This window comes from Vibrio sp. CB1-5 (assembly GCF_059412285.1).
In genome coordinates, this window is sequence record NZ_JBJHPB010000027.1 from 1 (window position 1) to 56531 (window position 56531).

The 56531-nt window shown below is 47.1% G+C and carries 60 protein-coding genes and 1 pseudogene; 14 read left to right on the forward strand and 47 right to left on the reverse strand.

Annotation, left to right across the window (positions count from 1 at the left end):
- Positions 1–98 precede the first annotated feature (98 nt).
- Positions 99–2381, reverse strand: a complete 2283-nt coding sequence (gene clpA, locus ACJB0T_RS17180; protein WP_479290725.1) for an ATP-dependent Clp protease ATP-binding subunit ClpA — start codon at positions 2379–2381, stop codon at positions 99–101.
- Between the two features lie 41 nt (positions 2382–2422).
- Entirely contained in the window at positions 2423–2743 is a 321-nt protein-coding gene (gene clpS, locus ACJB0T_RS17185) for an ATP-dependent Clp protease adapter ClpS (protein ID WP_112460455.1), read from the reverse strand.
- A gap of 583 nt (positions 2744–3326) precedes the next feature.
- Here clpS and cspD point away from each other — a divergent pair.
- The gene (gene cspD / locus ACJB0T_RS17190; RefSeq protein WP_479290726.1) at positions 3327–3548 is read left to right on the forward strand and encodes a cold shock domain-containing protein CspD; all 222 of its coding nucleotides are present in this window, start codon (positions 3327–3329) and stop codon (positions 3546–3548) included.
- Positions 3549–3737: 189 nt separating this feature from the next.
- Positions 3738–4239: pseudogene (locus ACJB0T_RS17195) on the forward strand (site-specific integrase); the annotation flags it as partial.
- A 225-nt stretch (positions 4240–4464) separates the two neighbouring features.
- Here ACJB0T_RS17195 and ACJB0T_RS17200 read toward each other — a convergent pair.
- A complete protein-coding gene (locus ACJB0T_RS17200) occupies positions 4465–4947 on the reverse strand; it encodes a hypothetical protein (RefSeq protein WP_479290727.1) in 483 nt (160 codons plus the stop codon).
- Between the two features lie 72 nt (positions 4948–5019).
- Between ACJB0T_RS17200 and ACJB0T_RS17205 the strand changes: the two genes are divergently transcribed.
- Positions 5020–5259, forward strand: a complete 240-nt coding sequence (locus ACJB0T_RS17205) for a hypothetical protein (RefSeq protein ID WP_479290728.1) — start codon at positions 5020–5022, stop codon at positions 5257–5259.
- Positions 5260–5358: 99 nt separating this feature from the next.
- Here ACJB0T_RS17205 and ACJB0T_RS17210 read toward each other — a convergent pair whose 3' ends face one another.
- The 19 genes from ACJB0T_RS17210 to ACJB0T_RS17300 all read right to left on the reverse strand — a co-directional run bounded on the left by ACJB0T_RS17210 (position 5359) and on the right by ACJB0T_RS17300 (position 15306).
- A complete protein-coding gene (locus ACJB0T_RS17210; RefSeq protein WP_479290729.1) occupies positions 5359–5514 on the reverse strand; it encodes a hypothetical protein in 156 nt (51 codons plus the stop codon).
- Entirely contained in the window at positions 5507–5707 is a 201-nt protein-coding gene (locus ACJB0T_RS17215; RefSeq protein ID WP_479290730.1) for a hypothetical protein, read from the reverse strand. Before ACJB0T_RS17215 ends, ACJB0T_RS17210 begins: the two co-directional genes overlap by 8 nt.
- Positions 5708–5804: 97 nt before the next feature.
- The gene (locus ACJB0T_RS17220) at positions 5805–6284 is read right to left on the reverse strand and encodes a structural protein (protein ID WP_479290731.1); all 480 of its coding nucleotides are present in this window, start codon (positions 6282–6284) and stop codon (positions 5805–5807) included.
- A 5-nt stretch (positions 6285–6289) separates the two neighbouring features.
- Positions 6290–7078, reverse strand: coding sequence for a hypothetical protein (locus ACJB0T_RS17225; protein WP_479290732.1), 789 nt, complete (start codon positions 7076–7078; stop codon positions 6290–6292).
- A gap of 2 nt (positions 7079–7080) precedes the next feature.
- Positions 7081–7800, reverse strand: a complete 720-nt coding sequence (locus tag ACJB0T_RS17230; protein ID WP_479290733.1) for a hypothetical protein — start codon at positions 7798–7800, stop codon at positions 7081–7083.
- The gene (locus tag ACJB0T_RS17235; RefSeq protein WP_479290734.1) at positions 7797–8354 is read right to left on the reverse strand and encodes a chemotaxis protein; all 558 of its coding nucleotides are present in this window, start codon (positions 8352–8354) and stop codon (positions 7797–7799) included. The genes ACJB0T_RS17230 and ACJB0T_RS17235 overlap by 4 nt, the downstream gene beginning before the upstream one ends.
- Before the next feature lies 1 nt (position 8355).
- Positions 8356–8730: a DNAase gene (locus ACJB0T_RS17240; protein WP_429761604.1), complete on the reverse strand. Its 375-nt coding sequence runs from the start codon at positions 8728–8730 to the stop codon at positions 8356–8358.
- Positions 8727–8927, reverse strand: coding sequence for a hypothetical protein (locus ACJB0T_RS17245; RefSeq protein WP_112479085.1), 201 nt, complete (start codon positions 8925–8927; stop codon positions 8727–8729). The genes ACJB0T_RS17240 and ACJB0T_RS17245 overlap by 4 nt, the downstream gene beginning before the upstream one ends.
- Positions 8928–9055: 128 nt before the next feature.
- Positions 9056–9391, reverse strand: coding sequence for a hypothetical protein (locus tag ACJB0T_RS17250; protein WP_479290735.1), 336 nt, complete (start codon positions 9389–9391; stop codon positions 9056–9058).
- Between the two features lie 11 nt (positions 9392–9402).
- Positions 9403–10236, reverse strand: coding sequence for a major capsid protein P2 (locus tag ACJB0T_RS17255; RefSeq protein WP_479290736.1), 834 nt, complete (start codon positions 10234–10236; stop codon positions 9403–9405).
- Between the two features lie 3 nt (positions 10237–10239).
- Entirely contained in the window at positions 10240–10368 is a 129-nt protein-coding gene (locus ACJB0T_RS17260) for a hypothetical protein (RefSeq protein WP_275426429.1), read from the reverse strand.
- Positions 10369–10493: 125 nt separating this feature from the next.
- Entirely contained in the window at positions 10494–11243 is a 750-nt protein-coding gene (locus tag ACJB0T_RS17265; protein ID WP_338163415.1) for a hypothetical protein, read from the reverse strand.
- Complete coding sequence (locus ACJB0T_RS17270; protein ID WP_479290737.1) at positions 11218–11655, reverse strand: hypothetical protein; 438 nt, start codon at positions 11653–11655, stop codon at positions 11218–11220. Before ACJB0T_RS17270 ends, ACJB0T_RS17265 begins: the two co-directional genes overlap by 26 nt.
- The gene (locus tag ACJB0T_RS17275; RefSeq protein ID WP_479290738.1) at positions 11648–12166 is read right to left on the reverse strand and encodes a hypothetical protein; all 519 of its coding nucleotides are present in this window, start codon (positions 12164–12166) and stop codon (positions 11648–11650) included. The genes ACJB0T_RS17270 and ACJB0T_RS17275 overlap by 8 nt, the downstream gene beginning before the upstream one ends.
- Positions 12159–12476 (reverse strand): hypothetical protein, encoded by a 318-nt coding sequence (locus ACJB0T_RS17280; RefSeq protein WP_479290739.1) that lies wholly within the window; start codon positions 12474–12476, stop codon positions 12159–12161. The genes ACJB0T_RS17275 and ACJB0T_RS17280 overlap by 8 nt, the downstream gene beginning before the upstream one ends.
- 73 nt (positions 12477–12549) lie before the next feature.
- Entirely contained in the window at positions 12550–14442 is a 1893-nt protein-coding gene (locus ACJB0T_RS17285) for a replication endonuclease (protein ID WP_479290740.1), read from the reverse strand.
- A gap of 3 nt (positions 14443–14445) precedes the next feature.
- Positions 14446–14625: a hypothetical protein gene (locus ACJB0T_RS17290; RefSeq protein WP_479290741.1), complete on the reverse strand. Its 180-nt coding sequence runs from the start codon at positions 14623–14625 to the stop codon at positions 14446–14448.
- Between the two features lie 233 nt (positions 14626–14858).
- The gene (locus tag ACJB0T_RS17295) at positions 14859–15044 is read right to left on the reverse strand and encodes a hypothetical protein (RefSeq protein ID WP_479290742.1); all 186 of its coding nucleotides are present in this window, start codon (positions 15042–15044) and stop codon (positions 14859–14861) included.
- Between the two features lie 10 nt (positions 15045–15054).
- Positions 15055–15306, reverse strand: coding sequence for a hypothetical protein (locus ACJB0T_RS17300; protein ID WP_479290743.1), 252 nt, complete (start codon positions 15304–15306; stop codon positions 15055–15057).
- A 107-nt stretch (positions 15307–15413) separates the two neighbouring features.
- Here ACJB0T_RS17300 and ACJB0T_RS17305 point away from each other — a divergent pair, with 107 nt between their 5' ends.
- On the forward strand, positions 15414–16076 hold the full coding sequence (locus ACJB0T_RS17305; RefSeq protein WP_479290744.1) for a helix-turn-helix domain-containing protein: 663 nt from the start codon (positions 15414–15416) through the stop codon (positions 16074–16076).
- A complete protein-coding gene (locus ACJB0T_RS17310) occupies positions 16073–17056 on the forward strand; it encodes a phage integrase (protein WP_479290745.1) in 984 nt (327 codons plus the stop codon). Before ACJB0T_RS17305 ends, ACJB0T_RS17310 begins: the two co-directional genes overlap by 4 nt.
- Before the next feature lie 145 nt (positions 17057–17201).
- Here the strand turns inward: ACJB0T_RS17310 and ACJB0T_RS17315 are convergent, their stop codons facing one another.
- A complete protein-coding gene (locus ACJB0T_RS17315; protein ID WP_479290746.1) occupies positions 17202–19424 on the reverse strand; it encodes an NADP-dependent isocitrate dehydrogenase in 2223 nt (740 codons plus the stop codon).
- A gap of 311 nt (positions 19425–19735) precedes the next feature.
- On the opposite strand from ACJB0T_RS17315, the gene ACJB0T_RS17320 reads away from it, so the two are divergent.
- On the forward strand, positions 19736–20449 hold the full coding sequence (locus tag ACJB0T_RS17320; protein WP_479290747.1) for a pseudouridine synthase: 714 nt from the start codon (positions 19736–19738) through the stop codon (positions 20447–20449).
- 65 nt (positions 20450–20514) lie between these two features.
- On the opposite strand, the gene kdsB is transcribed toward ACJB0T_RS17320, so the two are convergent.
- Genes kdsB through ACJB0T_RS17345 form a run of 5 tightly spaced genes read right to left on the reverse strand, consistent with a single transcriptional unit; the run spans position 20515 to position 26522 of the window.
- Complete coding sequence (gene kdsB / locus ACJB0T_RS17325) at positions 20515–21267, reverse strand: 3-deoxy-manno-octulosonate cytidylyltransferase (RefSeq protein ID WP_479290748.1); 753 nt, start codon at positions 21265–21267, stop codon at positions 20515–20517.
- A complete protein-coding gene (locus tag ACJB0T_RS17330; RefSeq protein WP_006075338.1) occupies positions 21268–21447 on the reverse strand; it encodes a Trm112 family protein in 180 nt (59 codons plus the stop codon).
- Entirely contained in the window at positions 21437–22450 is a 1014-nt protein-coding gene (gene lpxK / locus ACJB0T_RS17335; RefSeq protein ID WP_479290749.1) for a tetraacyldisaccharide 4'-kinase, read from the reverse strand. The genes ACJB0T_RS17330 and lpxK overlap by 11 nt, the downstream gene beginning before the upstream one ends.
- A complete protein-coding gene (gene msbA / locus ACJB0T_RS17340) occupies positions 22450–24201 on the reverse strand; it encodes a lipid A ABC transporter ATP-binding protein/permease MsbA (RefSeq protein ID WP_479290750.1) in 1752 nt (583 codons plus the stop codon). The genes lpxK and msbA overlap by 1 nt, the downstream gene beginning before the upstream one ends.
- A gap of 32 nt (positions 24202–24233) precedes the next feature.
- Positions 24234–26522, reverse strand: a complete 2289-nt coding sequence (locus ACJB0T_RS17345) for a DNA internalization-related competence protein ComEC/Rec2 (RefSeq protein WP_479290751.1) — start codon at positions 26520–26522, stop codon at positions 24234–24236.
- An 8-nt stretch (positions 26523–26530) separates the two neighbouring features.
- Here ACJB0T_RS17345 and ACJB0T_RS17350 point away from each other — a divergent pair, with 8 nt between their 5' ends.
- Complete coding sequence (locus ACJB0T_RS17350; protein ID WP_353496619.1) at positions 26531–27040, forward strand: DUF2062 domain-containing protein; 510 nt, start codon at positions 26531–26533, stop codon at positions 27038–27040.
- A gap of 192 nt (positions 27041–27232) precedes the next feature.
- On the opposite strand, the gene lolE is transcribed toward ACJB0T_RS17350, so the two are convergent.
- Genes lolE through lolC form a run of 3 tightly spaced genes read right to left on the reverse strand, consistent with a single transcriptional unit; the run spans position 27233 to position 30393 of the window.
- Positions 27233–28471, reverse strand: a complete 1239-nt coding sequence (gene lolE / locus ACJB0T_RS17355) for a lipoprotein-releasing ABC transporter permease subunit LolE (RefSeq protein ID WP_479290752.1) — start codon at positions 28469–28471, stop codon at positions 27233–27235.
- Between the two features lie 13 nt (positions 28472–28484).
- Positions 28485–29192, reverse strand: coding sequence for a lipoprotein-releasing ABC transporter ATP-binding protein LolD (gene lolD, locus ACJB0T_RS17360; protein WP_479290753.1), 708 nt, complete (start codon positions 29190–29192; stop codon positions 28485–28487).
- Complete coding sequence (gene lolC / locus ACJB0T_RS17365; protein ID WP_479290754.1) at positions 29185–30393, reverse strand: lipoprotein-releasing ABC transporter permease subunit LolC; 1209 nt, start codon at positions 30391–30393, stop codon at positions 29185–29187. The genes lolD and lolC overlap by 8 nt, the downstream gene beginning before the upstream one ends.
- Before the next feature lie 176 nt (positions 30394–30569).
- Between lolC and ACJB0T_RS17370 the strand changes: the two genes are divergently transcribed.
- The 4 genes from ACJB0T_RS17370 (at position 30570) to ACJB0T_RS17385 (ending at position 36221) form a co-directional block, all read left to right on the forward strand.
- Positions 30570–31139: a PilZ domain-containing protein gene (locus ACJB0T_RS17370; protein ID WP_479290755.1), complete on the forward strand. Its 570-nt coding sequence runs from the start codon at positions 30570–30572 to the stop codon at positions 31137–31139.
- 6 nt (positions 31140–31145) lie between these two features.
- Entirely contained in the window at positions 31146–34601 is a 3456-nt protein-coding gene (gene mfd / locus ACJB0T_RS17375) for a transcription-repair coupling factor (RefSeq protein WP_479290756.1), read from the forward strand.
- A gap of 124 nt (positions 34602–34725) precedes the next feature.
- The gene (locus ACJB0T_RS17380) at positions 34726–35538 is read left to right on the forward strand and encodes a peptidoglycan binding protein CsiV (protein ID WP_479290757.1); all 813 of its coding nucleotides are present in this window, start codon (positions 34726–34728) and stop codon (positions 35536–35538) included.
- 131 nt (positions 35539–35669) lie between these two features.
- Positions 35670–36221, forward strand: a complete 552-nt coding sequence (locus ACJB0T_RS17385) for a GNAT family N-acetyltransferase (protein WP_479290758.1) — start codon at positions 35670–35672, stop codon at positions 36219–36221.
- Positions 36222–36318: 97 nt separating this feature from the next.
- Here ACJB0T_RS17385 and ptsG read toward each other — a convergent pair whose 3' ends face one another.
- From ptsG to yceD, 14 genes are all read right to left on the reverse strand, one after another.
- Complete coding sequence (gene ptsG, locus ACJB0T_RS17390) at positions 36319–37752, reverse strand: PTS glucose transporter subunit IIBC (RefSeq protein ID WP_479290759.1); 1434 nt, start codon at positions 37750–37752, stop codon at positions 36319–36321.
- A gap of 455 nt (positions 37753–38207) precedes the next feature.
- The gene (locus tag ACJB0T_RS17395) at positions 38208–38975 is read right to left on the reverse strand and encodes a TatD family hydrolase (RefSeq protein ID WP_479290760.1); all 768 of its coding nucleotides are present in this window, start codon (positions 38973–38975) and stop codon (positions 38208–38210) included.
- Between the two features lie 130 nt (positions 38976–39105).
- Entirely contained in the window at positions 39106–40059 is a 954-nt protein-coding gene (holB, locus tag ACJB0T_RS17400) for a DNA polymerase III subunit delta' (RefSeq protein WP_479290761.1), read from the reverse strand.
- Positions 40060–40067: 8 nt separating this feature from the next.
- Positions 40068–40700: a dTMP kinase gene (tmk, locus tag ACJB0T_RS17405; RefSeq protein ID WP_479290762.1), complete on the reverse strand. Its 633-nt coding sequence runs from the start codon at positions 40698–40700 to the stop codon at positions 40068–40070.
- Entirely contained in the window at positions 40697–41713 is a 1017-nt protein-coding gene (gene mltG, locus ACJB0T_RS17410; RefSeq protein ID WP_479290763.1) for an endolytic transglycosylase MltG, read from the reverse strand. The genes tmk and mltG overlap by 4 nt, the downstream gene beginning before the upstream one ends.
- The gene (pabC, locus tag ACJB0T_RS17415) at positions 41707–42513 is read right to left on the reverse strand and encodes an aminodeoxychorismate lyase (RefSeq protein ID WP_479290764.1); all 807 of its coding nucleotides are present in this window, start codon (positions 42511–42513) and stop codon (positions 41707–41709) included. The genes mltG and pabC overlap by 7 nt, the downstream gene beginning before the upstream one ends.
- An 83-nt stretch (positions 42514–42596) precedes the next feature.
- Positions 42597–43838, reverse strand: a complete 1242-nt coding sequence (fabF, locus tag ACJB0T_RS17420) for a beta-ketoacyl-ACP synthase II (RefSeq protein WP_112460437.1) — start codon at positions 43836–43838, stop codon at positions 42597–42599.
- 96 nt (positions 43839–43934) lie between these two features.
- On the reverse strand, positions 43935–44168 hold the full coding sequence (gene acpP, locus ACJB0T_RS17425; protein WP_004406112.1) for an acyl carrier protein: 234 nt from the start codon (positions 44166–44168) through the stop codon (positions 43935–43937).
- Between the two features lie 162 nt (positions 44169–44330).
- A complete protein-coding gene (gene fabG, locus ACJB0T_RS17430; RefSeq protein WP_479292287.1) occupies positions 44331–45065 on the reverse strand; it encodes a 3-oxoacyl-ACP reductase FabG in 735 nt (244 codons plus the stop codon).
- A gap of 17 nt (positions 45066–45082) precedes the next feature.
- A complete protein-coding gene (gene fabD, locus ACJB0T_RS17435; protein WP_479290765.1) occupies positions 45083–46006 on the reverse strand; it encodes an ACP S-malonyltransferase in 924 nt (307 codons plus the stop codon).
- A gap of 57 nt (positions 46007–46063) precedes the next feature.
- A complete protein-coding gene (locus ACJB0T_RS17440; RefSeq protein ID WP_479290766.1) occupies positions 46064–47014 on the reverse strand; it encodes a beta-ketoacyl-ACP synthase III in 951 nt (316 codons plus the stop codon).
- Positions 47015–47019: 5 nt separating this feature from the next.
- Positions 47020–48045 (reverse strand): phosphate acyltransferase PlsX, encoded by a 1026-nt coding sequence (plsX, locus tag ACJB0T_RS17445; protein ID WP_479290767.1) that lies wholly within the window; start codon positions 48043–48045, stop codon positions 47020–47022.
- Positions 48046–48054: 9 nt separating this feature from the next.
- A complete protein-coding gene (gene rpmF, locus ACJB0T_RS17450) occupies positions 48055–48225 on the reverse strand; it encodes a 50S ribosomal protein L32 (RefSeq protein WP_031493499.1) in 171 nt (56 codons plus the stop codon).
- A gap of 43 nt (positions 48226–48268) precedes the next feature.
- Entirely contained in the window at positions 48269–48796 is a 528-nt protein-coding gene (gene yceD / locus ACJB0T_RS17455) for a 23S rRNA accumulation protein YceD (RefSeq protein ID WP_479290768.1), read from the reverse strand.
- Positions 48797–48931: 135 nt separating this feature from the next.
- Here yceD and ACJB0T_RS17460 point away from each other — a divergent pair, with 135 nt between their 5' ends.
- On the forward strand, positions 48932–49516 hold the full coding sequence (locus ACJB0T_RS17460; RefSeq protein ID WP_479290769.1) for a Maf family protein: 585 nt from the start codon (positions 48932–48934) through the stop codon (positions 49514–49516).
- Positions 49517–49592: 76 nt separating this feature from the next.
- On the opposite strand, the gene rluC is transcribed toward ACJB0T_RS17460, so the two are convergent.
- Positions 49593–50540, reverse strand: coding sequence for a 23S rRNA pseudouridine(955/2504/2580) synthase RluC (gene rluC / locus ACJB0T_RS17465; protein WP_479290770.1), 948 nt, complete (start codon positions 50538–50540; stop codon positions 49593–49595).
- 614 nt (positions 50541–51154) lie between these two features.
- Here rluC and rne point away from each other — a divergent pair.
- Positions 51155–54142, forward strand: a complete 2988-nt coding sequence (rne, locus tag ACJB0T_RS17470) for a ribonuclease E (RefSeq protein WP_479290771.1) — start codon at positions 51155–51157, stop codon at positions 54140–54142.
- A gap of 339 nt (positions 54143–54481) precedes the next feature.
- Positions 54482–56041, forward strand: coding sequence for a SulP family inorganic anion transporter (locus tag ACJB0T_RS17475; protein ID WP_479290772.1), 1560 nt, complete (start codon positions 54482–54484; stop codon positions 56039–56041).
- Positions 56042–56147: 106 nt separating this feature from the next.
- On the opposite strand, the gene ACJB0T_RS17480 is transcribed toward ACJB0T_RS17475, so the two are convergent.
- Entirely contained in the window at positions 56148–56429 is a 282-nt protein-coding gene (locus ACJB0T_RS17480) for a YeaC family protein (protein WP_112460431.1), read from the reverse strand.
- Positions 56430–56531 lie beyond the last annotated feature (102 nt).

Here is a 56531-nt window from a genome sequence, read left to right on the forward strand (position 1 = left end):
TTCAGGTTTCTTTCAACCTGACGGGTTTGCCAGCTTCGCTGGGCAAACAAAAAAAACGTGCGAGTAATCGCACGTTTTATATTGATACCTAAAACCTATCAATGATGAGCTTCCGCTTCTTCTTTCGATCCAACGTAGTCGAACACGAGATCATCATCTTTAAGCGATACGCGTACCGTACCACCGTCAACCAGACTACCGAACAGAAGTTCGTTCGCCAGTGGCTTCTTAAGTTTATCTTGGATAACGCGGCCCATTGGACGTGCGCCCATGGTCTTATCGTAACCCTTGACTGCAAGCCAATCACGCGCTTCATCAGAAACCTCAAGCGATACACCACGCGTATCAAGCTGAGCTTGTAGCTCGACAATGAACTTATCAACCACTTGGTGGATAACAACATCGTCTAGGCTGTTGAACCAGATAATTCCGTCAAGACGATTGCGGAACTCTGGCGTGAACACGCGCTTAATAGCACCCATCGCATCCGGCTTGTGATCTTGTTGGATCAGGCCGATCGATTTCTTCTCAGTTTCTGTCACACCTGCGTTACTAGTCATGACTAGGATAACATTGCGGAAATCGGCTTTGCGGCCGTTGTTATCCGTCAATGTGCCGTTATCCATAACCTGTAGGAGCAAGTTAAAGATATCCGGGTGTGCTTTCTCAATTTCATCAAGAAGTACCACTGAATGAGGGTGCTTAATGACCGCATCAGTAAGCAAGCCGCCTTGGTCGTAACCAACGTAACCTGGAGGCGCACCAATTAGGCGGCTGACAGAGTGACGCTCACCGTATTCAGACATATCAAAACGAAGTAACTCGATACCAAGCAGTTTCGATAGCTGTACCGTGACTTCCGTCTTACCGACACCGGTAGGACCTGCAAACAAGAAAGAACCTACTGGCCTGTCATCATTACCGAGACCTGCACGAGTCATTTTGATAGCTTCAGACAACACATCGATGGCTTGGTCTTGACCAAACACCAGCATCTTCATCTTCTCATCAAGGTTCTGAAGAATATCTTTATCAGACGAAGAGACAGATTTCTCTGGAATACGAGCCATCTTAGCCACCATAGCTTCGATATCGGCAACACCTACCGTTTTCTTACGGCGGCTTGCTGGCACCAATCGGCTGCGTGCACCCGCTTCATCAATGACGTCAATCGCTTTATCTGGCAAGTGACGCTCATTGATGTATTTAGCCGATAACTCAACCGCTGCGCGAAGTGCTTTGTTGGTATAACGGACTTCGTGGTGTTCTTCGTATTTCGGTTTCAGACCCATAAGGATCTTCGTTGTGTCATCAAGTGATGGCTCAACCACGTCAATTTTCTGGAATCGACGAGACAGCGCACGCTCTTTATCAAAGATGTTGCTGTACTCTTGGTAGGTTGTTGAACCAATACAGCGAAGCTTACCGCTGCTTAGTAACGGCTTGATAAGGTTAGCGGCATCGACTTGCCCACCCGAAGCGGCACCCGCACCGATGATGGTATGAATTTCATCGATAAATAAAATTGCATCGTCTTCTTTTTCAAGCTGCTTGAGAATCGCTTTAAAACGTTTTTCAAAATCACCACGATACTTGGTACCCGCTAGCAGTGAACCGATATCGAGCGAGTAGATAACGCTATTACTGATAACTTCAGGTACTTGGCCTTCAACAATTCTCCAAGCCAAACCTTCAGCAATGGCTGTCTTACCAACGCCAGCTTCACCGACGAGCAGTGGGTTGTTTTTACGACGACGACAAAGCACTTGAATAGTTCGCTCAAGCTCTTTATCGCGACCAATAAGAGGGTCGATGTTACCGGCTTTCGCGACTTGGTTAAGGTTAGTCGCAAAGCTTTCTAAACGGTCTTCACCATTCGCTTCTTCTATGCTCTCACTGCTCCCACCTAGTGAACCACTTGACGGTTCATCACCTGAAGGCCCGGCATTTTTGGTAATACCGTGAGAGATAAAGTTAACAATATCTAGGCGGCTTATGTCGTTCTTTTTGAGGAGGTAAGCGGCGTGAGATTCTTGTTCGCTGAAAATAGCAACAAGGACATTGGCGCCAGTGACTTCACTGCGGCCAGAAGACTGAACATGGAAAACAGCACGCTGAAGCACACGTTGGAAGCTCAATGTCGGTTGAGTCTCTCGAGTGTCGTCAGATTCAGGGATAAGCGGCGTCGTTTGATCGATGAAGATATCAAGCTCATTGCGCAGCGTTTCTAGGTTAGCGTTACAAGCAGTAAGGGCCTCTTTAGCCGAGTCATTTTCCAACAAAGCTAAAAGGAGATGCTCTACGGTCATGAATTCATGTCTTTTGTCACGGGCACGAGCGAATGCACCGTTCAGACTCGATTCTAGTTCTTTGTTCAGCATAAGTACCTCCTAAAGAATGGCAAACGCCATTCAAGCGAAAATTAGGCTTTTTCCATGGTACACAATAGCGGGTGTTCATGTTCCCTTGAATACATGGTCACTTGAGCAACTTTCGTTTCAGCAACTTCGGCGGTGAATGTGCCACAAACAGCTTTGCCTTCGTAGTGCACAGCCAACATCACCTGCGTTGCCTTATCTTCGTTGAGTGAAAAAAAGCGTTCCAAGATTTCTACAACAAAGTCCATCGGAGTGTAATCATCGTTATTGAGAATAACGTTGTACAACGCCGGTGGCTCAACCTTAGTTTTTTCTTTCTCCAGTAAGTCTGAGTCTGGAGTCACCCATTCAAAATTTTTACTCATGGCCAAATGTTTGAGAGTTTTCTTTTAAAGTCAGAACAGTGTGTCAGTCAAAAGAGAGTTAGCCAAGGCTAACTTGCTCTCGAGAACTGTCACTCGAAAAACATCTCTTATAAAGAGACTAATGCACCAATTGTATCGCTGCAAACAAAACAATGCTATTCGAGTGTGTCACATATGAGCCAAGTTGAAAAAACTTATTCCTCCTTTTGTCTAGCATACATTAAGGGCATGTAAACAAAAGCTTTCCATTGCACATTTGTTAAAACCAAGGCGCATATGTATAGAATATGTAGTTATTTATACCTATTTCCTATTGACTACGCTCAATGTTTGACTAGAGTGGTTAACTAGTGACTAAAATTTAACAAGTTATGAATCACTATGCCTCCACGGGTGAGAAAATTCCTACATCTAAACCTCTTTGTTTGGGCCTCCCGCTCTCTCTTAAGAGTGGTTAGATTGGCAGGCCCTATTGAAGGTACGTAGATTCATAACAAATAGTCTCAATGAAGTAAGTAGATTTACCAACGGTCAGTATCTTCTACCGCAACTTCAGTTACAAAATGCATGAGGGATGTATAGCATGGCGATAGGTACAGTAAAATGGTTTAACAATGCCAAAGGATTTGGCTTTATTTGTCCAGAAGGTGAAGACGGCGATATTTTTGCTCACTACTCGACAATCAAAATGGACGGCTACCGCACTTTAAAGGCTGGCCAGCAAGTAAACTACGAAGTAGAAGAAGGCCCTAAGGGCTATCACGCCAGCGTAGTAACACCGGTAGAAGGTGGTCTAGCGAAGTAGTAGTCATTTACAAATCAATACGAATTACCTGAAAATACTGACCGTAAGACATAAAAAACCACCGTTAGGTGGTTTTTTTATGTCTTAAAAACCACAGTAAAACCCTTAAAATCAGACACTTAAAGGAAAATAGAAACAACCAAAAAAAATAGCGACCACATAATGACCACGCCACCTAAACTAAATCACAAAAGTGATAAGCGTACCCGCCGCCCTATTGGCGTCGAATTCGAAGCGCTAAAGCAAGGATTGATTTAACCTCAAAACACCAGAGTTAATAGTCAAGCTCGCATCCCATTTGTTGGTATCCTTGAGTTTAGTATTTTGACTTGCATGAGGATTGGTGAGGTTTGCTCTCTACGCTGGGAAGATATCAACGAAGAACATAAAACTGTGGTGGTGCGTGACCGTAAAGACCTCACGCAAGAAACAGGGGAACCACATGATTGTCCCATTGTTGGCAAAGTCGTTTGAAATTGCTATGCGCCAGCCAAAAGAGAGCGAGTTGATTTTTCCTTTGAACTCTCGAAGTGTCACCGCTGGTTTCCAGCGAGTTAGGAATAAGCTAGGGATTGAGGATTTGCGTTATCATGATTTACGTCGTGAGGGGGCTAGTCGTTAGTTTGAGAAAGGTTACTCCATTGAGGAAGCAGCCCAAGTTACGGGGCATAGAAACTTGAACATTCTTTAGCAAGTTTACACTCAACTATTTCCCAAAAGTTTACATAGATAGGATAGCTAAAAACGTTGTTATAACGAATGGAATCAACCAACGCCACTCCTTTCGCACACAAGCAATTACCTTGTGTGCGAATTTTGATGTCCAGTGTTTGCGATACCTCTCACCCGGATAGACTCCTTCCAAGTAATATTTATCGCCCACCCACCATTTTTTGAACATTTCTTTCATTAGTAACTACTTATCAAACACTAGACAGCCAGAAATAAAGCTTTCATATTGTTCAGTAAATCCACGTAGAGAAAACACGCTTCGTTTACCCTCTTTTATGTCTAACCTAAACTTGATAGTTTCGCCAGTCAAAAGCTGCTCTACCATATAATCTAGTCCCCCCCCCAAATAAACTACTGCACCCGTATTGACATGCTTCAAACGACTTCTTATGGCTTGGTTCTGATCTACCCTGTACATGGCATAAATGTAATCATCTTGACTGCGAGAACCGCCATAAATTAAGGCGAGCATGGGATATCTATCAGGGCTGCAAGTAAACAACATTGCAGATTTTTCATCCTCACTATACCCTAACAAGGTTGAACTAACTTCATCCGTAAATTCATCGACACTATGCGTTAGTTCCCAAGTGACACCTTGAGCCCAAGTTCCTAATGAAATGAACAAAGCTATAGAAACTAAGACGACAACCCGTGTAGTTTGCATGATAGAACCACCAATCTCTGAACGTTAGTTATATACTACTATATACATTAGACTTAAAAAAAGAGGCACCCAATGGAAAATGGAACCCTACTTATCCTATTTCTTTGTTTAATGGCCTGCTTAGGTCTGTTCATTCATTTATTAGCGACTACTGGCAGCAATAAAAATTGCTATAACTGTGGTGTTGATTTGGGGCTATTCAAAGGAAATTATGTAGTAAAAATGAAAAATGGCACTTTCAAAAACGTCTGTAATAAGTGCGATAAAAAGCTATATAAAATGCAAACAAGAAGAAAGGGTAAGCATTGGTAACTACTGTACAGGTTACTAAAGTACTTGCCCGTCAACTTTCAAGGGTCTTATTATATGCTTTTTTAAGAGTGGTATATCTCCAACCCACTGAAAACGCTATTAAAGTCCCTTACTTTCTAATCTAGTTAAGCGTTCATCCATCTTCTCCATCATCAGCCTCAACCATTTTACATCTGTTTTGAGCGCTACTCCTACTCCAACGCCACTAGATAGCGCACTTACACCTGCCACAATAATCGTCTGATACTCAGCCATTGAACTCATCCCGTACCGCCTCCCACAAACCGACAAAAATTGGCGCAGCTACACCAACCAAGCCACCCACTTGCACACCTTCAGGCGTCACACTCGCTGTCAATAGTTCTGGGTGCCCCGTTGCCAATGCTATCCCCGCACCAATGAGCGCTAGCCCCTTCTTAGTTGATGCCTGTTTCAAATCTATTTTCATAGCTGTTACTCCTAGCCGTTGATGCGCTTCCAGATATAAGCGCTGATTAAAGCGGTCAGGATGCCAACCGCTAGACGTTGCATTACTTCTTTTTGGGTCATGCCAGTGCTACCCCTTGCGCTGCATCTTCTAATGAGTAGTAGCGCCCGACTTCCATAATCGACATGGAGTGCACTAAGCGAGTCATAAACTCATCATCAAAAAGATTAAGCGGGGTACTGGCGCCCACATTGAGGCGACCCGCCACGAACTGCACGTAGTTGTCCGTGTCGTTGTTGTCACTCTTTGGCGCAAAGCGGCTGATAATTCCTTGAAGGGTGTTCAGGCCATAAAGGTTTTGGTAGTTGCGAATGAGCTTGGTCGCCGCACGAAAGCCGTATTTCGAGTGTGAGAAGGTTTCAAACGCTTTATCTTTGGAGGGCGTTACTTTGCCTGTCCAAGCGTTGTTACTAATGCGAATGTTGAGCGGGTTGTTGTTGCGGATTCCGCGATTGAGTTGTGATTTCACGATGTTTACCCCTTTGGGTGCGCCAAGCATCAGCGCACCGATTATCAGAACAATTATGATTAGGCGCATAGTGATTACTCAGGCTCTGGCATCACATACGCCAGCTTGTGAGCACCGACGAACCTTACACAAAGACCATCTTTATTCGGTGCCACATTGGCGGCAGAAAACGCCGCCAATGCATCGTCATTGTCACCATGCATTCGAACGCCCATCACTAAATTCGCTGTATCTTCGTAAGTGTCAAAGTAGTGATTGACTGTTTGGCAGTCGGTAGGATGAAGCGTCACCGTTATTTCACCTCGTACACCCAGAAATGACTGACCACCCGACCCACGCCCCAAGCGGCTCAAGTGGTACATTTCCCCATCCAACAGAGAAATCTCTGAAAGTCCTTCACTTGGCGAATCTTCAATAAACACGTCGTAAGCCATTCGGATCATCGACTCGTATTCGTCAATTTGCGCTTGAGTCAATGCCGTACCCCATTCGATGCGCCAAACACCCTCAACACTAAAAACAAGTTGGAGCACTTCATCTGACTCGGCCGCAAACTCAGGCGCAAAATCCTTAACCAACTGGTTAATGCCCACACAATCTTTATAACGACTTGATGAGTCTAGAGCCAAGCACGTTGAACCAAAAATATCACTCATACGACTAAGTGACTCAAGGCGAAACATTCTGTAAGGCTCATCATCTGAGTTCACCCAATCAACACCGTGCGCAAATTTACAATCACCTTGGATAAGTTGGGCACCACCCGAGTTTTCACCCGAGTTTTCAAGGTTCGCTAGAAGATCATACAAGAATTCAATCTTGTTGCGGCTGCTGCCAGTTGGTAAAGCTGGAAAGGTGGACATAATTAGTACTCCAATACCTGCGCTTTATCGGGCGCGGTTCCTGTTAATGTGAATGTGGCGGCAGTTTCAACCGTGAGCTTTTCGCCTGCCGTAAGCTCAAAGCCGTTAAGACTGATTAGCCCTGCATTGGCACTACTGGCTTTGATGATGACGCCTTTACGAGCAGGGTTAGCGGGTACCTCTAAAGGCATTTCTCCGCTTAGTGTTGAAAGTGCGCTACCAGAGAGCACTTTGATTGTTTGTCCCGCTGCCAGTTCAACGCTTGGCATGGTGCCAACATTCACCGACTGACCGCTTTTGAGTTGAACGTCAGGCAGGGTTTTAACTTCGACTTGCTGACCATCTTCAATCTGCACCTTTGGCAGAGAGGACACGCCCACGCTTTGCCCCGCTTCAATTTCGACTTTGGGTAACTCGGTTACCCCTACTGTTTGACCAGGCATGAAGCTGACTGACGGCATGGTTTGAATATCGAGCTTTTGCCCTTCCACTGGCGGGGTGAAGTCACCCACACCATGCTCAAGAGACAGCGCCCCTTCACCAGAGAGAAGGATTCGACCTAATGGCTTGCCATAGCGAAACACCGAGCGATTGGGTAGCGAGAAGCTTTCCCCTGTCGCGTCAATTTGCACCGATAACTTGCCCGAAATCGACTCAACAAAGAGCCATGTAGAGTCAATGGTTAGGGGAATGGTTTGCCCCTTGGTGAGATTTAGGTTCATTTGCCTACCGCCTTAACCAGCACAAAGCCCAGCACCAACACAATCACTGCCATAAGCACTAATTGCTGTTTGTTGAGTGCGCTTTGCCCGTTGTCTTGTTTGAACTTCGCAAGCTCGGTGAGCTTGGCAAGGTTCTCGGTGTTTTGAGCCGCTTGGTTACCTGCAAGCCCTGCCATCATTTGCAGGTTTTCGCTATTGGTTGAGCTGAACTCGTTGAGTGCACCCGCCGCGAACTTGAGACTGTTATCCGTGTTGCGCTCAACTAAACCGAGCGATTCACTCATTGCCCCACTTGCAAACTCGTAGGACTCATCTAGGGCATCCCCTGCAAAGGCAAAGGACTCATCCACCGTGTCACTAGCAAAATCAAGAGTTTGCTCGCCAAAGGCAAAGGCTTTGTCCACGGCGCCGTGGTCGGTTGCGGTGATATTGAGCGTTGAATCGCTCACCCCGCTGACCGCTACGCCTAAGTTGTCGCCGTCAATGGCATTCTGACCACTGACGTTTTTAGTATTCGTTGTTGTATTGCTTGAGGAGCTACCGCCACCACCCATGCTACAACCTCCACTTTAGGTATTTGGCGTTGCCGTGGGTCGATTCCGTCACACCACCTAGCCGCTTGAGTAGCCTCACCACTAAAGGAAAATAAGAGTGGCAAGCCATTGCGGTTAAGTCGTTTTGCTTCACGAACTCGGAAAGCACACGGGTAGCCTTGAGCGCGTTTTTTCCTACCGCCGCCCAAATGAAATAGGTATCGCCGCGCACCTCACCCGCCAGTAAGCAATCTACCCCTTCCCCTTGGATGTGATAGACACTCACACGCCCTGCCTCAATCTCGTGCAGCATCACTGCAAAATCATTGGGGCAAGCACGAAAAGCGGGCTTGAGTGCGTCAATCGACGCTTGGCTTTTGGTGACGACGCGAATCATTTCTTTCGCATCCAAACGATGAGCACGGCAACTACCCCCGCGACAATCAACCAAGTCGGCACACCGCCGCCCATGTTGATACCACCCACGGATTGACCAGAGCTATTGCTTGAACGTGACGACGAAGGCGCCGCCGCGCCGCCACCTGCATTGATGGGCATCGAGCCGCTATTGGTCAGAGAATCAAAACCAATCATTTACCACCTCAACTTGAGCCAGATGACCAGCGCAATCACTGCGAAAACCATCCACTTTGCTTTGTTGATTTCCTTGGCGGTGAGGTAACCCAAAGTCACCCCCGCCAAGCCTAAGTACGCTAACGGCATCACTTGCCCCCTTTGAGCGCAAAAGCAAAGCCACCGATTAGCACTAGCGCAATGAGCACGATGATTGCCACGGTCTGCCACTGCATGCCGCCAGAGGTGGTATGCACAGGTTGCCCGTTGGGTTGCTGATAGTCGTTATTGTTGGCGCGGTTTTCGTCAGGGCTGGCAGACTTAGCGCGGTCTAACTCGTTATCCATCTTGATACCAAGCCAATCCTCACCAAAGCCACCGACCACATCGACGGCACCACCCACAAGCTCACCCGCACCCTCTAGGATGCTGTCGAACCAACCGCCTCCACTTTCGGCGGTTTGCGTCACACTAGGGTTTTCCATCGGTCACCCCCTTACTTTGGTTGTGCGATAACGCCCACTTGCTCAATCGCTTCAATCAGAACGGGCACACTGCCGTGTTGTGATTTATCAAGCTCGAATTGCAATTGCTTCATTGCATTAGTTGGCAAGCGACCCTCAACGCCGAAACCAGTACGAACAAAATCAAGGCTGAACCAACCTACGTTTTGCTCTAGACCTGAAATCGCCAAGTCGAAAGCGTTATCCGCTTTGGTGACGTTGATTTCTTCCACGCTGTCACGCAGAACACGAACACGGTCAATAGACGAATCTTTGAAGTGCACACGCTTGAGTGAAAACAGGGGTGAACGCTCGGCAAAGTCGAACGGGGTGCGACCTGTCGCACTGGCGAACCAAGTCAGTGAATAGATACGTGGTAGGTAAACACGCTTCGATTGTGCTGCTGTCGTATGAGAGCGAGCGCGGATACTTGGCGCAGGTGTACCACCCGTTTTAGAGGCAAGCTGGATATACACAAACCAGATTTCGCCTTGCAGCGTGACCAGTTCACCAGTACGAACGCCGCCTTTAGTGCGAAGGGTTAAATCCGCAAATGGGATAACGTAGCGACCTTCTTGAGTAAATTGCTTACGGTGTTCTTGAAGGTCAACCAAGTCTTGACCTGTCAGGTTGTACACTTCCTTACCGTTCAGCGTGATGCGTACACGCTCAACATCGGCAGGGTCAGTAATGTCAGTGACCAGTTCGATGGATTGGTAAGTTGGACCACTCACCAAGCGCAGTGTGGCTTGGTTGCCCCAATTCACACCCTCAACAGGGTCTAAATCGAGTGGGCGCGGGTTAAATGGCGTGTTTAGTAGTTCCATAGCTTAAAACCACCCTGAGTTACCATTGATTTGCTCTTTGATAGGCTTGAGCGCGCCTACGTTGTTGATGACTGCCAATGCAATCAACATGACCACGATGGTCATTAGCATTGTTTTGTGCGTTGCTTTCATTTGTTTCCCCTGCTTCACAGCGTTGGAACGGTTAAAGGAGTCATTATCAAATCAGGTGGCGGGGAGTTCGTCACTAAGGTTCAACCTATAGGTATAACTTTTAACCTATAGGTTGAAATGAGAGGTTAACGGTAGTTTCTTGAGAGCCTTTTGCCCGTTTCGCAGTTCAGCGCGCCGCGCTCTAGGTTGCCAATGCCGTCACGAATAATCAGGTATTCGGCAATGGCTTTGCCGATACACTGCTTATTGACCTTGGCACTTTTCAGATCGGCAACTTCGTTAGAATGCACCCCTTTTTGCTTGGCGACCCAATCGGCATCAACGCCAGAGTTGACCGCACCGAGCCACCACACACTTGATTGGTTGGTGACGGTTTTGGGTACCTCTTGCCCACGCTGAAAGATGGTGTGAACCACATGACCAAACTGGCGACCACCACGGAGCAATTCACCTGTTTTGCCTTCGAGCTTGCCTGAGGTTTCCGCGCAGCTTGCCAGCTCCTCAATCACCACATGCAATTTGGGTTTATGACCATCGCCAAGCGCCCAAGCAATCGCGCTGAAGGTTTCAAGCTCCGACATACACGCGCCCTTTGGTGGAATGTAGGCGAGCTTAAACGAACATCCTGCACGGCGCCCTTGTACCGCCGCCTTGATAAACTTGGCGGGGTCAGTAAAGCCGTGACACATTTGCCCGTGAAACTTTTGACCTGCGTAGTTTCGGTACGGGTCAAAGAACAGCGCTTGTGACTTCTTAGGCACTAGCCCCATGTATTTCACCGCACTGGTTTTGCCGCTACCCGTGCCGCCAAGGTACACGGTATGCTCGGCGTCATGGGATGGGTTGGAGTTAATCGGGTTTACGATGAGAGTCACGCTCGGCCTCCTGCTGCTTTTTCAGTTCAAGGGCGGTGATTTGCTTTTTCGATGCCCACCACAAGCCAAGGATTGCCAAGGCAAGGGTCATGATGTTCATGTAATCGCCGCATTGGTCGAGCAGTGCCCCGCCATATTGCTTGGCAACAGGGCGAGCCGCATTCACCACGCTTTGCTTGGCGCGCTCATCAAACTCAAAATCAATGTCTTTGAGAATCGACACGGCTTGCTCAACCACCACTAGCCCCGTGGTGACCAGCGCATCAAACGCTTCGGTGGTATCGACCTCTGGCTGACTTTCAGTTGAAGCTAACGTGCCTTCTTGTACTGACGGCTCATTGTTGAGGTTGGCAATGTAAGCATCCAACTCATCAAGGTTGTCAGCACTCGTTTCAACAGTTGGGTTACTCATGGCTATCGCCCTCCTCACTCGGTTGCGGCTTGGCTAACATGCGTTTAATGGCAAACAGCAACACGACAATGACGCCAAGACAGGCGGCAACCTTGAAGATTTGCGGTTTCAGGCTTGTCTCTGGCGGTGTTGGCTCAGTGGTTTCAGTGGTACTTGACTCGGTTGGTGGGAGCATTTCGGCGGGAGGGGTTACCGTAGGCGAAAAACTCTCAACGCTTTCAACACTCGGTTCAACCGTTGATTCAACCGTTGGCTCAACCTTGTCAGATAAGGCTTGGAGCGCTTCCTTGGTTTCAGTCATGTTGTCAGTGCAATAGCCACTCACGGTTTTACTCATTGAACTGTTGCCGCAGTCAGGGCACTTGTAATAGAGCAAGCCAAGGTTGCGACCGTTCTTGACCGTTTCCCCGCTATCTATCAAGCGACCTTCACCCACCATATGAACGGTGGCAGTGCTGCTACAAACGGGGCACGGCACATAGCCGCGCACTGGATTGGGCGTTTTACTCATCGGTAGTCGCCTCCTCAATCACTGCATTCAACTGCTTTTCAAGCGCTTGTTTGCGCTGCGCTCGAATGACTCGGTTTGATTTGGCGACGAGTTTTGCTTTGTCGATGAGCTTAGGGTCTAAGCCAAGCATGGAAAGCGGGTCTGCGCCGCCCATAAGGACTTTGGGCGCCAATGATAAAAGCTCACTTGGTGACAGGTCTTTGACGGTATCAAACGCCGTTTCTAACTCGGTTTCCAGTGCGTCAATGGTGTTAAGGCGCGCAAGCTCGGCTTGGCACTCATCTTTGGTCATGGTTTTCATGGTGTTCATGGTGTTCCCCTGTCTCTCGACGTTGGTTAAATGGTTGGTAAGGTTGCCCCTGATTCACATCGTTGGCAGTAAGCTAGGTGCCACCTCTGGCAGCGAACTCCTCCCACTCTGGCGAGCCAAACCTATCTAGCTCGTTGAACAAGAAAAAGTTATCAATGATTTGCTGTTGTCTTGGTGGCGAAATTTTCTGCGTACAATTATTGCCACTAGACCAAGGCGCAAGCTCCCGCTTGCTTGAAGAAGCCTCCGACAAGTCGGATGGCTTTTTGATGAGCTTCCACTCTATCTCATGGGTGAGCACTTCTAGACCGCTTCCACGCAGCCCAATAACACGCGCTGTCATTTCACCGTATTTGTTTTCTTTGGCTTCTTTCTTGGTGGTAATTGGGCGCATGGATTGGGGCAGTCTGTGACCGCCCATGTAATCGAAAAAGGCAGAAAAGAAACCTGCATCAGCGGCGCGGCGCGCCTTCTCAAAGGTGCAATATTCTTGCTCGTCGCTAATGCGTCTTAGCTCGCGCCATACCGTGACAGACGGTGTTTTTTGAAACTGGAACTGACGAAAACAGAAGGTGCGTGACCATGAAGTGACGTTTTTCACCGTGTCTTGCAGCTTGGCTTTCTTGTTATCGAGATCCGATAAATCCTCAAGCCCAAAGCCGTCTACGTTTTTAGAAATGTACTTGGCAAGGTAAGCAACGGCGCCGCCTTCGGTGCCGTCCAGCATCTTAGCTTCAAAGCGCGCTTTCATAGCTCGGTGTTTTGGGTCGCCGTTCTTGAAATAAAGCTCTGCGCTGTCACGCTGAAACTGGTATTCCTGCAGCATTTTGATAAACACGGGCATTTGCTCAAGTGGCATGAAAAACACGCCGTGCCAATGCGGTGTACCGTCTTGGTGAGGCTCCACGACTCGCATCCCGTAATAGGTTAAGTCATGGCGCCCCGCCCATGCTCGAAAACGGTTCCAAGACATAGACAGCCAAGCGTGAGCACCTTTTGGGGTGCCACCGTCCCAATGGGTGTTTTCAATCCAGTATTCACCGCGCTTGGTAAGCCTGTGAAAACGGCTCGGTGCGGTCATAGTGATAAAAATGGCGGCGTGGTTGTTTGAGTCTGCATACTCCTGACAGCCAGCAATGCGGGTCATGAGTTCATGACGACGATTAACAGGGTTGGACTGTGACGACTCATGCACCTGTGACATTTCCACCACATCACCCTCAACGGATTCAATTGCCATGAGTTCTAACCATTCACGCTGTCGCTCTTGGCGAATCTTGAGCCACTCACACGCTGAAATCGACGCGTAAGGGGAAATGTGCGGCGATACCATCCCCGCCGCCCTGCGCGCATTCTCAAACGCTGCTACGGTCTGTTTGTCGATAGCTCGGCGCCATACGCCCTCATCAAGCAAACGGGCAAGAATGGAATAAGCCTCATCTTCATCGTTGGCGACTTCAAATTGAGGCATCCAAAGGCAAGCTCCAACGTATTCATGAATGCGCTTAATCGCATCGAATACCGTGCCGCCTGTTTTAACGACGAACTCAAAGTGAAAACCTGCGCGCCCTGACAACTCAGTGGCAAGACGAGCGCGTTTTAACTCTGTGTTAATTTTCCAGTATGGCTCTGGCAGTGACCCAAGCGCAGACGATGCCGCCGCACTGCGAGACTCAATAAACTGCAATGCGCGCTTAAAACCGTACTTACGAAAACGAACCGCTGACGCTTTATCAAGGTAATTGCGAATGTCATTAGGTAGCTTGAACTTGTTAGCAACTTGGTGAGCGAACTCAAACACGCGCTCTTTAGGCGTGGCACCACATAGCGGTTGATGCTTTTCCGCTACCATCGCCAAATGAGGCGCCGTGGCTTGGTTTTTCATCACATACGTCGCAAGCTCCTGACGCAGATTAGTCGGGAGCTTAGTCAACGGGTTATTAGTGGTCTTGCCGATTTTTTGCATTGATTAACGCTTAGTCCAAGTCAGAGGGTTAACGTTGAGTTTGCGAGCGCGTGGGCGGTTCAAGCCAAGCTCAGAGCGAAGCTTTTGAACCATGCGCGCTGACTTTTCACTCTTGTCAGGGTCGAAGTTGGCGCACCCCGCCATATCGGGGCACGGCAAATGAATGGGGTCAGATACTTTCATGTTGTGACCCCCTATGCTCTAAAACGCTTTGGAACCAATTCACCCCGTGAGCGATAACGGCTCAACCGCACACTCAAAGGATATTTCGGATATGGTTCCTCAAGAGAAACACCGACCACACGAAACAGGGTGTAAATGTTTCTTTCTGCCAACCAATACATCAATTTAACGTCACGACTTCGCGCCGCCCTTCTTAGCTCGTAATAATCATCCCTAAAGCTCATGCTCGCCCCCTAAGCTTCAACGCTTTCCATGAGTTCAATTGCTTCCTCAAGCTGAACTAAAACACCTGAGAGGTAGTTGTCCTCGTCAACATCATTGCAAGGGCACATATGGTTCTCGATAACCTTGTGTAAAAGCTTGGCTTCGCTTGAGTGAGTAAAATCTAAGCTGATGCCGTGTAATGGTGTGGTTTGCATAGTCGCCCCCTTAAATCGCAGCTTTCCAATCAGTGAACTCTTGAGCTTGCTCTTGCGCGTACTCCTCAAGCGCTTTCATGTTAATTAGCGTGCGACCACGGCGACCACCTTCACGACGAATTACAGGTAACTTTCCTGTTTGTACCTGACATTTAACGGCGTCTACTGTGAAACCAGCTAGCTCTGCATACTTTTCAGGGGTCACAAATGGGGCATATTGTTTGTTTATATTGTTTCCTGACTGCTCGTTATGTTCTAACATTAAAAGTAACCTCTCTTTTGAATTGGAATTTGTTTGCTTGTGTTAGTTTATGTTATTTACAGTAATTCCATTCATTAGTGTTTGTCAATGTTAGTTAAGGGTTATTTATGCGTGAATGGTTCTTGAGTACAGAGTTGATAGGGCTAAAAGGAATGCCAAACTCAACTACTGGAATCTCACAAAAAGCCAAGAGAAACAATTGGATAAGTAGAAAGGCAGCTGGAAATGGTCGTGCTCTTGAGTACCATATTTCTAATTTTCATGATGAAGTGTTAAATGCGTTAAATGAGAAGTACGGCACACTTGGCGAAAGTAACGTTTCACACGTTTTCGATACTGCACCTAACGACGATTCCGTTTCAATTCCTGAGTTTAACGTCAACGCCGCAGCGGGAGCTGGCAAGCTAGTTAGTGGGGAACATCAAACAGGTACTTTCACCGTTTCTGCACAACTTATTCGAGATTTGGGGTTACAGCCTCAATTGACCGCTGTTGTTTTTTGCTCTGGCTCAAGCATGATGCCAACCATGAATGATAATGACCGAATCTTGGTTGATACTCGCGAGTTAACAGAGCCTGTGAAAGACGGCGTCTACGTTATTCGAGTCGATGACATGGTTTATGTGAAGCGCTTGAAGTGGAACATCTTAGAGCAAGGGTACGAAATCATCTCTGATAATCCCGACTATGAAAACTTCTCAATGTTTGGCGAAGACTTAAACCGACTAAAAATCATTGGCCGTGCTGCAATGGTAATGCGCTCACTATGACAATCAAAAAAGACGGTGATAAATGGCTTGTCGATGTTCGTCCAGCAGGGCGGGCGGGCAGACGTTTTCGCAAGAAATTTGATAAAAAATCCGAGGCGCTAGCGTATGAAAAACACATCCTTGCGACTGAGCACAATAAAAAGTGGGTAAGCAAGCCCAAGGACACAAGAAACCTATCCGAACTCATTGAGGTTTGGTGGACTATTGCAGGGCAATATAAACGAACAGCCATCCCATACAAGCGCGACCTAACGCGCTTTTGTCGAGAACTTGACGACCCTGCAGCCCACAAGATTGATGCTAAACTCATCACCGATTGGATCGCCGACATGCAAAGCAGAAATCTCAAAGACAGTACAATTCGACGCTCAATGCAGTGCTTGAGCAACGTCTTTACCGTGCTAATTGAGTCGGGCAACTACCACCATGAAAACCCGCTAAAAGGCATTAAACGCCCTACTGTCAGAAGAGAAGAAATGGCTTATCTGACGCTAGAGCAGATCAGGATTCTGAGGTCAGAGATACAAAGTAATGAAATGATGCTCAATGCTGTTGATATTTGCCTTTCAACTGGCTCGCGTTGGCGTGAAATGATACTGCTTAAATCAAGCAACCTGTCCCCACACCGAATAAGATTTACTCAAACTAAAACTGATAAACCTAGAACAGTTCCAATCAGTGAAGAACTCTATGAGAGAATTTATCCGAAACGCGGCGGGGCATTATTCCCTTATGACTTTCAAAAAGAACTGCGACAGATACTAATAGACTTGGAATTTGAGTTACCAAAAAGTCAGAAAACGCACATTCTACGCCACACTTTTGCAAGTCACTTTATTATGAATGGTGGCAACATCCTCACACTACAAAAAATCCTTGGGCACTCCGATATAAAGCAAACACTAGGCTATGCCCACCTTGCTCCCGACTTTCTTCAGGACGCAGTTAGAATGAACCCGCTATCAATGTCCACATTGTGACCACACATATAATTTCCCATGACCTTTAACCACATCAAAGTGGGCTGCAATACATTGTAAAATAGAGATTTAATTTCTAATTACATTTCATGAAGACATAAAAAAACCACCGTTAGGTGGTTTTTTTTATGTCTATAAAGCGCTATTAACTAAAGATGCTATTTAGCGTTGCGCTTGGGCGCATCAAGGTCGAAGCTTTCGAGTCACTTGGCTGGTAGTAGCCGCCAAGATCACCCGTCACACCTTGAGCGCTGTTTAGCTCAGATACAATGATGCTCTCGTTAGATGCAAGCTGTTCTGCAATCGGCGCGAACTCATCCGCTAATGCAGCATCTTCAGTTTGCACTGCCAGAGCTTGAGCCCAGTAAAGCGCTAGGTAGTAGTGAGAACCTCGGTTATCAAGCTCGCCCACTTTACGTGATGGCGACTTGTTGTTATCTAGGAACTTACCTGTCGCAGCATCTAACGCTTTAGCCAGTACATTCGCTTTCTCCTTTCCAGAAACAACCGCTAGGTGCTCCAGAGAAGCCGCAAGAGCCAAGAACTCACCCAACGAGTCCCAACGCAAGTGGTTTTCTTTTTGAACCTGCTGAACGTGCTTAGGCGCAGAACCACCAGCACCCGTTTCAAATAGGCCACCACCATTCATTAGCGGTACGATAGACAGCATTTTCGCAGAAGTACCAAGCTCAAGAATTGGGAACAGATCCGTCAAGTAATCACGAAGTACGTTACCTGTGACTGAAATCGTATCCAGACCTTCTTTGATACGCTCTAGCGAGAATAGCGTAGCTTCTAGAGGCGATTTGATGTGAATTTCAAGACCTGCTGTGTCGTGCTCAGGTAGGTATTGGTTTACCTTCTTGATAAGCTCGGCATCGTGTGCGCGATTTTCATCCAGCCAGAATACAGCTGGCGTGCTAGAAGCACGTGCACGAGTCACTGCCAACTTCACCCAATCTTGAATTGGCGCATCTTTCACCTGACACATACGGAAGATATCACCTTCCTCAACCTGCTGCTCAATAAGTACATTGCCTTCCGCATCAACAACAGAGACCGTGCCCGCTGCATCTAGGATGAATGTTTTATCGTGTGAACCATATTCTTCAGCTTTTTGTGCCATCAGGCCAACGTTAGGCACACTGCCCATTGTTGTTGGGTCGAACGCACCGTGCTGCTTACAAAAATCAATCACAGCTTGATAGATGCTCGCGTAGCTGCGATCTGGGATCATAGCTTTAGTGTCTTTTTGCTTACCATCTGGTCCCCACATTTGACCAGAAGAGCGAAGCATTGCTGGCATAGACGCATCAACAATGATGTCGCTTGGCACATGCAGGTTAGTGATGCCGCGGTCAGAATCAACCATCGCTAGTGGCGGCTGTGTCTCGTACACTGCGGCAAGATCAGCTTCAATCTCTGCTTTTTGGGCCGCAGGTAGCGAAGTGATTTTCGCGTATACGTCACCAATACCGTTGTTAACGTCAACACCTAGCTCGTCAAATAGCGCTGCATACTTGTCAAAGACCGCTTTGTAATAAACTTTAACCGCGTGGCCAAAAATAACCGGGTCGGAGACCTTCATCATGGTCGCTTTCATATGCAGCGACAACAACACATCTTGCTTCTTCGCTTCTTCAATCTGCTCTTCAAAGAAAGCAACCAGCGCGTTTTTGTTCATCACTGAAGCATCAATGATTTCACCCGCTTGAAGTACCACTTTGTCTTTAAGAACCTTTGTTTCACCAGAGGCTGACGTGAACCGGATCTGCACATCTGTTGCGCTTTCGGTAGTCACCGATTTTTCGCTGCCGAAAAAGTCATTACCAGACATGCTAGCAACATGCGACTTAGAGTCTTTCGACCAAGCGCCCATTGAATGTGGATTTTTCTTCGCGTAATTCTTAACAGACAATGGCGCACGACGGTCAGAGTTACCTTCACGCAATACAGGGTTTACCGCACTACCTTTGATTTTGTCATATGTCGCTTTAACAGCTTCTTGCTCAGCATTTGCTGGCTCTTCTGGGTAGTCTGGAAGATCATAACCATTCGCTTGCAGCTCCTTGATAGCCGCTTGTAGCTGAGGAATTGAAGCAGAAATGTTTGGAAGTTTAATGATGTTTGCTTCTGGCGTTTTTGCCAGTTCACCAAGTTCAGCTAGAGCATCACCGATGCGCTGCTCTTCTTTTAAATAGTCAGGGAAGTTAGCAATAATACGCCCTGCTAATGAAATATCTCGTGTATCAACATCAATACCAGAAGACGCGGTGAATGACTGAATGATCGGTAGCAATGAATATGTTGCCAGCGCTGGCGCTTCATCAGTAATGGTATAGATGATTGTCGGCTTTTCTGTAGGCATGAAATTTCCCTATCGTTCTAATCGGGCTGAGCACCCTTATCAATTAACGCCTCCAAGTGGACGGCGTAAACGTTGCGACTGGACACCAATCGGTGGGCAAATCTAAGACAGTTTCAGATGAAAACCCAAGGTTTCGGCGTAGTTTTGTTCAGTCGAACGAAATCCTAAGCACTTATAATTAAACAAAATTGGTCAATTAGTCTATTATCTTGTGCGTTATTCCTGTTTTTGAGCGCGCTCATGATAGCTCAAAACACTCGTAGACAAAACCAAACCACACAGTTTGTTTACATTTTTGCAAGGTAGTTAACATGACAATTAAAACAACGCGTAAAGGCTCCCCTCGCCCGAATCGCTCATCATCAGGTCAATTCAAACAAAAAAGCCAACATAAACCCCAACAAACTGGACAGACCAGAAGGCGTAGACCTGACGCTTCTTCAAAGCCTGAAAAAAAGCGCCCAGAGCCACGCGATCGCAAAGTCATACTGTTCAATAAACCCTACGATACACTGAGTCAGTTTACTGACGGTGAGGGAAGAAAAACGCTGGCAGACTATATTCCAATCAAAGATGTTTACGCAGCTGGTCGACTTGATCGTGACAGTGAAGGTTTGATGGTACTCACCAACGACGGAGTGCTACAGGCGAGACTCACTCAGCCACAGTCGAAGTCCGAAAAGACGTACTGGGTTCAAGTTGATGGAAACCCTAGTGAGTCTGATCTAGATAAGCTCCGCAACGGTGTTGAACTCAAAGATGGGCCAACATTGCCAGCCAAAATTGAGCGCATGCAAGAGCCGAGCGTATGGGACAGAGAGCCGCCTGTGCGCTTTCGTGCCAATATTCCAACGACATGGTTAAGCATTACCATTATTGAAGGTAGAAACCGTCAGGTGCGCCGTATGACGGCCAATATTGGCTTTCCGACGTTACGCTTGATTCGCGCCAGCATGGGGAAGTATGCGCTCGAATCCCTTCAGCCCGGCGAATGGCGTGAAGTGCCGGCAACAGATGTTATTTAACCGATAAGCCTTGATACAAAACCACCGACCTAATCGGTCGGTGGTTTCAAGTCAGCGGCAAGAGGTTAGTTGGCGATTATAGCGCGTACTTTCTCAAGATCTTCTGGGGTATCAACACCGGCAGGTGGCGCGTCCATAGCAAGGGCAACATGTATGCGCTCGCCGTACCAAAGTACTCTTAACTGCTCTAACGACTCTATTTTCTCGAGCGCGCTAGGTGCCCAGTTAATGTAGGTATTAATGAAGCCTGCCCGGTAAGCATAAATGCCGATATGACGCATCAGAGGCTGTTTAGCGGCTGATTTAGGCTCACTAGCGTACGCATCGCGATCCCACGGGATGGTTGCACGGCTAAAATAGAGCGCAAATCCACTTTGGTCCGTGACCACTTTCACTGCATTCGGGTTAAATACTTCGGCTTCATGCTCAATGGCCACACCTAACGTGGCCATTGGCGCCTGGCTAGACTGAAGATTCTCCGCTACCTGAGCAATAATGCTGGCAGGAATCAACGGCTCATCCCCTTGTACATTGACTATGGTGTGATCATCATCGATACCCATCAATTTAACCACTTCGGCTAAACGCTCGGTACCAGATTCATGATCCGGTGACGTCATGCACACTTCACCACCAAAGGCTTGTACCGCAGCTTCAACACGTAGATCATCCGTTGCGACGATGACACGCTGGGCACCAGATTGCTTCGCGCGCTCATAAACGTGTTGCACCATAGGTTTACCACCAATGTCAGCCAAAGGCTTACCCGGCAAACGCGATGAGTTGTAACGAGCTGGAATGATAACCGTGAATGCCATTTAGCGCCCCTCTTCCATACTCATCTGGCGCGCTTCAGGTTCAAGTAACACCGGAATACCCTCTTTGATAGGGTAGGCAAGACGGTCTAGCTTACAAATAAGCTCTTGTTTATCTTTATCGAAGGTTAGCTTTCCTTTGCATACTGGGCATGCGACGATCTCAAGCAATCTATGATCCATAACTCTCTATTACCTTTTTAATTTCTTGTAGTATTTGCTCACTGTCTTGGCGACTAAACTGTGCTGACACCGGCAAATACCACCAATTATCCTTTGAAAATGAGCGGCATTTTACCGCATCTTTCTCGGTCATAATGACGTTTCCCACGCCATGACCAAATTCTGCTAGCTTCGTCTCATCAAACGCTTGGTGGTCAGCAAACCCTTGCGTTTTTACTAAGTTCGCACCGAGATGATTTAAGGTGTCGAAAAAGCGAGGGGGATGACCAATCCCGGCAAATGCAGCTAAGGCACCTAGGTCCTCTACCGAAGCCGTTTGGCCGTTGCTCAAATTAATCGCCGCGTCCGGCGCAAGGGTGAAACGTTTTTCGCGATGACTCGCCGCTTTGTGTTCAACATCTCCGCCATTGACAACCAGAAGGTCAACTTCATCGAGCCTAGACAATGGTTCTCGTAGAGGGCCTAATGGAATGGCTTGCTGATTGCCAAAACGCCTCACACCATCAATTACGACGATCTCATAAGCTCGCTCAAGCGCATAATGCTGTAAGCCATCGTCAGTGATGACGACATCAACTCCGAGCGACTCCAAGCGCTTAACTGCGTTAGCTCTAATCGGGTCCACACAGACCGGCACCTGAGTTCTCTCAAATATTAACTTAGGCTCATCACCACATTCGTTTGTGGCAGTATCTGCGGTAACCAACAACGGATAAGCACTCGCTTTTCCGCCGTAACCACGTGAAACCACACCCGGTTTCTTCCCCTGCTTGAGAAGCTGTTCAACTAGCCACACTACCATCGGCGTTTTACCATTGCCGCCCGCGGTGATGTTACCCACAACGATCACTGGCAAGCTAGAGCGATAACTTAGCTTATCACCCATAGCATAAGCATTGCGGCGTTTAGCAGCGATAAGACGGTACAGCTTGCTCAGTGGCCAGAGCAGCGGCCACAATAACAACCCTAGAGGGTGCTTACCAAACCAGAGTTGCTCTATCACTAGTGGTCACCAAATTGGATTTTATGCAGCTGAGCATAAGCACCTTGATGATTGAGCAGGGTCTTGTGATCACCACGTTCAATGATCTCACCATCATCGACCACCAAAATTTCGTCCGCTTCTTCAATTGTCGACAGACGATGTGCTATCACGAGTACCGTTTTGTCTTTCTGTAGTTCATCTAGGGCGGCTTGGATCGCTCGTTCAGATTCAGTATCGAGCGCCGAGGTCGCCTCATCCAAAATCAAGATAGGTGCATCGCGAAGCAATGCTCTCGCTATAGCAATACGTTGACGCTGGCCTCCAGAAAGACTTGCGCCATTCTCACCAATTACGGTATCCAAACCTTGGTCTAGGTTGTTGATAAACTCCATCGCATGCGCCAACTTAGCGGCGTGCTCTATCTGCTCACGAGAGAACTGACCGTCCGTCGCATAGGCGATGTTGTTAGCAATAGTATCGTTGAACAAGTGTACATTTTGCGATACCAACGCAAAGTGCGTACGCAAGTTGGTCAGTTTAAAGTCTTCAATCTTGTGCCCATCAAGCTCGATACTGCCGCTATCAATGTCGTAGAAACGAGTAAACAAGTTAGCGATGGTACTTTTCCCTGAACCTGAACGCCCCACTAATGCGATGGTTTTTCCTGCCGGCAAATCAAAACTCACGTTGCGAAGCGCTGGTTTCTCGGTGCCAGCGTAGGTGAACGTGATGTCTTTCACCGCAAGGTCACCTTTCACTTTCTCGATCTCAATCGTGCCTTTGTCACGTTCTACTTCAAGATCCATCAGGCTAAACAGGGTTTGGCTCGCAGCCATACCGCGCTGGAATTCTGCCGTCACACCTGTCAGAGCTTTAAGGGGACGCATTAATGAGAACATGGCAGAGAAGATCACCGTAAAGGTACCGGCAGTCAGTTGCTCACGAACCTCATCAAAGCTCGCCAGATACAGAACAGAGACAAGTGCAAGAGACGCGATCATTTGAATAACAGGGTTTGCAATCGCAGACGCCGCAACCATCTTCATGGTTTGCTGTCGCATTTGGTTGCTCATATCATCAAAACGAGCTTTCTCTACTTGTTGGCCACCGTAGCTCAATACCACTTTGTGGCCCTTGAGCATCTGCTCTGCTGATGTCGTCATATGACCCATAGACGTCTGCATGTTGTGAGAAATCTTACGAAAACGCTTAGAGACAAAACGAATTGCCCAAGCAACGACCGGAGCAACAACCAGCAGAACCAATGAGAGCTGCCAACTGCTCCAAAACATTAGGAACAGTAGACCAAGAATACTTGCCCCTTCACGGACAATGCTGACCAGCGATCGGCTCGTAGCTCCCGCAACCTGTTCTGAGTCATAAGTAATTCGAGACAGTAGGCCACCCGTCGATTCTTTATCAAAAAACGAGACTGGCATGTGCATAAAATGACTAAAGATGCCTCTTCGAAGGTGCATGACCACATTGCCGGATACCCAGCTCAAACAGTAAGTGGAGACAAATCCAGACAAACCACGAATCAGCATCATGCCAATGATGATAAGCGGGAGGATTTTTAGGAAATTGGATTCGACGTCACCAAACCCTTCATCAAGGAGAGGTTTCAGCAACGAAAGCATGTAGGTATCTGCGGCTGCGTTGATGACCAATGCGATCACCGCCACGACTAAACCTGTCTTGTATTCACGGATATACGTCCACAACCGCTTGAACGTTTGCAGCGTGGTTTCGTCTTGATTTTGTGACATAATTCTTTATCGTTTCTTTTTTTACTATCCCTTCATTCTACTCTGCTTCGTAACATCTGCCTATACCAAGGGTCGAGGTATTCTGACCTCACAGTGGAAACGGTGATTTCTTGACCAGAAAAATCGAAGCTAACCTGCCCATCGACACCTGTCTCAAACCACACACTGCCATTTTGTTGATATTGCTCTCGAACCCGAGGACTAGGAAGCGACCATCTTGACTGAAATCGTGTCGATGCCACAACGTTTTTTGCCTCAATCGTTCGATGTAAAAAGGAAGAAGATGATGTTCTACTACCATGATGAGGCACACTCATCACATCGATTGACAAAGGCTTAAGGTGCCTTGCCAGCAATATCTCACTCACTTTTTCTATATCGCCAGTTAGTAACAGTCGCTTAGATTGATTTCCGTTTTCAAAGGTCACCAGCACTACGCAAGAATGGGGATTATAGGCTCGGTGAACTCGCTTCGGTGGCCAAAGCACAGTAAACTCCAGCGCCTTCCAACGCCAGTGAGTACCCTGAACGCATTGCGTGCCCGTGGTATTTCCCTCTGGGCGGCGAATCCATGTTGGATGCCAGCGATTTTGTAGTGCCAATACGCCACCAGCATGGTCATTATCGCCATGACTGAGAATGAGCCCTTCTACACGCGATACCCCAGCAGCAATTAAATTTGGCGTTACGACGGTATCTGCCATTGAAAAGTGATCATTAGCGCTCCCAGTGTCATAAATGACCGCTTCCTCTCCTTGAATAATAGCTACCGCCAAGCCGTGTCCCACATCAAAAAACTGGATCGAAACCTCAGACTCTCCCCCTATACAAAACCTCATCGCTATCGTGAGCAGGACAAATATGTAGAGCGCTTGCTCAGATAACCATCGATAGAGCAGTACCATAACTACCAATGGCAGCAAAAATACAAGCTCCATGACGCCAATATCCCACCAAAATAAAGGCGCAAATCCAAGGGCGAATTCGAGTGGAGTCAAAGCAACATCGAGAATATCCCAAAGCCAAACAAGGTGAGTCGTGACCATAGATAGCAATGCAGAGAGCAAAGATAGAGGCACTATACAAACGCTGAACCACGCAACAAACAGAACGTTATAGAGCGCCCCTATCAAAGACAAACCATGGAATAAATAACCAACAATTGGAACAAAGCACAGAGACAGCACTAAGTGTAGTGAAAGCGCCGTCACTATTGCGTTCTGCTGTCGCTTTGTCGCCAACCAAGTGTGGGTTAGCACGAGTAATATCACTGCTGAAAAGGAAAGCCAAAAGCTAAGGCTTGCAGCGGAAAATGGAACTAGGGTTAATACCGCTGACGATGCTAACAAGATGATCACCAACCGATGAATTCTTGCTTGCCATAGTAGCAACCCACTTATGACCGCCAACATGATCAGCGCCCGTACTGTTGAGATAGCGAAGTATCCCAAAGCGCAATAGGACAATGCGAAAACAAAGCCAATAAACAAACTGAGCGGTAAACCATAAAGCGTCAACCAAGCTCTCGCTTTGGAGCGAAGCACAATTTTGATGAGAGTAAAAACCATGGTCGCTACCGCATAACCCAGAGCAAACACGATCCCCACATGTAACCCTGAAATCGCAATAAGGTGAGAAAGACCACTATACTGAAGCTGACGCCGCATCTCATCGCCAAGCTCACTGCGGTCTCCAAATATCAGTGCGAGGTAGAGTCCTTGAAATCGGCTGTGCTTTGTTGCACTGCGAACAGCGCGGTGAAAACTCGCTCGCCAATGTGGGCGACTTACTACAATAGTATGATTTTTGGTCGACAGAGTGACATTAGCAGCGATACCTTGTGAAAAGAGATGTTTTTCTCGATCAAATCCCGCTCTATTTAGCGTCCCAAATATAGGATTAACAGACACTGACGCAGTGATAAAAGCACCAGGAGGTAAAGCGGTCGGCGACCTTAGCAACACTTTAGGTCGTAAAAGCAACGGGATTTTCTGATCATTAACTGTGAGAACAGTGGCTTGAACTTCATTGCCATGAGTTATTTTCTTAAAATAGCTGTCAACTCGCGCTTTTATGGTAATATCTGTGCCAAATTGAAAAAGTACCCTAGATTGGTACTTGAAAAGGTTCCCTTGTATCAACGCTAAGGACATTGCAATAAACGCCGCAGAAAGTATCCAGCGACGTGTTATTAGGCAGGCGATACTTATCAAGGACGCCGGGATCAACCAAACAGTACTTGGCATCACAGGCCACCAAACGGCGCTAATCAGTACGAATGAATAGCAAAGTGGAACTGCGATGCTTGTTAACAGAGCCATGTTTTCCTATGCCAAGAAAGTTTATTAAACGTTTCATGCCTGATCACGAGATGATCAAAAAACAAAAGGCATTGAAAGTGTTCGGCAATGTCCTCTACAACCCGAACTTATGGTGCCTAAACCGTCGCTCTGCGGCAGGCGCATTTGCGGTTGGCCTGTTTATGGCGTTTGTACCACTACCAAGTCAAATGATCATGGCTGCTGGCCTTGCGATTCTATTTGGGGTGAACTTACCTCTATCTGTTGCTCTCGTTTGGATCAGCAACCCAGTTACCATGCCTGTACTGTTCTATTTCGCCTATAAAGTTGGCGCATTCTGTATGAACACTCCGCCGCAACCGTTCCATTTCGAATTATCGTGGCAGTACCTCTCTGAGCAAATGGCAACGATCGGTCCTCCGTTCCTACTCGGCTGCACAATTTGTGGTGTCGTGAGTGCGCTTGCCGGCTATTTCGGTATTCGTGGACTGTGGCGCTACTCTGTTGTTCGCAGTTGGCAACAGCGCTCCACACGTTAATTGGATAGCTTCCCTAGCGCAACGAGACTCGCTGGCTCTGTGAGTCAGGCAAAATGAAGTTGAAACTGATAAGTCAGACATCAATTAAAAACAGATAGCAACGAAAAAGGACCACATGATGTGGTCCTTTTTGTCTTTAAGACTGTGATAAAAATAAGTCAGTGATATAAAGTCACCGTCCAATTTGGATAACTACTTAGCACTGAGAACCGTAGCTGGGTTGAGTTGACTGGCTTTTGTAGCCGGATACCACGTCGCGATAAGACTGAGCAAGGTTGCAGTACCCGCTACCAATAACACGTCATTCCAAACCAGTTGTGATGGTAAAAAGTCAACAAAGTAAATGTCCCCAGATAAGAACTTATGCCCAAGTAGCTCCTCCAATGAAGAAATGATAGGCGTTAAGTTAAGCGCAACAACACTACCGATGACACCACCGACAACACTGCCTACTACTCCAGAGAATACCCCCTGCCAGACAAAAATCCTCTTTATCAAACCATCCGTCGCGCCCATAGTGCGCAGAATCGCAATTTCAGAGGCGCGATCTTTCACCGCCATCATGAGCGTCGAGACAATATTAAAACAAGCCACTCCAATAACCAGTACCATCACAAGATACATAATGGTTCTAACCAGCTGAATATCGCGATACAAAAAACCGTATTTTTGCTTCCAACTACGAAGATACACATACTCGTTAAGGGTGTTACCGACTTCACGCACCACTAATGGTGCATCAAACACGTTGTCTACTTTTATCGATACCCCCGTGACTCTGTCACCAAGTCGCGCATAACTTTGCGCATCTTCCAAAGGTACAATCGCCAAGCTATGGTCAATCTGACCGTTGAGCTCCAGTAATCCGGTTACTTTTACTCGAACACGTCTTGGAGATTGTACTTTGCTGGTATCGCCACTGGTTGGGATCATTAATGTGACGTAGTCTCCCACATCCACGCCCACTTGCTGTGCAACACCTTGACCTAAAATCACTTGTTGTTCGCCGGCTTTGAATTCAGACCACGCGGCTTGCGATACAAAGCTTGGCAATGTCGAGACTTGACTCTCAAGCTCAGGTGAAACGCCTCTCAATTCAACCGCTTTGAGTTGAGCACCTTTTTCCACCAGCGCCGTTAAGCGCACATAAGGCGCAGCCCCTTCGACTCGCGAGTGATTGAGCGAGGCATCAACGACATTTTGCCAGCCACTAATGGGCGCATTAACACCTTCAAACTCGCCATGGGCAATAACCGACAGCACTCGGTTTTTCAGCTCACGCTCAAAGCCGTTCATCGCTGACAGACCAATAACAATGACCGCAACGCCAACCGCAATTCCAACGATGGATGACATGGAAATAAACGAGACCATTTTGTTACGCTGCTTGGCTTTACTAAAGCGTTTGCCTATAAAAAACGATAATGACACGACTGCTCCTTACTTATGCGCCAACTGTCGTCGCAGTTGTAGCTGCGTTGACCAGCAGGCCATCTTGCATGTGCAGCTGTTTGTCCATTTTTGCTGCTAGCTCATTATCATGAGTGACCACCAAAAATGCCGTACCATATTCACGATTCAAGGTGCGCATCAGATCATAAATGGACAGCGCTGTTGTATGGTCTAAGTTACCCGTCGGCTCATCGGCGAGTACCAAATCTGGCTTGTTCACCAAAGCTCTAGCAATCGCGACACGTTGACGTTCACCACCGGATAGCTCAGAAGGACGATGCGTTAATCGGTGCCCAAGTCCCACCCGCTCCAAAAGGTCACTCGCCTCCTGACGTGCCTGACTAACCTTGACACCACCAATCAATAGCGGCATAGCAACGTTTTCGACAGCAGTAAAGTCACTCAACAGGTGATGAAATTGATACACAAAACCCAAGTGTTGGTTACGCAGCTTGGCTTGTTGATTTCCGCCCATTTCCAGCAATGACTGGCCAAGGAACTCTACACGTCCTTCGCTTGCTTCATCGAGCGCACCCAACACATGCAGTAATGTTGATTTGCCCGAACCGGATGAGCCAATAATCGATACCAACTCCCCTTTTTCAATATCGAAGCTCACTCCTTTTAGCACTTCCGTATCAACTGCGCCGTCGTGGTAAGTTTTACGAATGTTACGACACGCGATTAATGGATTACTCATATCTAAGGGCCTCTGCGGGTTTCACTGATGATGCTCGATAAGAAGGAAATAAGGTTGCGACTAAGCTGAGCAACACCGCACCAACCACAACAACAATAATTTGATACGGGTTAATCACCACAGGCAATTGACCACCAAAACTAAATAGGGCAACGCCCATCGCATCTAAGAGGCTATTGAGGTTGCTTGCAAGTAGCACACCGAGCAAGCCGCCCACGACCGCTCCCACTGCGCCACTACTCGCGCCTTGAACCATAAAGATAGCCAGCACCTGTCGATCATTCATCCCTTGTGTTTTAAGGATAGCCACCTCTGATTGCTTCTCCATCACTACCATAATCAGTGCAGAGATAATATTGAACGCAGCAACACCAATAATAAGTCCAAGCATTAGCCCCATCATGTTCTTTTCCATGCGCACAGCTTGGAACAGCTCCCCTCTTTGCTCTCGCCAATCACTCCAGCGCCAGCCTTCTGGCAGCGGTTTACTGCTCAGCTCCGAAACAACAAACGGGTCGTCAAAGAACAGTCGCCAGCCACTTGCCTCACCCGCTTTATAACGCATGAGTTTGGCAGCATCTGTAATATGGGTGACCACAAGCTGACTATCGACATCGGAACCCGTGCTGTAAAGTCCGGCAACCGTAAACATACGCTGACTAGGGATCCGCCCAAGAGGCGTGTACTGACTGGCGCTCGTGACCATCAAACGAACTTTGTCGCCCACTCGAACATCCAGCTCGCGCGCCAAGCTGTGACCCAGTAAAACTTGATACTTACCCGCGCTTAACCTTGCTAAGCTGCCACTGACGATTCGAGATCGAATTGGGTCATCACTGTCGGGCTCAATACCAATCATCATTGCTGCTGCAAGTCCTTGATGGCTTTGTAACACTGCTTCACTTCGAACAATAGGTACAGCTGGTTGGCTACTGGCATATTGTGATATCAACGAAGTTGGTTCTTCATCTATTGAGACGCGTCCTGAGTCGTGACTGACCACCGCTTGCGGTAGCACGCCCAAAATACGGCCTTTTAGCTGAGCCTCAAAGCCATTCATTACCGACAACACCGTTACCAGAGACAGCACACCAATGGTGATCCCTGCGGTAGACATATAGGAAACAAATCGACTGAACCGGTCGCCGGAGCGGCCTCTGAGATAACGCAATCCAATAAAAATTGGTAAGGGGTGAAACATAGTGTTCGCCATAGAAAGATAACTACTCGCTAATGTAACCAGAAAATTGTCAGGGTTGTAGCCCTGGATGTCATTTTCCTTTTAAATTACCGACTTTTGCCGAATTCATCGGCCGTTTTCTTGATAAGTAACGGATACGCAGAGATAATTAACAGATGTTGATTTAGGGAAAAACTATGCAGCACAACGACTTCTTTACCGTAAACGGACCGCTGAAAGCAAACATTGAACCACTCGCTATTGGCTCACAGCTTCCTGAATTAACGGACTATATTGCGGAAATCCCGCCTTCATTCGTTGCATCAAGCGAGTTCAGTCAGCTTGATCAAAAGACAGATGCCGCCCAGCACGAGCTTAACCAGCACAACCTAAAACATGTTGCTGAGCTGCTTGAACAACAAAATAGCAAGCTCAATTTGCTGCTCAACTACATGATCGCGCAGCAAGACGAACCGGAGCTCCGTTATATCACTAGAAGCTTTGGCGCCAGCCAGTTAAGCTACGTCAATAGCGACGCCTTGCAAGTTGGGCAATACGCCAAACTGAAACTGTTTTTAGATCATCCACCTTCTGGCGTCTATTGTTATGCTGAGGTTACTCAAGTAGATCCGCAAGACGACGGTTTCCTCATCACGCTTTCCTTTGTTCGTATTTTGGAAGAGCACCAAGACCTTCTTATTAAGGCAGCCTTACATCAGCAACAAAAACTGCTTCGTCAGCGCTCGTTAGATAGAGAAAACAATTAATCCATTATGAGTCATTCTCCACTACTTCCACTGAATGCCCCGCAAGGCAAAGGTGATAAAAAACATATCGGCAACCTGATTGGCGGCGCACTCGCGCTGTCTATCGGTGAGCACGCATTAGCCCATAACCAACACACCTTACTGGTGGTGCCGGATCCTCAGCTGGCGCTAAAGCTTCAAGGTGAGCTAGAGCAATTCTATCCCGGTGATGTTGCTCTCTTCCCAGATTGGGAAACGCTGCCTTATGATAACTTTTCACCCCATCAGGACATTATCTCTGACCGCATCGCTCGACTTTACGCCCTGCCTCAGCAAACTCATGGCATTACCATAGTGCCTGTGAGCACTCTGCTACAACGTCAAAGTCCGCGCGACTATCTGATGCAGCACACCTTAATGGTGAAAACAGGCGACCTGTTCTCTCTCGATAAGCTCAGAGTACAGCTCGAGAACTCAGGCTACCGCCATGTTGACCAAGTCTTTGGGCCGGGTGAATACGCTAGCCGCGGTTCCATTTTAGATCTCTACCCGATGGGCAGTTCTGCCCCTTATCGCATCGACTTTTTCGACGATGAGATCGATACCATTCGCACCTTCGATCCAGAAAATCAGCGCTCAATCGAAGACATTTCAGAGATCCGCCTGCTGCCAGCGCATGAGTTTCCGACTACCAAGGAAGCCATCGAAGAGTTTCGAACTCGTTGGCGTCATCAGTTTGATGCCCGACGCGAGCCTGAATCCATCTACATGCAAGTGACGAAAGGGACTTGGCCTGCGGGTATTGAATATTGGCAACCGCTATTCTTTGATCACACGGAAACCCTATTTGATTATGTCAGTGATGACGCACAGATCATCATGGTGGGAGAAGTAGAAACGGCCGTCGATAATTTCCTAACTGATGTCGATAGCCGTTACGAACAGCGTAAAATCGACCCACTTCGACCATTGTTAGCACCCAAAGAGCTGTGGCTAGAAAAGGATGAGTTCTTTAGCCGTCTTAAGCAATATCCACAGCTGCAATACCAGACGGATGCGATCGAAGAGAAAGCAGGACGCACCAATGCCCCTGTAGAGGCGCTACCGGACATTGCGGTAAAGCACCAGCTAAAAGAGCCGATGGCACAGATCCGTCAATTCACCGAGCAATTTAGCGGCAATATAGTCTTTTCAGTGGAATCAGAAGGTCGCCGAGAAGCGTTACTCGAGCTCCTACATCGTATTAAGCTTCGCCCTATTGAGCAGAGCAATCTGTCTGGAGCTCTGGCCAGTAATGAACGCTTCACACTGATCATCGGCCAATGCGAACATGGATTCCGCTACCAAGACCGCTTTGCACTTATCTGTGAAAGCGACATGTTGGGTGACCGTGTTATCCAACGCCGCAAGAAAGAAAAACGCTCGATAAACAGCGACACAGTAATTCGAAACCTCGCCGAGCTAAAACCCGGACAACCTGTCGTGCACATCGACCACGGCATTGGCCGCTATGTGGGCTTACAGACACTTGAAGCTGGCGGAATGACCACGGAGTATGTAACGCTTGAGTATCAAAACGATGCTAAGCTCTACGTGCCTGTTGCGTCGCTAAATCTTATTGGCCGATATTCTGGGGGCGCCGAAGAATCCGCACCGCTGCATAAACTTGGCGGTGAAGCTTGGACGAAAGCGCGCCGTAAAGCCGCTGAAAAAGTTCGAGACGTTGCCGCAGAGCTGCTTGATGTCTACGCGAAGCGCGAACTCAAACCTGGCTATAAATTCAAACTAGACCGTGACCAATACGCCACCTTTAAAGCAGGCTTCCCATTTGAAGAAACGGATGATCAAGCTCAGGCGATCAACGCGGTCATGTCGGATATGTGCCAACCAAAAGCAATGGATCGCCTAGTTTGTGGTGACGTAGGTTTTGGTAAAACAGAAGTGGCGATGCGAGCAGCCTTTGTCTCCACGGACAATGGCAAACAGGTTGCGGTTTTGGTGCCGACTACCCTACTCGCCCAGCAACACTTTGAGAACTTCCGTGATCGCTTCGCTAACCTGCCAATCCGAGTCGAAGTGCTCTCGCGCTTTAAGTCAGCCAAAGAACAAAAAGCGATTCTACAAGATGTCGCAGATGGCAAAGTCGATATCGTTGTGGGTACCCATAAGCTACTGTCCAGTGATATTCGATTCAAAGATTTAGGCCTGCTGATCGTTGATGAAGAGCACCGCTTTGGTGTCCGTCAAAAAGAAAAAGTAAAAGCAATGCGAGCGGATGTTGATATTCTGACACTGACCGCAACGCCAATTCCAAGAACACTGAATATGGCCATGAGTGGTATGCGAGACTTATCGATCATTGCCACACCACCCGCCAGACGACTGGCGATTAAAACGTTTGTGCGCCAAAGCGAAGACAGCGTGGTTAGGGAAGCGATTCTCCGTGAGATCATGCGTGGTGGTCAGGTCTACTTCCTACATAACCAAGTAGAAACCATCGAGAGGGTTGCCGCTGATCTTGAAAAGCTGGTTCCGGAAGCTCGTGTCACTGTCGCTCACGGCCAAATGCGCGAGCGCGAACTCGAGCGTGTGATGAACGACTTTTATCATCAACGGTTCAATTTGTTGGTGTGCACCACCATTATAGAAACCGGCATCGATGTTCCAACGGCCAACACTATCATTATGGATAGAGCCGATAACTTAGGTCTCGCGCAGTTGCACCAACTTCGTGGCCGTGTGGGTCGTTCACACCACCAAGCTTATGCGTATCTACTGACGCCCCACCCTAAAGCCATGACCAAAGATGCTATAAAGCGTTTAGATGCTATCGCTTCACTCGAAGACTTAGGCGCAGGCTTCACTCTTGCCACCCACGATCTAGAAATACGTGGTGCCGGTGAGTTGCTGGGTGATGAACAAAGTGGACAGATCCAGTCCGTTGGCTTCTCGCTGTATATGGAAATGCTAGAACAAGCGGTGGAAGCGCTTAAGGAAGGCCGAGAGCCTTCACTAGACGACCTACTACGTGAGCAAACCGAAGTTGAACTGCGGATCCCTGCGCTGCTCCCAGACGATTACATTCCAGACATCAACACCCGTTTGTCGATGTACAAACGCATTGCGAGTGTGGGCAACGAAGATGAACTTAACGAGCTTAAAGTCGAGCTTATTGATCGCTTTGGCCTGCTTCCTGATGCAGCGAAACACCTACTCGAAGTCGCCAAAATGAAGCTTCGTGGTGGCTCGCTGAAAGTGAAGAAAGTAGAAGCGCATGAGAAAGGCGGCTATATTGAGTTTTATCCAGACGCTGACATTAACCCAGCCTTCTTAGTTAAACTACTGCAAGCTCAACCAACCAAGTTTGCGATGGAAGGGCCAACCAAGTTTAAGTTTATGGAATCCTTAACCGATCGCCGTAAGCGCCTGAACTACTTAAACAGCATGCTTGATGAGTTTGAAGCCAATCGACTACCGGCGTAAACGACACAAGTTGAGCCTTGCCAAAACATAAAGCTGATGAATGGCACAAATTGTTTCGGCAACACTTTGTATTAATTGATATACTGGGTCCCACTCACCGACAGTGGCCATCAATGGAGAAACAATGAAAAAGCTGATCCCACTGCTACTCCTATTGGTCTCTATGCCAAGTTTGGCACAGAGACAATTTGACATAGAAGTGATCGTTTTTAAGCGCGCCGTCAATCCTGAAAAAGTGAATGAATCATGGCCAAACGATGTGGCAGACATTGACTTTAGTCGCGCCAGCTCTCTTAACGATGCGAGCTATCGCGCGTCGAAAAATGTCACCGTGTTACCGACAGCCTCTTTTCAGTTAAACGAAGAAGCCAATAAACTAAAGAACCATGCTGGTTACACCGTATTGCTGCACAAAGCATGGCGTCAAGGCGACAATGGTAAAGGCTCTGCACCTATTTTCCGACTTCGTGCAGGTAAGGATTACTCCACAGAGTTTTACTCCGATGGTTCTGAGAAAGGCAGGCTTAGCAACACAACATCACCTGTTGAAGGCGTAACCGAGCAAGCTATCGATAAACCGCTTTATGAGCTCGATGGAAAACTGCAGATTTACGTTCAGCACTACCTCTATGCCGAGGCGCAGCTTGACCTCAAATCACCAAGCACCAAACAAGTGATTGTTGAAACACCATTAAGCGAGGCTCCAGTTGAAATAACAAACGCTGACATAAACACAGAAACAACCACTGATGTCGCACAGCCAGATAGTAATGTTATCGCTGGTAACCTAGAAGCCATTGAGCCACAACGTGAAACATTGACCTTCTTGAAAGACTATCGCCTTGATCAAAAACGTCGTATGCGAAGTAGTGAAACTCACTATCTTGATCACCCTTTAATGGGAATGATCATTCAAGTTAGGCGCGTTCAAAACTAGTCGATACACATCCTTCTAGATACACTCTGTTTTAAAGACTCGCATTGCGGGTCTTTTTTATTTGATTTCCCCAACTCTCAAAAAGCTAACCGAGCTGTGAACTCACTCGCATAAACGTTTATACTCTGTCTATGAACGTCAATTACACTATATACACCAAGCGCTTATGCTTACGCCTGCTAACACCAGAACATGCACTACAGTTTGCAAAAGCGATCCAAACCTCACCGTCACTACATCAGTGGATTGATTGGTGCCACTCAAATTACACCGAAGAAGAAGCACTCGAATTTATCAGTGCCACACGGCTCAATTGGGTAAAAGCGTCGGCATTTGGCTTTGCTTTGTTTGACCGCGATAGTGAAGAGTTTCTCGGTATGGCCGCATTCAATGAATTTTATCATACCTTCAACATGGGAAGCCTAGGCTACTGGCTCAAGGATTCGGCGCAACATCGAGGCTACGCTCTAGAAGCGATGGACGCGATTATTGAATTCGCCTTTGCTCACCTACTCCTTACTCGCTTAGAGATTGTCTGTGACCCGGACAACTCGCCTAGTCACAACCTTGCGGAGCGTTTGGGTGCCACCTTCGAATGTATCGCGCAGAATCGCTACATCTTTAACGGCAAACCGAAAACAGGAATGGTCTACTCTATTACGCCAAACACCCGCAGGACATAGAGCTAACTTCAATTAGGGTCTTATTTTATTGGTCAGATTCGAAACAAAAAAAAGGAAGCTTGCGCTTCCTTTTTTCGTTCAATTTGGATTGAGCTGATTAGCCGTGGTTACGAATCCACTCATCCATGTCTGTTTTCAGGTTGTCAGACTTAGTACCGAAGATAGCTTGAACACCACCAGATACTACAACTACACCTGCTGCACCAAGTTTCTTAAGCTTGTCTTGGTCAACGATTTCAGTGTCTGCTACAGCAACACGTAGACGTGTGATACATGCATCTAGACCAGTGATGTTAGCTTTACCGCCAAACGCTGCAACGAGTTCACCAGCCATTTCGTTACCAGAAACTGCTGCACCTGCTTCTTCAGTTTCGTCTTCACGACCTGGAGTCTTAAGGTCCATTGCAGTGATTACTGTGCGGAATACGAAGTAGTAGATTGCTGCGTATACTAGACCAACACCGATCATCAGGCCAAGCTTCTGAGAGTTACCAGACAGAACTAGGAAGTCGATTAGACCGTGTGAGAATGAAGTACCGTGTACAAAACCTAGAGTGTTTGCAACAACGTATGCAGAACCAGCTAGTAGAGCGTGAATTCCGTATAGTACTGGAGCTACGAATAGGAACGAGAATTCGATTGGCTCAGTGATACCTGTTAGGAACGATGTTAGAGCAGCAGAAGCCATGATACCCATAACTTTCGCGCGGTTCTCAGGCTTAGCACAGTGTGCAATAGCGATTGCAGCAGCTGGTAGACCGAACATCTTGAACATGTAACCACCCGCTAGCTGACCGAAGCCATTACCAGCAGCACGAGACGCTTCGTCTGCAACTAGGTAACAAGTTAGTACGCCGTTTTGAGTTTCGCCTGCAGCGTTAACACAAGTACCTGCTTCGAAGAAGAATGGTACGTTCCAAACGTGGTGTAGACCGAATGGGATTAGAGAACGCTCAACAACACCGTAGATACCGAATGCTAGTTGTGGGTTTTGCTCTGCAGCCCAGTGAGAGAATGCACCGATAGCAGCACCGATTGGTGGCCATACGATAGATAGGATGATACCTAGTGCAATCGCAGTGAAACCAGTGATGATTGGCACAGCACGCTTACCAGCGAAGAAGCCAAGGTACTCTGGAAGTTGGATTTTGAAGAAACGGTTGAATGCCCAAGCAGCAACACCACCGACAAGGATACCACCTAGTACACCTGTATCGATTTTCTCAACGCCCATAACACCAGCCATAACGCTAAGCGTTGCAGTCATGATGCCGTAACCAACGATAGCAGCTAGACCTGCAACACCGTCGTTGTTAGTGAAGCCAAGTGCTACACCTACAGCGAATAGCAACGCCATTTGGCCGAATACTGAGCCACCAGCTTGTTCCATAAGGTTAGAAACCACATCTGGAATAAAGCCAAGGTTGGCAGCACCTACCCCAAGTAGAATACCTGCAACTGGTAGCACTGATACTGGTAGCATCAGAGACTTACCAACTTTTTGCAGGTTAGCAAAAAGGTTCTTAAACATGTTTATGCTCCTGATAAAGTTATTAGTATTTATGGGCTCTAACGGCACACCCCCGTAGCCTAAATGTTAGCACCCATAGAAAATGTAACCACGATTCGAATTATATTTTCTGCCTCTAAATATATCTTGATGGCACTCAAGGTTTCTACACACTTACGAAATTTAGTTTCAAAACTACGTATGGATCACGTTTCGAATCGGCTTGTGTAATGGTTTTCAACCACCTCAAGCAATTGATATATATGTATATTATATTTATATCAATTAATTTCACTGAGTGAATAAAATAGGCTTCTAAGTTATTTTACGTAACATAATTACAGTTTGTGCAGAATCACCTCTTTTTTCTCAACAGAAATCGTTAACATTAAGTTTATTTGAACTTTTCAATTTTTTTCGACAAAAAAGGTGAAAATTGCGCACTTAATGAGCACATGTGCCAAAATTGTTATTTCCTATCTCAAAAAAAGATTGTGATAATTTTTGGTGGTTTTTTCAGCAACCTCAGACAATGACACCCCTTTTAGCTGCGCAATGTAAGCGGCAACTTCGACAACATAGGCTGGTTGGTTCTCTTTTCCGCGGTGTGGAATAGGAGCAAGGTAAGGTGAATCCGTTTCAATGAGCAGACGTTCTAACGGCAATTGTCTCACTACTTCTTTGAGCTCTTTCGCCTGTCTGAAGGTAACAATTCCCGAAATCGAGATGTAAAAACCCAGTTCCATCGCAGCTTGCGCAAAAGGCAAGTCTTCCGTAAAGCAATGAATCACACCGCCACAACGCTCCGCATGTCCATTTCTTAGAATATCTAGGGTATCTTGGCGCGCATTACGAGTATGAATGATGAGTGGTTTGTTCACGTCAACCGCGACTTCGACTTGCTGCTCAAAGCGACGTTTCTGAAGCTCTGCAGTCTCAGGTTGGTAATGATAATCCAAACCGGTTTCACCAACTGCCACAACACGTTTGTCCGCCACATAACGCTTAAACTGCTCCAAACAGAAGTCACTTTCAACATCTAAAGGATGAACGCCACAAGATGCCTTAATTTGCGGATAGGGCTTGATCAGCTCCATCATTGCAGGAAAAGAGTCCAACGTAACGCCAACGGACAAAAGCTGTTCTACGTTCGCGGCTTTGGCTTTATTGAGTACGTCCTGAATACCATCGTGCAACTCATCGTAGTTGAGTTTATCAAGATGACAATGTGAATCTACAAACATAATAATTTACTTAATTAACTATGAAAAATTGGAGGAAAACTGAGGTGATATGCTGTTTAGCGGTCTTGGTCTCTCAGATAGAGTAGACCAAAACCATGTTCAAGGTTAGAACGAGACGAAAATTAACGAACTAAAAACGATATAACCAGTTAGTGACCATGAGTTCGATATTTAGACCACTAGATGCCGAAAGCTGATATTTGAGCTCAGCCAGCGCCTGTGCTTGTTGGAACAAGGTCTGATAGTCGAAGTGTGCTGCTAACTGCTTCGCCTCTGCAGTTATCGTGTCATCATTGACACCGAGCGCATGTTTCTGTGCACTCGCCAACACAAGCCACAGCCAAGAGAGCTGAACATCGACAGCAACATCACTCTTTACCAAATTAGTGGTCAAAGACGACACCTCCGTTTGAGCATTCGTTACTACTTGGATAAATGACTCAAGTAAACCATCGAAAACTTTCTCATGATTTTCTTCAAGGAAAGCTTTCATCACTAAAGGCTCACTCTGACATAGATAAGCAACCCGAGGTGATACCTTTTTGTTGAGTTGCTGCCCTACCCATTCGCAAGCCACCTGTTGTGTCGGTGCAGCAATTTGCCAGACTTCACAGCGACTTCTTATCGTTGGTAACAAACGTTGCGTATTATCCGTTGAGAGGATAAACAAACAGGCGCTAGGCGGTTCTTCGAGCGTCTTCAGCAACGCATTGGCCGCAGAGGCATTCATTCGTTCGGCCTGAGGAACCACAATCACACGATAGCCCCCAAACTGGGAGGACTCCAGCGCCCACTTATTAGCTTGGCGGATCTGCTCAACAGAAAGTGTCTTCTTATCCTTTTCTGGCAGCACCACATGCACGTCAGGATGAGACTCCGAACCTACTAAGCTACAAGCATGGCAAAATCCACATGGCTCAGAGGCATCGTTTTCACACATCAAACCACTTACATAGCGATCTATCAATGCTTGAGGAGCTAAGCCTAGTCGCGCTTGTAATAGCATCGCGCCTGGAATGTGCGCTCGCTCTAGATTGGATTTGAGCTGCTTCCAAGTCGCCGTTTGCCAAGGATACGCCTGCATAACCTTCCCTACTGCTGTGCTAACCAAGCTCTTACCGCTTGGCGAATATCCGCTTGAACCGAATCGATCTCTTGACTGGCATCAATCGTCACAATGCTCGAATCCTCACTCGCTAGATTCAAGTATCGTTTACGCGTACGCTCAAAAAAGCTGATGTCCATTTTTTCGATGCGATCCAATTCACCACGTCCACGAGCGCGCTCAAGACCAAGGCGTGGCTCAATGTCCAAATACAAAGTAAAGTCAGGCTTGAAACTTCCCAAAGCGATCTGTTTGAGCGACGACATGATGTCTGCATCAATTTGACGACCACCGCCTTGATACGCCTGTGAAGATAGATCATGACGATCCCCAACCACCCATGCGCCCTTTTCCAGCGCTGGCTTAATGACGATTTCTACAAGTTGAATACGAGCGGCATACATCAAGAGTAACTCTGAGCGATCTTGCAGCGCCTCACCGGCCTGTTCTTCTTTCACCAAAGCACGCATTTTTTCCGCCAGCACGGTACCACCCGGCTCGCGAGTGTTCTCAATGTGTTCAATGCCTGCTGCCTTTAGTTCTTCGCTCAGGACGTTGATCGCAGAGCTTTTACCAGCGCCTTCGAGGCCCTCAATAACTATGAATTTACCTTGAATCATTTTCGACTTCTTAACTGTTTTAAATACTGTTGAACCGCGCGATTGTGGTCGCGTAGATTCTTTGAAAACACATGGCCACCCGTGCCACTGGCAACAAAATAGAGGTAGTTGCTGTCTTCAGGATTCACTGCCGCCATGATAGACGCTTTACCTGGCATTGCAATCGGCGTTGGTGGCAGCCCATTGATAACATAGGTATTGTAAGGCGTACGTTCGCGAAGATCTTTCTTACGAATATTGCCATCGTATCTGTCGCCCATGCCGTAAATGACGGTTGGGTCAGTTTGAAGACGCATGCCTTTGTTCAAACGGTTGACGAACACTGATGCGACACGTTCACGCTCAGACGGAACCGAGGTCTCTTTTTCAATGATTGAGGCTAAAATTAGCGCTTCGTACTGATTTTTTAACGGCAGTTTCTCTTGTTTCTGCTCCCAGCTCGCATTGAGTATTTTTTCAAGCTTGCTGTTAGCACGTTTTAAGATATCCAGATCACTATCACCAACCGAATAATGATACGTCTCTGCAAGGAATAAGCCTTCAAGCTTTTCATGTTCAATACCTAAAACCTTGGCAATTTCAGCCTCTGTCATTTCCTCTGTCACATGCTCTAAATGCTCAGCAGTTTCGAATTGCTGGCGCCACTCTTTGAACGTTGAGCCTTCGATAAAGGTAATAGCGAGTTGATACTCCTGCCCATGGATAATTTCACTTATGGCCTGCTCGAAATTCATACCAGGTTTAAGCTCAAAAGTGCCGACTTTAATCTGAGTGAGCTCTGGATAGAAGCGACGAATCAATGGCTCGAAGTCTGTTGGTTCGATCCATTGATTGCTGACGAATTTACCTATTATTGTATTGAGGCTATTCCCACGCTGAATCGTCACCAACTCCGGTTGTTCGATATTGAGCGGTTGCGTAATAAATGTCTCAACACTGTTCTTTACATATACAAAGCCGCCAGCAGCTATCGCACATAACACGATGACGAGTAATACAAACTTCTTTAGCACAGACTTAACTTCTCCTGGATCTGTTTTGTTAGTGAGCCTCTTAAAAACTCAACTTCCCTAATTTTAATGACGGGCGCAACCCCTAGAATACAATTGGTAACGAAAACCTCATCAGCCTCTAAAAGAGTCTCTAGACCAAATTGACCAATAGTCACGGTATAGCCTAGCGAGTTCATCGCTTCAAGCACTTGTTCGCGCATAACACCGGAAACACCCGCAAGCGAAAGATCGGGAGTAAACACTTGCTGAGACTTAACCCAAAACAGATTTGCCATTGTGGTTTCAATGACATTCGCTCCCAAATCGAGGACGATGCCATCCATATAGCCAGCATCTTCTACATTAGATTTCGCTAGAATTTGTTCGAGTCGGTTATTGTGTTTCAAGCCCGCCAATAATGGACTGTGCCCTAACACCACGTTTGAAACCGTCAGTTCGACACCATTTTGTCGGAGTTCGTTATATTTCCCCGGATATTCAAAGCAGCTTACCGTGACAAAGGGACCATGATTAACCTTGGCGCTGTAGCCTCGACCACCTTCTCCTCGACTGACGTGCAGCTTGATGCCTGCTTGTGGATCAGGCAGCGCTCGGCTTTCAATATCGTCACGTAAGGTGTTCCAATCTACGGGAGCAATACGCAATGCTTCGAGCGCCTGTTCCATACGCTTCACGTGCTGCGCCCACAGCTGAAGTTTGCCATCTCGCGTCAAGATCGTTGTAAAGCAGCCGTCACCGTATTGAAAACTTCTGTCACTTACCGAAATCCTTTCGATAGGCTGACCATCGCGCCAATGCATACTGTTCCCTTAAAATAACAAAACGGCTCAATGCTAAGCATCAAGCCGTTTAAATACAAGTCTCTTATCTCAGTGAGTAGAGTTTACATCTTTTTAAAGATAAGTGAGCCGTTTGTACCGCCAAAACCGAACGAGTTACACAGTGCGTATTCCATTTCCACTTTGCGCGCAGTATGTGGGACTAGGTCCACATCGATCTCTGGGTCTGGATTATCTAGGTTAATCGTTGGTGGCACGATTTGGTCAACCAAAGACATGATCGTGATGATCGCCTCAGCAGAACCCGCAGCACCAAGAAGGTGACCTGTCATTGATTTTGTTGACGATACCAATACTTTCTTCGAGCCTTCTTCACCAAGTGCACGTTTAATGCCTTTGATTTCAGCCACGTCACCCGCAGGTGTTGACGTACCGTGTGCGTTTACATAGCCAATTTGTTCGCCAGTAAGACCTGCATCACGAAGTGCCGCTTCCATTGCTAGTGCGCCACCAGAACCATCTTCGCTTGGAGATGTCATGTGGTAAGCGTCACCGCTCATACCAAAGCCAACAAGCTCTGCGTAGATCTTAGCACCACGTGCTTTCGCGTGCTCGTACTCTTCCAGTACGATCATACCCGCGCCATCACCTAGTACGAAACCGTCGCGATCCACATCCCAAGGACGTGATGCTTTTTGTGGCTCATCGTTACGAGTCGACAACGCTTTAGCGGCACCAAAGCCAGCCATACCTAGTGGTGTAGACGCCTTCTCAGAACCGCCCGCAACCATAGCTTCCGCATCGCCGTATGCGATCATGCGCGCTGCATGGCCGATGTTATGCAAACCTGTAGTACACGCTGTTGAAATAGCGATGTTAGGACCACGTAACCCAGCAAGAATAGAAAGTTGGCCAGCAACCATGTTTACAATAGTCGAAGGAACAAAGAAAGGACTTACGCGACGAGGGCCTTTCGATACCAACGCTTGATGTCCCGCTTCGATGAGGTCAAGACCGCCAATACCAGAACCAATCGCAACACCGATACGGTGCTGGTTTTCTGGTGTGACTTCTAGACCAGAGTCTTTAAGAGCGTGCATACCTGCCACGATGCCGTACTGGATAAACAAATCCATTTTCTTAGCATCTTTTTTAGACACGTACTCACTGCCGTCAAAGTCTTTAACTAAGCCTGCGAAACGAGTTGAGAAATCGGTTGTATCGAAATGTTCAATATTTACGATACCACTCTTGCCCTCAAGAAGGGCTTTCCATGAAGATTCTACGGTGTTGCCTACCGGTGACAACATACCCATGCCAGTGACAACAACACGACGCTTGGACACGATTTTTTCTCCGGGATATTTGTGATTCTATTTTGAAAGGATAGAAGACGTTTTAAAAAAACACAGGCGGCCATGGTGGCCGCCTAGAAAGAGATATTACTGAGCGCTGTTTACGTAGTCGATAGCAGCTTGAACAGTAGTGATCTTCTCAGCTTCTTCGTCAGGAATCTCAGTGTCGAATTCCTCTTCTAGAGCCATTACTAGCTCAACTGTGTCTAGAGAGTCAGCACCTAGATCGTCAACGAAAGAAGCTTCGTTTTTAACTTCTGCTTCGTCTACACCTAGCTGTTCAACAATGATTTTCTTTACGCGTTCTTCGATGTTGCTCATTTTAATTTTCCTTTACAGATTTCGCTCTATGCGATGTTTCCGTAGTTTATTCGAACTGTTGAAAGTTGCAAGGGGGTCCTTGCTGGTCAAACCACAATTTTAGCGAATTTAACCGAAATTCAGCACATTTTTGACTTAAATCATGCACAAATGTTGCACAGATCAAACCATGTACATGCCACCATTTACGTGAAGAGTCTCACCTGTGATGTATGCCGCTTCTGGCGATGCAAGAAATGCAACAGCTGAAGCGATTTCACGAGGGTCACCCAAACGGCCAGCAGGTACGTTCGCTAGTGTAGCAGCTCGTTGCTCATCATTCAGTGCTTTTGTCATGTCTGTTTCAATAAAACCAGGTGCAACTGTGTTTACTGTTACACCACGTGAAGCCACTTCACGTGCCATAGACTTGGTAAAGCCGATAACGCCTGCTTTTGCCGCTGCGTAGTTTGTTTGACCTGCGTTACCCATAGTACCCACAACAGAGCCTACGTTGATAATACGGCCTTGACGTTTCTTCATCATGCCACGTAGAACGGCTTTAGATAGGCGGAAGATAGACGTTAGGTTAGTGTCCATGATATCCGTCCACTCATCGTCCTTCATACGCATAAGAAGGTTGTCACGAGTGATACCAGCGTTGTTAACTAGAATGTCGATAGCACCGAATTCTTCGTTAATTTGCTTTAGAACGGCTTCGATTGAGTCGGTATCTGTCACGTTAAGTGCTAGACCTTTGCCATTCTCACCTAGATATTCGCTGATTGCTGCTGCGCCGTTCTCTGACGTAGCTGTACCAATTACCTTTGCACCGCGCTCTACCAGTAGCTCAGCGATTGAGCGACCAATACCACGGCTTGCACCTGTTACTAGGGCAATTTTGCCTTCAAGGTTCATCATTATTGGATTCCTTTTTATTTTGCAGCTTCAAGTGACGCAGCGTCGTTGACTGCTGCAGCACTCAATGTCTTCACGATACGCTTAGTTAGACCGGTTAGAACTTTACCTGGACCAAGTTCTAGCAGTTTCTCTACACCTTGCTCGCTCATCTTCTCTACACCTTCAGTCCAGCGAACTGGGCTGTGTAGCTGACGTACAAGTGCGTCTTTAATTTTTGCAGGATCAGTCTCTGCTGCCACATCAACGTTGTTGATAACTGGAACAGATGGCGCGTTGAATTCAATCGCCTCTAGAGCAACGGCTAGCTTCTCTGCTGCTGGTTTCATCAGCGCACAGTGAGAAGGCACCGACACAGGAAGAGGAAGCGCACGTTTCGCACCTGCTTCTTTACACAATGCACCTGCACGCTCAACTGCCGCTTTGTTACCGGCAATGACAACTTGACCTGGTGAGTTGAAGTTGACTGGAGAAACCACTTCACCTTGCGTTGCTTCTTCACACGCTTTAGCAATAGATTCATCATCTAGACCGATGATTGCGTACATAGCGCCAACACCTGCTGGTACGGCTTCTTGCATTAGCTGACCGCGTAGCTCAACAAGCTTAATGGCTTCTTTGAAATCAATAACACCTGCACAAACTAGCGCAGAGTATTCACCTAAGCTGTGGCCTGCAACCAGTGCTGGCTGAGCAAGACCTTGCTCTTGCCATACACGCCAAATTGCAACAGAAGAAGCGAGCAATGCTGGCTGTGTACGGTGTGTCTGATTAAGATCTTCAACAGGACCATTTTGAACCAGTGCCCAAAGGTCGTAACCTAGTGCATCTGATGCTTCTGCAAATGTCGCTTTCACGATCTCATGTTGCTCGCCTAGCTCTGCAAGCATGCCAACTGTTTGTGAACCCTGACCTGGGAACACGATTGCAAAATTACTCATCGTTATTTCCTTAAACAACGCAATCTATGACTTTTATACCGTTTGGTTTGGGCGGAGTTAGAAGCGTACGAGCGCCGAACCCCAAGTAAATCCACCACCAAACGCTTCTAACAACAGGTTTTGTCCACGCTTAATTCGGCCATCACGCACGGCTTCATCGAGTGCGGTCGGTACCGTAGCGGCTGACGTGTTACCGTGACGATCAAGTGTCAGTACAACTTGATCCATCGACATGCCAAGTTTCTTCGCTGTCGCGGCAATAATTCGATAGTTCGCTTGATGAGGCACTAGCCAGTCGAGATCGTCTTTACTCATCCCATTGGCTGCCAGTGTGTCTTTCACCAATTTAGATAGCTGGGTTACCGCTACCTTAAAGACTTCGTTGCCTGACATGTTAAGCCATTTATCTAGCTCACCACCACGTACTGGCATTTCAAGGCTAAGCAAATCGCCAAAGCGGCCATCTGCATAAAGATGTGTCGAGATAATTCCTGGCTCTTCGCTTGCGCCAAGAACCACGGCGCCCGCAGCATCGCCAAACAAAATAATAGTAGAGCGATCAATCTCTTCAACAGTTTTTGATAGACAATCTGAACCGATCACCAATACGTTTTTACACATACCTGAGCGGATATGCTGATCGGCCACTGACAACGCATAAACAAAGCCAGTACATGCTGCCGCCATATCGAATGCAGGGCAACCTTGAATACCAAGTTTTGCTTGAACTTGACACGCAGACGACGGAAACGCGTGGCTGCTGCTTGTTGTGGCAACAATGATCAGATCGATATCGTTTTTATCGATACCTGCCATTTCAATCGCTTTTAGCGACGCTTCATAGCCCATATCCGCGACGGTTTCGTCTTCGGCGGCAATGCGACGCTCTTTAATTCCTGTGCGAGTGACAATCCATTCATCTGTTGTGTCTACCATTTTCTCTAGATCGGCATTGGTGCGGATCTGAGATGGCAGGTAGCTGCCCGTACCTAAAATTTTGCTATACATGAAGACTAATACTGCCTCTCGAGTAACACTGCTTCTAGACGATCGCTTATTTGGTTTGGCACTTGGCGCTTAACCTCGTGAACCGCTTCGCCTATCGCATTAACAAGCGCCGAAATATCAGCGCTTCCGTGGCTTTTTATGACAATGCCGCGCAATCCTAACAAACTTGCCCCGTTATACTGGTCGGGGTTCAGTGCTTTTACTTCACTTAACATGTCAGAAAACAGTAGTCTGGCCAACCATCCCTTGATAGTTGACGTGGCTAATTTGGCTTTGAGTTTGCCCAAGACAAACTGTGCAGTTCCTTCGCAAGCTTTCAGTGTGGTGTTACCAACAAATCCATCGCAAACAATAACATCGGCACAATCGCTCAGTAACTCGTTGCCTTCGACGAATCCAATATAGTTAATGGATGGGCATTGTGTCAGCATTTCTGAGCAACGTTTAACCAGATCATTACCCTTAATTTCTTCGGCACCAATATTGAGAATGGCAACACGAGGGCTACGTCCTAAATGCTGCTGTGCAAGTGCACTGCCCATAACGGCAAATTGGAATAAAGAGTCTGCGTCAACCGACGCGTTTGCGCCTAAGTCTAACATCCAGGTTTTTGCACCGGATTTGGTTGGCAGCGCTGAAACAAGGGCTGGTCTATCAATACCGGGAAGAAGTTTGAGGCGATAGCGTGACAACGCCATTAAAGCGCCAGTATTCCCCCCACTAACACACGCATCTGCATGCTCTGATTCAACCAAATCAAGGGCAATACGCATCGATGTATCGTGACTGTTTCTTAAGGCGAAGGACGGCTTTTCGGAATTCGAAATGACTCGGTCACTATGCATCACCTCAAGACGAGGGCTGCATTGGTAACCTAACTGTTTGAGTTGCGTGTTTATTGACGGCGCGTCGCCGACAAGCACCACTTTTAGCTCTGGGAAATGCGACAGTGCCTGCACGGCGGCAGGCACTGTTACGGAAGGACCGAAGTCCCCGCCCATTGCATCAAGTGCAACGGTTATATTATGCAAAGGTCAACCTTACTTGTTGATAACCTTTTTGCCACGGTAGTAACCGTCAGCAGTCACATTGTGACGTAGGTGAGTTTCACCTGAAGTTGCGTCTACAGATAGTGCAGCTGAAGTTAGCGCATCATGTGAACGACGCATGCCACGCATAGAACGTGACTTCTTGCTTTTTTGTACGGCCATGGACCCTACTCCTATGTTAGTAATTTAAACGTCAGTAACTTTGTTACTCACGCTTTAAGCTCTTTAAAACATCAAATGGATTTGGCTTTTCTTCTGGAACCTCTTCCGGAATATCTCCAAACACCATGTTGTTTGAGTCAACGCTACAGTCTGCTGTATCGTGCATTGCGACTTGAGGCAGGTTTAAGATGAACTCGTCTTCAACTAGTTGTATGAGATCGACCTCACCGTACTCATTAAGATCTACCAAATCATAATCTTCCGGTGCTTCCTCTTCACTCTTCTCACTGTAATAAGGAGTATAAGTGAATTGGACTTCACACAAGTGTGTGAAAATCTCATTACAACGCTGACATTCCAAATCAACTTCGATGTTAGCTTTACCAGAGATAACAACAAGTCGCTGTTCATCATGCCCAAAGGACAATGTCACTTCAGCATCGCGTTTTACGCTACTAACTGACTCGTGCAAACGCTTAAAAAGGCTAACTTGGATGATGCCATCATAGTCGAGTCTTTTTTGTGCCGTCTTACCCGGGTCAACACTTCGCGGTATTTTTACCTTTTGCATAGGGCGCGAATATTATCTTCCAAAACGGATTTAGTCAAAGAAAAAGGCGAAAAAGTTGTACTTTTTTTGCCTACAGATTAAGAATCTATCAATATGTCTAGAAACTGCAATTATGATAGAAAAACTGAACCGAAAATGAAATCCATAAGACTCATTTTAGCCTCAACTTCTCCGTATCGTGCCGAGCTATTGGCAAAGCTAGGTCTACCCTTTGAGGCCATTGCTCCGCAAGTTGATGAAACCGCCCATTCTGATGAGTCAGCCATGCAGCTGGTTCAACGTCTGGCTGAACAAAAAGCACGTGCACTGCAAAACGAGTCCAACGCGCTCGTTATTGGCAGTGACCAAGTCTGTGTTATCGACGGCCAAATTATCGGTAAACCGCTAAATCGCGAAACAGCGATTGCCCAGCTTAGCCAGCAAAGTGGCAAAACCATCCGTTTCTTCACCGGCCTCGCTGTTGTCAATACCAACTCCGGTGAGTGTAACGTCACTGTCGATACCTTCGATGTGACTTTTAGAACACTTAGCCGGGCGCAGATTGAGCGTTACGTTGATCTTGAGCAACCTTATTACTGTGCCGGCAGTTTCAAAAGCGAAGGACTTGGCATTAGCCTATTTAGCGCGTTAGAAGGAAAAGATCCCAACACATTGGTGGGTCTGCCCTTAATCGATTTAGTGAGTATGCTCGATGAACATGGGTTCTCACCTTTAGGATAGTTTCAGCGCTAATTTATCTCAGAGCTCAGAAAAGCGAAGCCAACTCGGCTTCGCTCATCAATGAAACAAACTAACCTCAAGACATCGTCTTAAGCTTATCCAACACCTTTTGAAGCTTAGGCTCCATTTCGGCGTGGATTTCCATTCGCTCTTCTTTACCTGGATGGGTGAAAATAATATTCGCAGCATGCAGGAACAAACGATCCAACCCTGCTTTGGCAGTGTACGCATCAAAGCGGCGATCACCGTAACGGTCGTCCCACGCAATGGGGTGACCTGTATATTGTGTATGAACACGTATTTGGTGAGTACGCCCAGTAATCGGACTTGCCTGAATTAACGTCGCTTGCTCAAAAGCCGTCAGTACTTTGAATCGCGTTTCTGATGACTTACCGTTAGGGTTCACTCTAACAATGCTGTTCACTTCATTTTTAAGAAGTGGCGCTTTGACGACCTTACAGCTTGGCTTCCACTTGCCCATCACCAAAGCATAGTAATACTTCTGTACCGTCTTCTCACGGAACTGAGCTTGAAGATGGCGCAGCGCAGAGCGTTTTTTCGCCACCAATAAAATACCAGACGTGTCGCGGTCGATTCGGTGTACCAGTTCAAGAAAACGAGCCTGTGGTCGCAACGCGCGCAACGCTTCGATAGCGCCAAACTTTAAGCCGCTGCCACCGTGAACGGCCAGTCCAGAAGGTTTATTAAGGATCAGCATGTGATCATCTTCATAGATGATCTGAGATTCCAGCTCAGCAACACGATTTAGGTTGGTATTGAGAGGCGCTTCTTGCTCTTTTTCTTCCAACGTAACAGGCGGGATACGAACCAAATCACCCGGTTGCAATTTGTACTCAGCCTTAACGCGCTTTTTGTTGACCCGCACTTCGCCCTTGCGCACGATTCGATACACAACACTTTTAGGGATGTTCTTAAGTTGGTTACGCAAAAAGTTATCAATGCGTTGACCAGCCATATCGTCATCGATATCGACGAATTGGACTTTTGTTCTAATTTCACTCATTTCGCTATTATAACACTCAAAGTATCAAGAAAAGAACGCTTTCTATTTCCCTATCCAATTCGGAAACTTGTGAACTGTGCCAAAACCGACGAAGTAGTAGTGGCTGGACAAGTTGTGGATAAATTTTAACCAGGATTAGAGCCAATTTCACAACCTTCTAATTTTGGCGATTAAAATCAGTACATTAACCGTACAGAGCGCGCAAAATCTTGGTTTTTTTCTGTGGTTTACACTAAAGCTGATTGCTGATAATTCGTTGCGCTGCTATAGTTCACAGCTGCACTGGGTAATTAGAATCGATTTACCATTTATCGCTATTATCCTTGAGCAATTATATCTTGAGTAGACCGCTTAGTATTGAAACGCAGCAACTGGCATAAGACGTTGATAGCTAAGTCTTCCTTGTCGCCTACTCACGTACTCGTGTTTGAGTAATACCGCTAGATACGCGGATCACACAGCCTCAGCCTTGTGTGATGACTGTAGTGCCCACGAGCATCCCTTCCAGCCGGGAGGCTGCATTAAATAAAGCCATGGGATCAGGCACCGCGAGTTACGAAACCTGTGACAAGAGCAATGATGAAAACAAAGAAAATACAACGAGAATTTCTGTAATGAAAAGAATGTTAATTAACGCAACTCAAAAAGAAGAGTTGCGTGTTGCTTTGGTTGACGGCCAAAAGCTTTTCGATCTTGATATCGAAAGTCCTGGTCATGAGTCAAAAAAAGCAAATATCTACAAAGGACGTATCACTCGAGTTGAGCCTAGCCTAGAGGCCGCTTTCGTTGACTACGGTGCCGAACGCCACGGTTTCCTCCCTCTTAAAGAAATTGCAAAAGAATACTTCCCAGAAGGTTATACCTATCAAGGTCGCCCAAGCATCAAAGATGTATTGAGCGAAGGCCAAGAAGTGATCGTGCAAGTTGAAAAAGAAGAGCGTGGCAGCAAAGGCGCTGCTCTGACAACGTACATCTCTCTAGCAGGTAGCTACTTAGTTCTAATGCCAAACAACCCTCGCGCCGGCGGTATTTCTCGTCGCATCGAAGGTGAAGAGCGTACTGAACTAAAAGCTGCACTGAGTACTCTTGAACTGCCACAAGGTATGGGTCTTATTGTCCGTACTGCAGGCGTTGGTAAGAGTGCAGAGGAACTTGAGTGGGACTTACGTTTCCTACTGAACAACTGGGAAAACATCAAAGGTGCTGCAGACCAAAACCCTGCACCATTTTTGATCCACCAAGAAAGTAACGTGATTGTGCGCGCTCTGCGTGACTATCTACGTCGCGATATCGGTGAAATCCTTATTGATAGCAACACTATCTATGAGCGTGCTCGCCAGCATATCCAATTGGTACGCCCAGACTTCGTTAATCGTGTTAAAAAGTACGACAGCGAAATACCATTGTTCAGCCACTACCAAATTGAAAGCCAAATCGAATCTGCATTCCAACGCGAAGTGCGCCTACCTTCAGGTGGTTCAATTGTTATCGACCCAACAGAGGCACTTACCTCTATCGATATCAACTCAGCGCGCGCAACCAAAGGCAGCGATATCGAAGAGACGGCACTGAATACCAACCTAGAAGCAGCAGATGAAATTGCACGTCAATTGCGTCTTCGTGACCTAGGCGGTCTAGTGGTTATCGACTTCATTGATATGACGCCAGTTCGTCACCAACGTGAAGTTGAAAACCGTCTACGCGAAGCGGTTCGTATTGACCGTGCTCGCGTTCAAATCGGTCGTATCTCTCGCTTTGGCCTACTAGAAATGTCGCGCCAGCGTCTAAGCCCATCGTTGGCTGAAGCGAGCCACCACATCTGTCCGCGTTGTAGCGGTACTGGTGTCGTTCGTGACAACGAATCACTTGCACTTTCTGTATTGCGTCTGATTGAAGAAGAAGCGCTTAAGGACAACACATCGCAGGCTTTAGCGATTGTTCCTGTGCCTATCGCCTCTTATCTACTCAATGAGAAGCGCCGCTCAATTAACCACATCGAGCGTGTTCAAGAAGTGAAGATCACTATCGTTCCTGATTCAGACATGGAAACACCGCACTTTGAGGTGATCCGTGTTCGTGAAGGCGAAGAGCAAGATCTATTGTCTTACCTACTACCTAAGAAGCTTGAAGCTCTGCGTGAAGCAGAAGCAAAAGAAGCTGGCGAGTCAGAGGTTAAGCCACGTAAAGTAGAACAACCTGCACTGCAAGGCTTCGCAACTCCAACGCAAAGCGCTCCAACTCCAGCTCCTAAAGCGCCAGAGAAGAAACCTGCGGTTGAGCCAAAGGTTGAGAAACCGGGTCTGTTCTCACGTATTCTTTCTGCTATTAGTTCACTATTTGCGTCTCCAGAGCCTGAAAAGAAAGAGCCAGAGAAGAAAGAAGATAACAACAAGAATCGCAATAATCGTTCGCGCCGTAACCGCAATAACGATCAGCGTCGTCGTAACAACAAAGAGACTCGTGACAACGATCGCAACAAGAATCGTCGTAACAAGCCTAACCGCGACCGCGATGAAGAAAAAGAAACGCAAAGCAACGCACAAGAGCCGCGCAAACCTCAAAACCGTCGTAACAAGCAGCAAGATCGTCGCAATAAGAAACGTGACGAAGCCGCTAACAACTCGAAGGTAGAAGAACAAGGCAAGCAAATTGCTGCTGACGTTCAAGCTGAGAAGAAAACTCCTCGTGCGGAAGAAAAAACAGCGAAAGTGAAAGAGCGTCGTCAGCGTCGTAAACTCACTAAGCAAGTTCGCGTGAAAGATCAAAACGCGAAGCAAGAAGAGCTCGAAACGCAACAAGAAGCAGCAGTTGTCGCTCAAGCTCCGGTAGAGAAACCTCAAGCTCCAGAAGCGTCAAATGAAGCAAGTGCTAAAGAGGAAGGTAAGCAACGTCGTAACCGTCGTTCACCACGTCACTTGCGTGCAAGTGGTCAACGCCGTCGTCGCGGTCGTGATCGTCGCCCGAACCCATTCCGCCTACGCAAAGGTGGTGTTTCATCACCAGAGATGGCAATGGGTAAAGTGATGCCAAGCTACGGTATTGTGAAACCAAAACCGAAAGCGAAGCCTCAAGCGGAAGTCGTTGAAACGCCAGTTGTAGCAGTAACAGGCATGGCAATGCCAGAAATGGCGATGGGTAAAGTCATCGTTATGCGCAAGCCAGAGCCAGTTGTTGCACTAGAGTCTGTTGAAATGCCAAAAGCTGTAACTGAGCCTGTCGAAACTGCAATCGTTGAATCTGTAACAACTGAAGCACCAGTAGTTGCTGAACCAGTAATCGCAGAAACGCCTAAAGCTGTTGATGCGACTCCAGAAAGCACTCCAGCACCCGTTGCTGAAGCTGAAGTTTCTGTAGAACCTGCAACCGAAGCTGTGGCTCCTTCAGTAGAAGAGCCTGCGGAGCCAAAAGAAGCGGCTACTGCGAAAGCAACGTTTAAAGGTCACGCAAGTGCACCAATGGCGAAAGCGGAAGGCAAGCAAGAGCTTGGTGATATCATCATCAACGCAGCACCTGCTAAAGCAGAACGTTACCAGCCAAAAGGCGCAGGTAGTCAAGTTGCGACTAACTCTGCCTCAGCTGCGATGACCAAACCAAATTACTAACCCATAGCGGTTAGAAATTGACAACAACGAAGGGGCTACCAATGGGTAGCCCTTTTTTATTCTCGAGATCACCTAGTTTATTATTCGGCGCTCCCTAATCTCGACACTATTTCTGCATAACAATTTGTTTCAATATTGAACTTCTGGAGACAATTAGGTAGCATGCCCGACTTTGATTATTTCATTAGTAATGCACCCCACCTATGAGTCAAGGCTCATAGCTCACGACGCTCACTTACTCTTTTTTGCTCGCTGTTAATACAGTTGAAACAGTTTAAATGTCGAATGTGTGCTGGATGAAATGGATGTTAACCCAACAACATAAGTACGATTAATTTCATGTTTGAATTCCCACAGTTTTCTAAACACTCTGTAAAGAATGACGTTTTGTCAGGTCTTACAGTGGCTCTAGCACTGGTACCAGAAGCGGTGGCGTTTGCCTTCGTAGCTGGTGTTGACCCTATGGTTGGCCTTTACGCTGCGTTTATCGTTGGTTTGGTCACCTCTATCTTTGGTGGCCGCCCGGGTATGATTTCCGGTGCAACAGGCGCGATGGCTGTGGTCATGGTTAGCTTGGTTGCGACTCACGGTGTCCAATACCTCTTTGCAGCCATCATGCTTGCTGGTTTGCTGCAAATCAGTGCCGGCCTTTTCAAACTCGGTAAGTTTATCCGTATAGTGCCGCATCCAGTGATGATCGGCTTCGTTAACGGTCTCGCTATTGTTATCTTCCTTGCTCAGCTTGGTCAGTTTAAAGCGCCAGACTTATCTGGAGCACTCACTTGGCTACCACAAGACCAAATGATGCTAATGCTAGGCTTAGTGGCACTGACGATGGGTATCATCCACTTCCTACCAAAAATCACGACAGCGGTACCTTCTTCTCTCGTTGCGATTGTGACAGTGACTCTGCTGGTTCAAGGCTTAGGTCTTGATACGCGTACGGTTGTTGATTTCTTGCGCTCAATGTCTGGTGATGAAGCCGCAACTCTAGCTGGTTCACTTCCAACCTTCTCAATCCCAGCGGTACCACTAACGTGGGAAACGCTGCAGATTATTCTTCCTTACGCGATCATCCTAGCGGCTATTGGCCTTATCGAGTCACTGCTGACACTTACCGTTTTGGATGAAATGACCAATACTCGTGGTCAATCAAACCGTGAATGTGTGGGTCAAGGTCTAGCAAACGTAACATGTTCCGTATTCGGTGCAATGGGTGGTTGTGCGATGATCGGTCAGTCGATGATTAACGTCAACTCAGGTGGTCGTGGTCGTCTATCAGGCATCGTTGCAGCGGTTGCGCTACTGATGTTCATTCTGTTCGCCGCAGCACTGATTGAAATGATCCCGCTTGCTGCGCTTGTAGGTGTGATGTTCATGGTAGTAATTGGCACCTTCGAATGGGCAACATTCAAACTTGCACGCCGTGTGCCTAAGCAAGACTTCTTTGTCATCGTACTAGTGACTGTGGTCACTGTTATGACTGACCTTGCTGTCGCTGTTGCTGTGGGTGTAGTGGTATCTGCACTTATGTTTGCTTGGGAACACGCGAAACACATTTATGCCAGCAGCCGCATAAACGAAGAAGGCTCAAAAGAGTACATGGTGAATGGTCCGATTTTCTTTGGTTCTGCCGCTAACTTCCTAGAGCTGTTCGATGCACCAAACGATCCTCAGGATGTTATCGTCGACTTCGCTAACTCACGAGTGACTGACCACTCAGCAATTGAAGCGATTGAGACGCTGGCTGAACGCTATTCAGCTGTAGGCAAAACCCTACACCTGCGCCACCTAAGCCCAGATTGCCGCAAACTACTCGATAAGGCAGGTAGCTTAGTGGAGATCAACGTGAAAGAAGATCCAAGCTATAAAGTTGCAACGGATGTACTTGCTGGTTAATCAGCAGGCACGACAAAAAGGGGTGGTGACACCCCTTTTTGCTATCTGTAATTTGCCAATTAACTGTACTTTACTGACTATAGTTTGACAGTACTAACGCTCATTCTTATTGAGCGACTTTCACTCGTGCTATTTCATTAGAATTGTCAGCAAACTGGTTTTTCAACTCAGCTTTACTTTTGAAGGTAATGTCCCCACCAGCAGCGACTGACATATGTTGCGGGTCAACATTGTGCTTTGACTGATACAACATGACGGCCTGCATACAAGAGGAGCGTTGTTCCTCAGACAGACGACTCCCCTCTGGCCAGCGACCCGTTTCCGTGGCGTAAAGTAGCCGTTCATATACATCTGGCGTCATTGCAGCCAATAATTGCTCTACATCCATAATAAACCTTCTTGCTCTAAAGATAACAGCTCCGCAATTTTGCGGTTCTGAGAGGTTAATTCATTACTCGAACCATAACGTGATGATACACTGAGTCAAGTT

What these genes read in the sequence shown, in the direction of transcription:
- ACJB0T_RS17320 (WP_479290747.1), top strand. Translation starts at nt 19,736, where the DNA reads ATGACAATTAAAACAACGCGTAAAGGCTCCCCTCGCCCGAATCGCTCA.
- holB (WP_479290761.1), bottom strand. Translation starts at nt 40,059, where the DNA reads ATGCAGGCGTATCCTTGGCAAACGGCGACTTGGAAGCAGCTCAAATCC.
- ACJB0T_RS17480 (WP_112460431.1), bottom strand. Translation starts at nt 56,429, where the DNA reads ATGGATGTAGAGCAATTATTGGCTGCAATGACGCCAGATGTATATGAA.
- ACJB0T_RS17315 (WP_479290746.1), bottom strand. Translation starts at nt 19,424, where the DNA reads ATGCCTACAGAAAAGCCGACAATCATCTATACCATTACTGATGAAGCG.
- lolD (WP_479290753.1), bottom strand. Translation starts at nt 29,192, where the DNA reads ATGAGTAATCCATTAATCGCGTGTCGTAACATTCGTAAAACTTACCAC.
- lolC (WP_479290754.1), bottom strand. Translation starts at nt 30,393, where the DNA reads ATGTTTCACCCCTTACCAATTTTTATTGGATTGCGTTATCTCAGAGGC.
- ACJB0T_RS17290 (WP_479290741.1), bottom strand. Translation starts at nt 14,625, where the DNA reads ATGAAAGTATCTGACCCCATTCATTTGCCGTGCCCCGATATGGCGGGG.
- ACJB0T_RS17205 (WP_479290728.1), top strand. Translation starts at nt 5,020, where the DNA reads ATGGAAAATGGAACCCTACTTATCCTATTTCTTTGTTTAATGGCCTGC.
- ACJB0T_RS17280 (WP_479290739.1), bottom strand. Translation starts at nt 12,476, where the DNA reads ATGAACACCATGAAAACCATGACCAAAGATGAGTGCCAAGCCGAGCTT.
- ACJB0T_RS17460 (WP_479290769.1), top strand. Translation starts at nt 48,932, where the DNA reads ATGAAATCCATAAGACTCATTTTAGCCTCAACTTCTCCGTATCGTGCC.
- ACJB0T_RS17200 (WP_479290727.1), bottom strand. Translation starts at nt 4,947, where the DNA reads ATGCAAACTACACGGGTTGTCGTCTTAGTTTCTATAGCTTTGTTCATT.
- mfd (WP_479290756.1), top strand. Translation starts at nt 31,146, where the DNA reads ATGAGTCATTCTCCACTACTTCCACTGAATGCCCCGCAAGGCAAAGGT.
- ACJB0T_RS17260 (WP_275426429.1), bottom strand. Translation starts at nt 10,368, where the DNA reads ATGAAAGCAACGCACAAAACAATGCTAATGACCATCGTGGTCATGTTG.
- ACJB0T_RS17295 (WP_479290742.1), bottom strand. Translation starts at nt 15,044, where the DNA reads ATGCAAACCACACCATTACACGGCATCAGCTTAGATTTTACTCACTCA.
- clpA (WP_479290725.1), bottom strand. Translation starts at nt 2,381, where the DNA reads ATGCTGAACAAAGAACTAGAATCGAGTCTGAACGGTGCATTCGCTCGT.
- ACJB0T_RS17235 (WP_479290734.1), bottom strand. Translation starts at nt 8,354, where the DNA reads ATGGGTGGTGGCGGTAGCTCCTCAAGCAATACAACAACGAATACTAAA.
- ACJB0T_RS17240 (WP_429761604.1), bottom strand. Translation starts at nt 8,730, where the DNA reads ATGATTCGCGTCGTCACCAAAAGCCAAGCGTCGATTGACGCACTCAAG.
- clpS (WP_112460455.1), bottom strand. Translation starts at nt 2,743, where the DNA reads ATGAGTAAAAATTTTGAATGGGTGACTCCAGACTCAGACTTACTGGAG.
- ACJB0T_RS17255 (WP_479290736.1), bottom strand. Translation starts at nt 10,236, where the DNA reads ATGGAACTACTAAACACGCCATTTAACCCGCGCCCACTCGATTTAGAC.
- yceD (WP_479290768.1), bottom strand. Translation starts at nt 48,796, where the DNA reads ATGCAAAAGGTAAAAATACCGCGAAGTGTTGACCCGGGTAAGACGGCA.
- ACJB0T_RS17230 (WP_479290733.1), bottom strand. Translation starts at nt 7,800, where the DNA reads ATGAACCTAAATCTCACCAAGGGGCAAACCATTCCCCTAACCATTGAC.
- ACJB0T_RS17395 (WP_479290760.1), bottom strand. Translation starts at nt 38,975, where the DNA reads ATGTTTGTAGATTCACATTGTCATCTTGATAAACTCAACTACGATGAG.
- ACJB0T_RS17370 (WP_479290755.1), top strand. Translation starts at nt 30,570, where the DNA reads ATGCAGCACAACGACTTCTTTACCGTAAACGGACCGCTGAAAGCAAAC.
- ACJB0T_RS17220 (WP_479290731.1), bottom strand. Translation starts at nt 6,284, where the DNA reads ATGCGCCTAATCATAATTGTTCTGATAATCGGTGCGCTGATGCTTGGC.
- rpmF (WP_031493499.1), bottom strand. Translation starts at nt 48,225, where the DNA reads ATGGCCGTACAAAAAAGCAAGAAGTCACGTTCTATGCGTGGCATGCGT.
- ACJB0T_RS17270 (WP_479290737.1), bottom strand. Translation starts at nt 11,655, where the DNA reads ATGAGTAACCCAACTGTTGAAACGAGTGCTGACAACCTTGATGAGTTG.
- fabD (WP_479290765.1), bottom strand. Translation starts at nt 46,006, where the DNA reads ATGAGTAATTTTGCAATCGTGTTCCCAGGTCAGGGTTCACAAACAGTT.
- ACJB0T_RS17215 (WP_479290730.1), bottom strand. Translation starts at nt 5,707, where the DNA reads ATGAAAATAGATTTGAAACAGGCATCAACTAAGAAGGGGCTAGCGCTC.
- ACJB0T_RS17210 (WP_479290729.1), bottom strand. Translation starts at nt 5,514, where the DNA reads ATGGCTGAGTATCAGACGATTATTGTGGCAGGTGTAAGTGCGCTATCT.
- rluC (WP_479290770.1), bottom strand. Translation starts at nt 50,540, where the DNA reads ATGAGTGAAATTAGAACAAAAGTCCAATTCGTCGATATCGATGACGAT.
- rne (WP_479290771.1), top strand. Translation starts at nt 51,155, where the DNA reads ATGAAAAGAATGTTAATTAACGCAACTCAAAAAGAAGAGTTGCGTGTT.
- ACJB0T_RS17475 (WP_479290772.1), top strand. Translation starts at nt 54,482, where the DNA reads ATGTTTGAATTCCCACAGTTTTCTAAACACTCTGTAAAGAATGACGTT.
- ptsG (WP_479290759.1), bottom strand. Translation starts at nt 37,752, where the DNA reads ATGTTTAAGAACCTTTTTGCTAACCTGCAAAAAGTTGGTAAGTCTCTG.
- ACJB0T_RS17245 (WP_112479085.1), bottom strand. Translation starts at nt 8,927, where the DNA reads ATGATTGGTTTTGATTCTCTGACCAATAGCGGCTCGATGCCCATCAAT.
- ACJB0T_RS17385 (WP_479290758.1), top strand. Translation starts at nt 35,670, where the DNA reads ATGAACGTCAATTACACTATATACACCAAGCGCTTATGCTTACGCCTG.
- ACJB0T_RS17330 (WP_006075338.1), bottom strand. Translation starts at nt 21,447, where the DNA reads ATGGATCATAGATTGCTTGAGATCGTCGCATGCCCAGTATGCAAAGGA.
- tmk (WP_479290762.1), bottom strand. Translation starts at nt 40,700, where the DNA reads ATGATTCAAGGTAAATTCATAGTTATTGAGGGCCTCGAAGGCGCTGGT.
- ACJB0T_RS17310 (WP_479290745.1), top strand. Translation starts at nt 16,073, where the DNA reads ATGACAATCAAAAAAGACGGTGATAAATGGCTTGTCGATGTTCGTCCA.
- msbA (WP_479290750.1), bottom strand. Translation starts at nt 24,201, where the DNA reads ATGTCACAAAATCAAGACGAAACCACGCTGCAAACGTTCAAGCGGTTG.
- ACJB0T_RS17300 (WP_479290743.1), bottom strand. Translation starts at nt 15,306, where the DNA reads ATGTTAGAACATAACGAGCAGTCAGGAAACAATATAAACAAACAATAT.
- cspD (WP_479290726.1), top strand. Translation starts at nt 3,327, where the DNA reads ATGGCGATAGGTACAGTAAAATGGTTTAACAATGCCAAAGGATTTGGC.
- ACJB0T_RS17225 (WP_479290732.1), bottom strand. Translation starts at nt 7,078, where the DNA reads ATGTCCACCTTTCCAGCTTTACCAACTGGCAGCAGCCGCAACAAGATT.
- pabC (WP_479290764.1), bottom strand. Translation starts at nt 42,513, where the DNA reads ATGCATTGGCGCGATGGTCAGCCTATCGAAAGGATTTCGGTAAGTGAC.
- acpP (WP_004406112.1), bottom strand. Translation starts at nt 44,168, where the DNA reads ATGAGCAACATCGAAGAACGCGTAAAGAAAATCATTGTTGAACAGCTA.
- ACJB0T_RS17285 (WP_479290740.1), bottom strand. Translation starts at nt 14,442, where the DNA reads ATGCAAAAAATCGGCAAGACCACTAATAACCCGTTGACTAAGCTCCCG.
- ACJB0T_RS17350 (WP_353496619.1), top strand. Translation starts at nt 26,531, where the DNA reads ATGCCAAGAAAGTTTATTAAACGTTTCATGCCTGATCACGAGATGATC.
- fabG (WP_479292287.1), bottom strand. Translation starts at nt 45,065, where the DNA reads ATGAACCTTGAAGGCAAAATTGCCCTAGTAACAGGTGCAAGCCGTGGT.
- kdsB (WP_479290748.1), bottom strand. Translation starts at nt 21,267, where the DNA reads ATGGCATTCACGGTTATCATTCCAGCTCGTTACAACTCATCGCGTTTG.
- ACJB0T_RS17380 (WP_479290757.1), top strand. Translation starts at nt 34,726, where the DNA reads ATGAAAAAGCTGATCCCACTGCTACTCCTATTGGTCTCTATGCCAAGT.
- ACJB0T_RS17440 (WP_479290766.1), bottom strand. Translation starts at nt 47,014, where the DNA reads ATGTATAGCAAAATTTTAGGTACGGGCAGCTACCTGCCATCTCAGATC.
- ACJB0T_RS17345 (WP_479290751.1), bottom strand. Translation starts at nt 26,522, where the DNA reads ATGGCTCTGTTAACAAGCATCGCAGTTCCACTTTGCTATTCATTCGTA.
- ACJB0T_RS17305 (WP_479290744.1), top strand. Translation starts at nt 15,414, where the DNA reads ATGCGTGAATGGTTCTTGAGTACAGAGTTGATAGGGCTAAAAGGAATG.
- ACJB0T_RS17250 (WP_479290735.1), bottom strand. Translation starts at nt 9,391, where the DNA reads ATGGAAAACCCTAGTGTGACGCAAACCGCCGAAAGTGGAGGCGGTTGG.
- ACJB0T_RS17275 (WP_479290738.1), bottom strand. Translation starts at nt 12,166, where the DNA reads ATGAGTAAAACGCCCAATCCAGTGCGCGGCTATGTGCCGTGCCCCGTT.